Raw genomic sequence first — 57671 nt, forward strand, 5'->3', positions numbered from 1 at the left:
CAACAATATTAACAGAAAGTGCTGCATCGCATCCCATTTCATAACAATTCTCCCAACTTATTCCTTTGGTGTTCCCGCAGGGTTTTTAAACGTCTTAAGAAAAATACTCTTTTTATGGGTCTTATGTCTTCGACTCCGAAAGTACTTATCAAGCATGAAACCGACAAATGAAGCTACTAAGGTCGCCGCTACTAATCCCAGCGTTGATTTAGTTAACACTAGGAAGAAGATCGCAAGGCCAGCAGCAAGAAATGCGATGAACACTTTTAGCAAATCCTTTAGTTGCATCACAATCATGTATAAGAAAAGTGCGGTTAATGCAAAATGCACCACGGTTAAATCGATGGTTAAAGCTGAACCAATCAAACTCCCTACCAGATTACTAATGGTCCAGAAAAACAGCGTAAAATGTTCAACTTGAAGAGCGTCCTTGGGCGTCCACTTCTTATCCGTTGAAAACTTCAGATAGTTCACGGCATAGTTCTCATCATTTAGCGAACAGGCAAAGAAGAACGTAAAAAGCGTATTCTGTCCATGAAGATACTTTGAAAGACTCGAGCCTAGCAAAGCATATCGTAGTTCAAGGAAAAATAGCATCAAAACGATCGTTAAAAGTGGCGAATTAATGGTTAACATGGATGCGATCAAAAATTGAGCTCCACCAGAAAATACCAGTAGTGAAACCAAGATCGTGTTAAAAGTGTTAAACCCAGCCGCATGCAATAGAATCCCACAAGCTAATCCAATGGGAATATAGCTCAAATCTAAAGGGAATGAAACCTTTAAATTCTCTTTCCAAGCAGATTCGTTAGGATTCGGTACTAATTTTGTCAATTGAAATCCTCCACTTGATTTCTCGAATAAAATATTTAAAAAAATTAATCAACTTTTTGCGTACAATGTTTATTATAAGAAAAAATGGTGAAATAACAAACCATAATTTGATTCTAACGGTAATTATTAGAAAAAGCTAACTACATCACGATACAATCTCACAAAGAAATTAACCTTATCAACGCTTTGCCCGGTAACAATTGGCGCCTTACCACCACTCTGATTTAAGAACTCAACTTTCTGATTTTTAAATCCAACTTGATTTGTTCCGATTTTTTGATTTTTCAGCACCGGAGCCGTAATTTCATTATTTTTTGAAACCTTGGGATCAAGCTTAATTTTATTGGTAAATTGATCCGGTTGAGCAATTTTACCCCAAAGTGTGATGGACTTAGCCATTTTAACTTTAACTTCTTTTTGTTTTCCGTTCCTTACCCTTAATTTAAACTGGTCATTATCGTACTTCATGGGACGGTAATTCCTTATGACATGATCCATTAACTCTTTAGTAACCACAAACCGTTGGTTGGGTTTTGCGCCCATGATGACGGTGATGATCCGATGACCATGATGATTATCTAGGGTTCCTGCAAAGTTCTCACCCGCTTTTTTGGACGTTCCCGTCTTGAGACCATCCACATTTAAAGCTGGATTATAGTACCGCTGGCCCCTCAACATTTCGTCAGAAGTCTTAACCACTTCTTTTTGTTTCCCAGAGGCATCACTGAACGTGTAATTTTCCTGCTTTGTGGTTTTCAAAACAGCAGGATCCTGATTAATTATCTTTTGAGAAATAATGGCAGTGTCTCGTGCCGACATTTCGTTTTCGTCGTCTCCTTGAACTTTGGGTAAATTCATGGGAGCCACTTGTTCATTCGTCAGACCACACGCATTATAAAATTGCGCGTCTCTAATTCCCAGTTTCTTAGCGGTAGAACGCATCGTTTTCGCAAAATTCTGACTGTTGCCAGCAACTTTATCACCAAGGGCCATGGCACTGGCATTAGCCGATCCAATTAAAGCGGATGAATAGAGGGACTTCACCGTATACTTCTTATGAGCATCTAGTTTAACGTTGGTAAATCCCTTCTTGGTACTTAACTTAGCTACTTCTGGTGAGATTGTGACTTGATCATTCCACTTCAATTGATGATCATGAACTCGTTTCTGGACTATGTACGCGGTGAGTAACTTACTCATCGATGCCGCTGGCAAATTCTTGGTGGCATTTTTTTGATAAATAATTTGTCCTGATTTAGCATCAACCGCAATTGCTGACTTACTGTCAATCTCACCCGAATTAGCTTTAGCCAAAGTTTCTGGCACCATCGCCATAAAAGCGATCACCATAATCAAAAATGAAACAATCAAATGATATGCATTTGAATTACTTTTCTTTTTTTCCATTTTCCTCTCCTATCACCATCCGTTTGTTTTTCTGTAACGGATGATTAACATCTAACGGAAGATAAATCTTAAATGCGGTGAGTTTTTTAGTTGAAGAAACGTTAATGTATCCGCCCTGGTTCGTCACGATTTCACGGACAATGGCGAGGCCTAACCCCGTTCCACCAGTCTTGGTGTTTCGCGATTCTTCAACCCGATAGAAGCGGTCAAAAATGTGTTCTAGGGACCGTTTAGGAATCTGTTCCCCATCATTTGCGACCACAATCTCAACGCCATTTTTACCCTCAGGTTTAGCGGATAAATAAATGTGCTTACCACCCTTTCCATACTTAAACGCATTAGAAATCAGGTTATTAAAGACACGACCCAGGGATTCCGCGTTGGCTTTAATCCAAACGTTCTTTTTTAAGGGTTTCATCTCAATTGACATCCCATGTTTAGAAGCATCCAGTTTAAACGATGCCTGCAATTGTTCTAACAGAGCGTTTACGTCGATATTATCAATTTCTTGTGATGGTTTCGATTTATCCCCTGCTTTAGCATACTCAAACAAGCGATCAACCAACTGTTTCATTTGTTGCGCCTTCAAATATGCAATGTGAGAGTATTTTAAGATTTCATCCTGGTTTTTACACTGACCATCTTCGATCAGGCCAAGGTATCCCAAAATCGATGTTAAAGGAGTTCGAAGATCATGGCTGACACTGGTCACTAACTTGTCTTTTGAAACCTCCACCTTTCGTTCGTCATTCATGGATTCAATTACACTATCAACCAATGCATTAATGCTTTGAATAACCCGTTCGGTATCACCCTTCAACTCAAACGGAATTCTATGATCAAAGTGTCCGTTAGCGATGTAGTGCAACTCCGAAATGATATGACGTAGTTGCATCTGATGATAACGACGGATTAGCCGCCAGTAAATAATGATGACATCAATGACGCCCATCGCAACAATGAAAAGATTTTCCCAACTTAACAAATGAAAGTGCATCGGACCAAACGTAACCGACTGTTTGATGATAAAAATTCCATCTCGAAGTCCCGGGTTACTTTCAATGGATTGGGTAATGATGACAGTAATAGCTAGGTTTAAAAGGAGTAATAAGATTAAAGTAACTACTCCTTCACCAAATAATTCAGTTTTTTCCTTTGTTGTTAATTTCAAACCAAACGTTCCTCTTTATGCTTCAACTTTATAGCCAACGCCCCACACGGTCTGGATGACTTTTTCACCACCAGTCGCCTCTTCAATCTTATCGCGCAAGTGGCTTACGTGCACCATGACGGTTTTAGCGGAAATAATACTTTCCTGTTTCCAAACCCGCTCAAAAATTTCATCAGCCGAAAAGACCCGATTAGGATGACTAGCAAGAAGATACAGGATTCCAAATTCTAAGGCAGTTAGTTGAATTTCCTTGCCATCATCTGTCTTCACCTCATGAGAATCCTTGTTAATGGTCAGTGGTCCCACATTTAAAATATCAGGCTTCTCCTTGGTAACGTCATTTTGACTTCTTCTAAGAAGTGAACGAACTCGTGCCATGATCTCAAGGGGATTAAACGGTTTAGTAACGTAATCATCCGCTCCCGATACCAGTCCTTGAATTTTATCCATGTCAGCCGTTTTGGCAGATAAAACGATAATTGGAATCTGAGAATCTTTCCGAATCTCCTTAATCACATCAATTCCACTCATTCCGGGCATCATAATATCCAGAATGACAAGTCCAATGTCAGGTTCGGTTCGTAGCAGCGAAAGGGCATCATTCCCGTTATAAGCTGAAACTGGTTCATAACCTTCATTTTTAATATAAATTTCTAATAATTGTGCGATTTCTTTGTCGTCATCAACAACTAAAATTTTCATTTTAATTACCTCTAATTCACTATTTTTCTTTAGTTTATCAGATTGAAAATAGAGATTAACCCAAATTGTTTTAACATTATAAACATTTAAACTTTTACATCAAAAAAATCGTAGATCGGTTGATCCACGATTAATTAATTAGTTTCGGTTTCCAGTAAAGAGTCCGTTGGTAATTGGGAAACGATGACGCATGTACAGAATTCCCGCAATTCCAATGACACCGATCACTGCATCAACAATGGGACCAGTAATTGGATTAATTATTCTTGGAATGTAAGTCCCACCAAAGAATACTAGCATCCAAATGGCAAACAATAGGACCATCATTAAAGCCCGAATAATCCCGTTGTACTTGTGTTTAACTCCTGGTGCAAATAAGTTGGTCATCAGTGGCATCCCTGCTCCAGCAACAATTGATGAAACAAAGATCCCGGTAATTCCCATGACACCACCCTTTGATGCCTGTGAGGAGTTGATGAAGAACATCGCAGCATATAAGAAGCAGAACAAAACCAAGAACCATAAGAAATTGTACGTCGCATCAATGACATAGGTCATGGGTGTCAACTTTTGCGGTTTCTTGGGTGGATGAATCGTAAGCTCGACTTTTTGCGTTACCGTGCCGTACAAATTCTTAGCGGTTACCCCGCGCTTCTGGGCCTTCTTTAATTCATCAACCATTTCACTAATCTTGGTAGCCTGTTTTTCTGGTTCTAGCTTGGTCTCAGACAGTTCCTGCTTGAATTTGTACATATACTCAGCGTTTCGCTTGGTTAGACCAACGTGATCAAATTGCTCCCGTTCAGCAATCTTAGTGTTTGAGTGATGTTGATGTTGCTTAGCTTTCGCATTTCGTTTTCGATTGTCTTCCTCGCTCATAGTTTCCTCCTAAACGTTGAATCTAAATTCGGCAATGTCACCGTCTTGCATGACGTAGTCCTTACCTTCAATCTGTAGCTTGCCAGCATCCTTAACGGCATTTTCACTACCATATTTATCAAGGTCATCAAATGACATGATTTCTGCTCGAATAAATCCACGCTCGAAGTCAGAATGGATAATACCAGCGGCTTGAGGAGCTTTGGTTCCCTTCTTAAAGGTCCAAGCCTTCGTTTCTTTGCCACCTGCAGTAAAGAACGTTTCAAGACCAAGTAATTTGTAAGAAGCCCGAATCAATTTGTTTAATCCTGGCTCAGTTACGCCTTCCGCTTCAAGAAAATCAGCCTTATCATCGTCGCCTAGTTCCGCAATTTCTTGTTCAGTTTCAGCCGCAATGCCAATGGCCTGGGCTCCATGTTTTTTAGCGTAGTCATTAACCAGCCTAAAGTACTTATCGCTGGCAGGATCAGCCATTGAAGCTTCACTAATGTTAGCAACATACAAGACCGGTTTCGATGTTAACAGGAACAATCCCTTCACGATTTTCTGCTCATCTTCATCAAAATCAATGTCACGAACTGCGCCGCCATCTTCTAGAACCGGTTTGATTTTATTTAAAACATCCAGTTCTTCCTTGGCTTCATCAGATCCCTTAGCAGCCCTTTGAACCTTACCAATTCGTTTATCAACGGCATCCAAGTCAGCAATTCCCAATTCGACGTTGATAGTTTCAATGTCACCAACTGGATCCACTTTTCCAGTTACTGAAGTAATATTGTCATCGTCAAAAGCACGTACCACGTGCACGATGGCGTCAACCTGACGAATATTTTCCAGGAACTTGTTTCCAAGTCCCTCACCTTTACTTGCACCCTTTACGATTCCCGCAATGTCGGTAAATTCAAAGGTGGTTGGTACCACTTTCTTGGCTGGGATTAGTTCTTGAATCCGATCCAGCCGTTTGTCTGGAACTTCCACCATTCCAACATTTGGATCAATCGTTGCAAAAGGATAGTTAGCCATTTCGGCTCCAGCCTTTGTAATGGCATTAAAAAGTGTTGACTTACCAACGTTCGGCAACCCAACGATTCCCGCTGTTAAAGACATCCTGTTTACCTCTTTTTAATTAATTTTCTGCGTGCTTCTCTAATACTTTTTTTAAACGTTTCTCAAATTGTCGTCGACTAATCATAACGATATGGCCACATCCAGTGCACTGCACCTTAATGTCAGCACCCATTCGAATGATTTCCCATCGATTGGTTCCACATGGATGAGGCTTCTTCATTTCAACGATATCATGCATTCCATACATAAAAATATCCTCCCTAGTCGAGATGAATATCCAATAAATCTAAAATCCGGTTTAAATCATCAGTTGACATATAATCAATTTGGATCTGACCCTTGCCAGCCTTAGTATTCGTTTCGTTGATCAATACTTTAGTGCCAAACTTATCCTGAAGCTGATCCTCACTCTCTTTAATGTAGGGTGATTTGGTTCGCTTGGTCGGGCGCTTGTTTTTCGTTGAATTGGACTTATTAGCCTTGGCAATTAGTTTTTCTAACTGTCTAACCGTCAGTGTTTCATCCTTAGCCTTTGCAGCTAGACTCAACAGTTGAGACTTCTCTTTTACCGAAAGCAAAGCTCGCGCCTGTCCCATTGACAACTGCTTTCGTTGGAGCATTTCTTTCACTGGTTGAGGAAGTCCCAATAACCGTAAGTAGTTGGCGATGTACGGTCGACTCTTGCCTAATCGTTCTGACACCTGAGCCTGCGTTAGATTCAGTTTGGTCATTAAAGTATCATAGGCCTGTGCTTCTTCTAACGGATTGAGATCTTCTCGTTGTAAGTTTTCCATGACAGCAATTTCCATCATTTGCTCTTCAGTAGCATCACGAACAATGGCTGGAATCTTGGTCTTAGCGGCAGCTTTTGAAGCCCGGAAACGGCGCTCACCAGCAATAATCTGGTAACGATTTTTATCAGTGTCATGTCTGACAATGATTGGCTGAAATACCCCTGATTCTTCAATCGATTTCGTTAAATCATCCAGGGCTTTTTGGTCAAACTTCTTTCGTGGTTGGTAGGGATTAGGTGAAATCTTAGTTAGGTCAAGATCAACGACCGCTTCGTCATCATTATTAACGTCATTGTCCTTAAACAATGCCTCAATTCCACGTCCTAAGCCCTTGCTATTTTTGTTGGTCATGGGCAGCTAACACTTCCTTTGTCAATTCCATGTATACTTTGGCACCTTTTGATTTAGCATCGTAGTCAATGATTGGTAATCCGTGACTTGGTGCTTCCGATAAACGAACGTTTCTTGGAATAACGGTCGTATATACCTTATCCTTAAAAAACTTACGAACTTCATTATTAACTTGTGCTCCAAGATTAGTACGGGAATCAAACATCGTCAATAACACTCCCTCAATTTTAAGATTGGGGTTAAAGTGTTTTTGGACTAGTCCAATGGTATTGAGCAATTGACTCAATCCTTCCAGAGCATAGTATTCCGATTGAACCGGAATAAGGATTGAATTACTTGCGGTAAAGGCATTAATTGTAATTAGTCCCAGAGATGGTGGACAGTCAATCAGAATATAATCATATTGATCAGAAATACTATCAAGTGCCGACTTCAGTCGGGTTTCTCGTGCCATCATGGGTGTTAATTCAATTTCAGCCCCAGATAGTTGGATGGTGGCAGGAACGATATCAAGATTTTGGTGTGAGGAGTGTAAAATGACGTTTTCAATTGGCTCTTCGTTAACTAAAACGTCATAAACATCCTTATTAATTTTTTGCTTGCTCAGACCAACTCCGCTGGTAGCGTTTCCCTGTGCATCAGCGTCAACCAGTAGAACTTTTTTACCTTGAGTAGCAAGATCAGCACCCAAGTTAACAGCCGTGGTAGTCTTTCCGACCCCACCCTTTTGGTTTGCAAGCGATATAACGGTTCCCATGTTGTTCCCTCCTTGTTACGTGATTACTTAAGTGGATCCTTATTAGGGGTTCCAGCTTTTCTTGGATATTTCTTTGGTGTTTCCTTCACTTTATCAATCACAATGATGTTACGAACTTCGTTGTTTTCCGGTAACTTGAATTCGAAATCGTCTTCAACTTTTCCACCTAAGGTTGTAATGGCGTGCTGAGCCGCCTTTAATTCTTCGGGAGCTCGAGCCGCTTTTAACGCAATCAATTTGCCACCGATTTTAACCATTGGCAAACACAATTCTGAAAGAACGCTTAGACGAGCAAGAGCTCGGGCCGTTGCAAAATCAAACTTCTCACGATCCTTCGATCGTTTCCCACCGAACTCTTCGGCGCGGGCGTGAACCAACCGCACGTCCTTTAACCCCAGTTGGTCGATTAATTGTTGTAAAAAGATAATTCGTTTGTTGAGTGAATCCACGATGGTAACCTTTAAATCAGGATTAATAATCTTAAGTGGAATGGAGGGAAAGCCAGCTCCCGCCCCAACATCCACGATTGATTTATTCTGAAGTAATTCAGGAATGTAGAAGGCTGGAGTAAGTGAATCATAAAAATGTTTGAGATACACATCATCTTGTTCCACAATGGTCGTTAAGTTTACCTTTTGGTTGTAAGCAACCAGTAGCTTGTAATAAGTGGCAAACTGTTGCTCCTGTTGACCTGACAATGGCAGATTATGTTTCTCCGATGCGGCTTTAAATTGTTCTGGATTCATTAGACTCTCCCACGATGAAACCAAACGCTTCCACGTTCTGTTTCATCTAATTCAACAAATTAGATTCTTATTTCATTATAACGAAATTTTAAAGTTTTCGTTACCAAAAAAATAAAAAAGTCGAGAGATTATCAAGTGTCTAACTTTTATAGAGCACTTCAATCCTTCTCGACTCTTTACTATTTTTTCATATTTTGAACTTCTGTTTTAAACCAGCGGTTAAAAGCGGCAGCATCAATATCAACGGCCACGTCAGCGTTGGTTTCACCATTATGATAAGCGCCCCGAATGTCACCAACCGTCGCCCCATTAGCGGGTCCCATAGTCTGAATATCAATCCACATTGGCTCAGTGATGAGATCTTCGGGATGCAACAGGTAGAAGATGGTATTAACGTCATGCATGGCGACGCCATTCTCGCTTTGATCACCATCGCTGGTAATAATATCATGCAACATCTTTCCCGCTCGATTCATATTCTGAATCTCTTCTAGGGTTTCATTGGTTAAGAGAGCCCTTTTCGTAACATCCAGGCCAATCATCACAATGGGCACGCCACTTTGATACATGATTTTAGCCGCATCGGGGTCGGTAAAGACGTTAAATTCTGCTGCACTGGTCATATTACCACGTCCCAGAGCGCCTCCCATTGCCACAATTCGACTTAATTTAGATTTAACTTCGGGATATTCTGAAAGAAGTAGGGCTACGTTAGTGTAAGAACCAGTTGCAACCAGCGTCACCTGCTCCTCACAATTCATGATGTGTTCGTGTAAAGCTGCGACCGCCGTTTTCTTTAACGGTGATGGTAAATCATCAGAAAACTCATAGCCACGCATTCCTGACTCTCCGTGAATGCGAGCCGCGTCTTCAAATGGTTTCACCAGCGGGTCTTGTACTCCAGCAGCTACTGGAACAGCATCACCATCATGAAAAAAGTTAATGATCTTGAGCGCATTGATCGTGGTTTTATCAACCGTCACGTTTCCAGAAACGGTCGTTACCAGGTCAACGTCTAGTTCTGGATCATTTAATGCGACCGATAGAGCAGCTGCATCATCGATGCCTGGATCCATATCCATAATGATTTTTTGCATAATATCCCTCCGTTACGATTATGTGATTATCATTTAATTTTACCACACGCTTAACCTTATTCTTACTTTTGAAGCCGACAAAAAAGAGCCCACTAAACCGGCTCTTTCCTTAGATATGGAATTAAACTCTTAGAGGGACGTTTAACCTTAGTTAAAATCCCTAGTCCGTCTAATACCGTTCCACCAATCACACTGACACGATCAATATCCTCAATGTGTTTTCCATTCGATTGATTATCGTATAGCATTACTGGTAAAATCTTGTAAGTTGATAGTCCATCCTGGGTCTGTGAATCGCCTACCCGACTGGATGTCACAATTAATAAATCATCATCTTCAAGGGAATCCATCAGTTCACCCAACATGACGTCGACCTTTTTTAATTCAGAAGAAAATTGGTCAAGGTCGCCCTCCATGGCAGCTGCCTGCAATTCTGGAACTTGAGCGTAAATGAAACCACTTCGCATCTTTTCAAGTTGCTGGTTCAGTTCCACAAACGTTGCCGTATTATTTGGGACCTGGATTCTCTTAGAGAAGTCCTGTACCTGAAGGTATTCTACAAACCGTGAAATGATGACCGAACTCTTTTGGGCTTTGTAAACTTCTTCAAACACGCTCGAAACGCGCGAATTAACGGCACAATCAAACATTTCACGCAAACCAGACGCTGGCTTATTTACTACCGAATTAGTCCGAACCAAACCATATGCTCCAACCGGATTAACTTCATCTGAAGAATGGTCCCCATTGAAAAAAATGTTGAAAAGTCCTAAACGTCGCAGGGTCGGTAAATCTGACTTTGAGGACTGATTCAAAACGTGTGAAAGGATGTTGTCGCTTGAGGCGTTGAGTTGTTCTGCCTCGTTGTCCGAGCGTAAACCAAGTGATGCCAAATCCACAACAATTACTCTTTTATAACTCACGTTTTCATCTCCCGTACTCAATAAAATTTAATTGTATACTATCATGCAATAATAAGCCGCCCATGTCAATTGACTTAAGGGGTAGAATAAAAGTATCAAAATTTAAAATCGAGGATTAAAAAATGAAACCAATTAATGAAGACAACATCATCCTACTAGGAGATTCCTTAACCCGTGGTTTCGATGGAGAAAAGGATCTCGTTTATAACTGGCCGTACTACTTAGGCCAATTTTTACCGTTTAAATCAATCACTAACGCCGGTCAGAACGCTGGTACGATCACCGGTAACTGCGAGCTAGACTTAACTTATCAGATTGATCACCACAACTTCAAGAACTACGAGCTAGCCACGATTTTTTACGGTACCAATGACTTTGCCCATCGTTATGAAACTCTGGAAGTGGTGGGAAGGATGCTCGATCAAAACATCAAACAAATCAAAGCCGAAAATCCCTCCATTATGATTTTGGGGATCCTGCCATTAAATCGCTTCGATGGTGGGTCCGATAATTATAATATGGAGGGACTTGCTCACTACACATTTGGTCAATTACTAAATTGTCTCATCAAAGTCTATCACCAAAATGACATTAATGTCTTAAACTGGCGGAAAGTTGCCCCTACTTTGGTTGATAACAGTAACTATCAAACTCGCCTAAATGATCATCGTCTCCATCCCAATTCATCAACTTACAAAATGATGGCCAGGATCATTGCAGAATTTATTCAAAAAAACGTTAATCAAAAAGAGCCCTAGTCGGCTCTTTTTTAATTATTTTACTTCATCCAAATTTTGCAGTTGAAGCTGACCATCAACAGATTGTTTAACGTCAGCCCGATAATTGGTGGTTTTAGTGGTCTGTTGACCCTTATCATCGGTCGTTTGGGTCTGGACCTCAAACTCAACGTTTGCTTTACCCTCACCGGTACTTTGCACCTTTTTAACGTCTGCCGTAATTTTACGATCCTTAATCTTATCAGTGTGATCCTGCTTGGCAATCGCAATCATTTTGCCATAAGCAGGATTCTTTTTACCATCAATAAAGTTTTGGTCATACTGAGCCTTATCAGCCGAAGCATCGTCAGAAACATCCCCGTTAATGGGATCCCAGATGGCGTTGATCAGATTGGTAGCCGCTTTCTTATCCACTAACTTGTCAAACTTAATGGTAATCTGGGAGTTGTCATTTTTCATCGTAAGGTACTGTACCTCACTTTGCATGGGCTTGCCATTCACACTTAAGGTGGCCCAAATTGATGAATTGGCATTAATCGGCAGGTTCTTAATCTTGGTTTTTCCACTTTTATCAAGGTTAACAACGGGATGATTGTCAACGTACACTACGGCACTTGGTACACTTTGAACCCGAAATGAAACCACCTTAAAGTTCAAGTGTGCCGTGTCATCCGATTCCAGTAAGTTAAACTGTCCGTTCGTTTCAAGCTTTTTCCCGTTTGCTTCCGCCGTAGCAGCCATCTGATGGACTCCTGGAATTAATTTTTTAACGGTTAATTCACCATAATCGTCAGTCTGACCAGCCTTTTTCCCGTCGACCGTTACCTGAGCGTGTGGTAAATTAGTTTTAACGCTTGGCGCAACTGGTTTAACCACTAATTGGTAACGGGGAAAGACGAAGAAGTTCTTTCCCGTTTGTTGGTAAGAAAAAGCCTGACTGATCCCATCCCCACCACTCATTTGCGTCTTAAGATTACTAATGGCACTGGGATGTTGATCAAAGTAAGTCATCACAGGTTGAACGGTTCCCTCATCAGGAGTTCTCTTTTGACCGGCAATTTTAATGTTTGCCATGACGCTTTTTTGCTGATGACCCTGTAATGCATTAATTAAACGCTCTCCACTGGCTTTCTTGGAGTAATAGTTGGTTCCAACGATCCCAATCGTAACGACAATTATAATTTCAAGAACTATTAGGAACGCCAGAAACTTATGTGATTTATGCTTTGTATCCACGTGTGCTTCCACCTTTTATATCAATATAGGGAAATCATAACATACGCCAAATAAAAAGAAACGGAGCTAATGCTCCGTTTCTTTTAGGTTTGATTAACTATTATCGGTACTGTCTGACACTTTTTTAGTTGATTGATTACTCTTGATAACAAACGGCAAATCATCTGAATTATCACTTCCCGGCTTCTTGACCAGAATCGCATTGTATTCAAAGGTTTGGTGATGAACCGAAACCCCATTGTCATCATTATAGAAGGTGTAATCAACGTGATAAGTAACCTGAGTCTCACCACTATCATAGGGAGCCACAGAATCAGTTGTCTCTTCCGTATCAAAGGTATCAATCTTATCGTTATCGTTATAACTCTTTACCATCTTCAACATATCCTGACAGGCCGGATTATCGTTTCCACCATCAAAATATTGGGAAAGATCGACTCCATTATCAGCACCACTAGCGTCAGTCCACAGGCCATGTAAGACCTGATCCGCCAGGTTCTTCGTGGCAATCCCATCAAATTTTGGTTCGATTGTATTGTTATCGTCGGTCTCCTTTAGATTATATGGGTTACTAGTAATGAACTTCCCAGACTTCCCCTTCATCTGAACCTGGATATTCATGTTAGTACTGAAAGGATAATTAGAAAGTTTCAGGTTGCCATTATCACCGATGGTACCTACCTTTTTATTTTGAATTAATACGTCTGATCCCGGTTGTCCTTTCACGGTGAAGGTGATGATACGAAGTGGTAGAGATACCGAACCAGCCCCATCAATCCAGTCAAGCTGACCGTTATTGTGCAGCTCACGTCCGTTCACTTTACCAGACGTCGTAATGTTATAAAGGCCGGGAGCAAGTGGCCCAATTTTCTTCGACTTTTGGGCTCCCATGTTGCTAGTAACTTGTTTACCGTTCACACTTAATGAAACACCGTTAAGATTAGTCGAAATGTTAGAATAAACGGGTTTTACCATCAGTTTATAACGAGGGAAAATTAACCATGCGTTCCCTTCCTGCTTGAACTGTAAGTTATTAGTTACTGGGCTATCATTATCCCGCATAAATTGACTTCTTAACTTCGACAATTGGTCCTTGTTACTAGCGTAGTAGTTAATGGTAGGTTTCATTGCCGCACCACTAATTTTGAAGTTGGGATCATTTGTTTCAGCCATGCCTGCTAAACGCTTTTCCTGATCATTTTTCATCGCTGAAATGACCCGATCAACTTGGTTAGTCTTGGAATAGTAACTTCTACCAAAGAAGTAACCACCGATCAGTGCCACTACTAGCACCACTACGACAATCCACACCACTTTCGTTAATGGTTTCATTTTCTTATTTCCACGGGGATGGTTTCCATTACTGGTACGACGCGGTGGAACGTTGTCAGCGGAAGCTTGATGCTGACCTACGCGATAAGCCTGTGATCCACTGGGAGTTAATTTATATCCACAGTTCGGGCAGAACTCATCATTGGCATTAATCCGATGTCCACAATTGGGACAAAAAGAAGCTTCTTCACTCATTTTCTTTCCTCCTAGTAGTCTTGATTCAACGAGCCCATAAATCTACCAATTAATTCTTGGCCTAGATTAGACAGTTGAGAAGATAGACTACCCCACAAAAGACTGACACAAACAACCGCAACGATAGCCACGACAACGGTAATCACTAATAAAACGTAAAAACGATCGATCGAACCGAAATCCTTTGAGACCAGCACCTCATAGGTTAACGCCCATCCTGAAATGGTAATGGCCAAGCTCACTAGGTAGAGTCCGATCAACATTAAAATTCCAGCTGGCATCACAGCGGCAAAGATAATCCCTACCAGTAATAAAATAATGCCAATGTTCAAAAAGCGACCATACTCATTCGTGTATTCACTCAAACTCATGGCGTTGTTCATGACAAAATGAATGCCAACGTAACCCAAGATCCAAGATAATAATCCAAGAAGTGCAATGATTAATCCAAGTCCCATCAAGCTGGTATTAAATACCCCGTTCATTTTATGGAGAACCGAATACGGGATGGATTCATTCGCCAAACCACCATTGATTCTCATGGCTAAAACGAACGAAACTAGCCAAGTTAAAACGGTGAAAACGCCCAGTGAGATATAGCCAAGATACTTTTCACCTGGAGCTTCGTACTTAACGGGATGTTTGACCGATGCTACAAAGTAGGTAAAAACGTTGTTCAAGCCATTAGTAGCGTCCGACTGAGGGCTGCGTGGTTGTTGCTTTTTCTTTGATTCATTATGTACGTTACTGCTGTTGCCAGTGAGCTTAGTTCCACACTTAACGCAGAACTTAGCTCCCGGCTGATTATGAAAGTGACAATTGGGACATTCATTCATATTCATTCCTCCATTAAATAAATTATTAAGATTTTCTTACGTTTACATTATCACATACTAATCAATTCAAGAAAAGGTTGGTCAGTTACATAAATAAAAAAATCAATTAATTAACCATAGTTAGCCATGGCATAATAGGATTTTATCGTCATCAAGGTAGAGTATCTTCCACTACAATTAACTTTTACATCATTTAATTGTTGATTATTCACATTATTTATTTATAATTATTATTATAAGATAATTAAGGAGGAATCATCATGATTTACAGTACTGGAAATGATGTTTTCATCGATAATCAAAGGCTTTATAATACCGTTCAAATGGAAATGCAAAACTCAAATAACTTTTACGAATTCGCCGTTCACATTTCTTATGCCTTAAAGGGAAAACTGTCCATCAAGGAGATCGCCCAAATCATTGAAGCCGCTAGTAATAATAATCTAAAAGTATCGGAAAATATTAATGTTTGTCCAAAAGCCCTGCAAGAAGCAATCGATAAATCTCAATATTTATAGAATCACCCTTACTTTTTAAAGGCTAAGGATGGTTCATTTTCTCCAAACGTTGCCGAAACGTTTTTCTCATACTATGATTAAAGTAACAATTAAAATTTTACTTATTTAAATGGAGAAAAAATGAAAAACCAACGTAAAATAATCCGAAATGTTAATGACATCGTTTGTGGTCTGGCCTTAGTGATCGCCATCATGTTTGCCCATTTCAACATTCTACTGATCACCGTCCTAGTCGTCTTCATTGATGAAATATGCTGGGGCATGTTTGGTAGAACCACCAAAACCAAATGGTATTTAGCAGCTGCCGTAATGGGGCTGATTGGTGCCGTTGGTTACAACTTCATCTAAAAATTAGCAAAAAAATACTAGGACACATGTGTCCTAGTATTTTTACATTCAATTAAATTATTCTTTTTCCATTTCAGTTTGGCTGACCCATTGATGGTTCACGTATTCTTTACCACCATTAGTTGGAGTGAAGGTAACAGCATAAGCAGGACCGTCACAAACTTTCACAATCTTACCTTTGGCACCTTTCATTCCCTTCATGTGATCGGCTTCAACGGTGACTTTTTCACCCTTTTTCAAACCAGCTCCTGGTTTGTCAGCCTTGAGTTGATTCTTGGTAACGAATTCATGGTTCTTAACTTCTGCCTTACCATCAGTTGGCTTGTAGTCAATTACATAAAGTGGTGAATCATAGGCGCCAGTAACTTTTGCTTTGGCACCCTTCATTCCCTTCATGTGATCGGCAGTTAACTTAACCTCGGAACCAACTTTGTACTTCGGATTTTTAGCAGCTGTAAGATCAGTTGGTAGTGCCATCTTGTGCTTCATTTGCATGTTCATGTCCATGGACTTATCACCTTTGGTTTCTTTCATGTCTTTTTTGCTCATAGTCTTTTCACTACTGCTACTCGACATCTTAGACGATGAAGACGATTTTGAACTACTCTTGCTTTCACCACAACCCGTAAGTACTAGTCCAACACTAGCTACGGCAGCTAGTGTAAATAATGTTTTCTTCATTTTCATTTTGAAGAGCTCACTTGATATTTATGATGTTTCAACTCTTAAGATAGCACCGTTCCCGTCAAATAGGTACTAAAACGTTTCAATATAAGATTATTTTAAGAATCTTGGTGATTTCTTCAAAATTAAGTCAGATGTTTGCACATTATCGCGTAAAAGTTCATGCTAAATGTATATATTTTTATGTTTGTGAGGTGAAATTATGAGTACAGAAAGTTTAATTATTTCCATTGTTGCATTAGTGATTGTTCTAATCATTCTAATTGCATTAGCTTGGTTATTCTATAAGTTCCTTGGTGGCAGAGACAAAGCAGCATGGAAATCATCAATGCAAATGGCATTTACGATTGCCTTTGGAATTATCATCGCCTTCATCGTTATGGGATTATTCAAGATGATCGTTGCAGCCATTGCGGCCATGATTGGTATGCAAGGGCAGTATGATGTAGACTAACAAAAATAATGCCATTTGGCATTATTTTTTTATATTCTGATTTAAGGAGGTTGGAATTATGAAAGTTAATATTTTACAACACACCCCTGATGAGGGTCCTGGTGCAATTGCTGATTGGATTCATCAGCATCAACATCAAATGTCCATTTACTACCCAGCTCAGTTTGGCGTACTTCCCGATGTCAATGACTCTGACATGCTCATCATCTTAGGGGGACCGATGAGCGCCAATGACGACGCAAACTGGATTAAAGCGGAGCGCCATCTCATCTCACAAATGATTAATCAAAATAAACCAATCTTTGGGGCGTGTTTTGGAGCTCAACAAATGGCCAAAGTCTTAGGTGCCACCGTTTCTGATTCACACGTAAAAGAAGTTGGTTGGGCCCCTGTTTATTTAAAAACGAATCAAATTGAGGGTCTTGCTAGTGAACTAGTGGTCCTTCATTGGCACGAAGAAACGTTCGAGATACCGAAGGGAGCTACTTTGTTGTACTCCAGTGAGCACCTTCTTAACCAGGGATTCATTAAGAATAATCTGATCGGGCTTCAATTTCATTTAGAACCAAAAGCTAGCAACGTCCATGAGATGATCATTAACGATTATCCGTACCTCGCAAACTCTGTTTTCCATCAATCGCAAGCCGATATTTTACATCATCAAATTTCCGAACAAAATCATACTAATTTATTTAAACTCTTAGACTACATTACAAAGAAATAGCATCCCACTTTTCGTGAGATGCTATTTTTCTTTTATTTAAAGGCAAAATACTTTGAAACAAAGTAGTTGATCACAATGGCCATGACCTGAGTTCCAACCACACAGATGAAACTGTTCAAAAGAATGGGACTGCCAATCAAGCCGTGCACGATGGGTAGCTGAAAGAGCCACGCGGAATAATTGAAATGATCAAGGAACAGAATTTTAACAAAAAACTGGGGAAACTTATCGATCATAACGTACGTCATCAAGAAGTCTAGGACTAAAACGAACAACCGGCCAGCCACAAAGTTCACAATCTGAGCCTGAATGGTTTTGGACTGGGTGCCACTGTTAAAAACAAAGTATTTGTTTACCACAAAGGCAAACGCGATTGACAAAACCTGCGCAATCAAGACAGGAATGAAGTCGCTGGTAAAGATCTTCATCGAAACAAATCGACTCACAAAGTAGACCAGCGTGGTCATTGCTCCCCAAAATAGGTATTCAATTTTTTCATCAAAGACTAATCTTTTTACGATATCTAAGTAATTAGTGGTATTAGCGTCATTTGTATCATTCATTATATACATCAAACTCCTTCTTAGTTATTTTATCACAATAGATTGAATTAAAAATTTGCGATTTCCTTAAAACTTAATCTTTTCCGTCGTGTTAAAATAAAATCATTATTTAATGAAGGGATTTGACATCATGAGTTTAAAGACATTTATTGGGCTAGTCATAATGATGGTAGTGGTCTTTATCTTAGTTACGATCATTACGGTTATGATCAGTCTTCACCAGGCCAAAAAACGTCAGGAAAAAGAAAACCATCATCAAAACGTGAAGTAGGAAATCAAAGGCTAAAAGTACGACTGACATCAATAAAATTGTATAATGAGTAAGTAGAATAGTACGTGATTTTGAACCAGGATGGATGCCATGAATCACATTATTTTAGTGACCGAGAAACTATCTTTAGCACTTAGTTTTAATCAAACCTTTAATGACAATGGATACTTCGTCGATGACCTTTACGACGTTTCTAACTTGTTATCCTCAATTCGTAAATATCACGAACAGGCGATCATCTGGGATCTAGCAACGGTTTCAATTGATGAGTTAATGAAGCTGGTTCCAAAAATCCGAACCACCGCTTCTCTTCCCATTTTTGTTTTAGATGAAAAAAAGGATCCCCGAGTAGTCACCCAACTATTTAAGGCTGGCATCGACGACTACATCATCCAACCGTACGATGCTAATGAGGTGCTCCTTAGAATGAAATGTCGGACCCGGTTCTACCAGGATCAGACGTTAAATCAGTCCTCAGATCTTCAGGACTCCCAACGCCCACCCTATTACTTTGGCAACATTGAAGTTGACCTAGATCATAAGACGGTCAAAAAGAATGGGACACCCCTTCGACTGACACCCAAAGAATTCAAACTACTTGAGTACTTTTTAAACCATCCCCAACACATTCTAAGCCGGGAACAAATTCTGAATGGCGTCTGGAACGACCTCTATATCGATCAATCTTCGCGAATGCTCGAAATGCACATTAGTCACTTAAGGGACAAAATCGAACCCAATCCTAAGGATCCGACGTTCATCAAAACGGTCCGTGGCTTTGGTTATAACTTTGAAGTGGATCTTAAAAATTAAATATCAATCGCAGTGCCTCAATCAAAATGATTGGGACACTTTTTATTTTTACCAAACATTTACACAAAAAATCCTAAAATTTACTTAACATTTACATTCACTTTATATACTTAGTTCGTAATGAAAATATGACCACTCAAAAGGAGATTTTGGACATGTCATTTGGCAAAAAGGGAATTACCGCACTCATCTTAAGCTGCGGGTTCCTAGCACTTGCACTAACCGCTTGCGGCTCATCTTCTGCCACAAAGGCACAAAACGGTAATAAGATTACCGCAGTGGGATCCACGGCTTTACAACCCTTAGTGGAACAAGCGAGTCGTGAATATCAGGTCGATCACCCCCACGTCAACGTTAACGTCCAGGGTGGCGGATCCGGAACTGGTCTGAGTCAAATTCAGCAGGGAGCCGTCAACATTGGAAATTCTGACGTCTTTGCCTCCGAGCAACCAGGCGTGAACGCCAAGGAACTAGTTGATCATAAGATTGCGGTGGTCGGAATTGCCCCGGTCGCTAACAAACGGGTGGGAGTTAAAGACTTGTCGATGAAGCAACTAGAACAAATTTTTACTGGGAAAGTTACCAACTGGAAACAGGTTGGTGGAAACAATGTCAAGATTGTGGTCATCAACCGTGTCGAAGGAAGCGGAACGCGAACGACCTTCGAACAGTCTGTCCTAAAGGGACAAAAGGCCGTTAACGCTCAACAGCAGGATTCAAACGGGACGGTACAACAGATTGTTTCATCCACTCCCGGAGCGATTAGTTACCTGTCGTTCCCCTATCTCAATCAGAAAACCCAGGAAATCTCAATTGACCACGTCACTCCTACCGATCAACACGTGGAAAATAATGACTGGAAGATTTGGTCATACGAACACATGTATACCAAGGGCAAACCAGTTGGTGCCACCAAAGATTTTATCAATTACATGCTTTCGGATAAGGTACAGAAGCGGCTCGTCAAACAAATTGGATACATTCAGGTGCAAAACATGAAGTTTGAAAAGAACGCCGACGGTCACGTCCAAAAGATTAAATAATTATGAAAGTGGTTTTTATATGAATGAAATTAAAGAAAAATTACTGAAACCATCCAAGGAAACCCATCAGGATCAAATTGGACATTTAATTAGTTTAGTATGTATTGGCTTTATTGGCATCTTAGTGGTTGCCATCCTCTTCTTTATCACCACTAAGGGACTGGCCACTTTTACTACCAACCACGTCAGCGTGATCGACTTCTTCGCCAAGAGCGACTGGAGCCCAAGTCAAAAGGGACCAAATGGGAAACCAGAAGTTGGCGCACTAGCGATGATCGTCACTTCATTTGCGGTTACCCTTCTGTCAGCCATCTTGGCCACTCCCTTTGCGATTGCGATGGCCCTCTTTATGACGGAAATTGCTCCTAAAAGGGGCCAAAAAATCCTGCAACCGGTCATCGAATTACTTGTGGGAATCCCATCCGTTGTCTACGGTTTTATTGGCCTCATGGTCTTGATTCCAATGGTTCGAACCGTGTTTGGTGGGACTGGCTCGGGAATCCTACCGGCTACGATCGTTTTGTTCGTCATGGTTCTTCCCACCATTACGTCAATGTCAGTTGATGCACTCAAGGCCGTCCCACGTGACTATCGAAGCGCGGCTCTTTCACTAGGGGCCACGAGGTGGCAAATGATGTATAAAGTCGTTTTAAGGGCTGCCACTCCAGGAATTTTAACCGCCATGATTTTCGGAATGGCACGGGCTTTCGGTGAAGCCCTAGCCGTTCAGATGGTCATCGGAAATGCGGTCCTGATGCCAACTAGTCTAACTAGTCCAACGGCCACTTTAACCAGTCAGTTAACCACCCAAATGGGAAACACCATCATGGGGACTCTCCCTAACAATGCCCTTTGGACGCTGGCACTGGTTTTACTGGTAATGTCACTGGTTTTCAACGTTATCGTGAAATTAATTGGAAAGAGGAGTGCATTTAAAAAATGAAAATAAATGCCAAAAAAATCAATAAATTGGCCATCGGGACCATCTGGGCACTCGTTAGCGTCGTGGTGTTAATCTTAATCTTCTTGCTGGGCTACATTTTGGTCACTGGACTTTCTGATATTTCGTGGAAATTTCTAACCTCAACCTCGAGTTCAATCAGCGCGGGAGGTGGAATTCGTGATCAACTCTTTAATTCCGTCTACCTCCTGGTCCTAACGATTATCATCTCTCTCCCCATTAGTCTGGGAGCTGGCATCTATCTTGCCGAGTACGCCAAGGATAATTGGATAACCACCTTAATTAAAACAGCCATCGAGGTGTTAAGCTCCCTTCCATCGATTGTCGTTGGTCTCTTCGGATACCTGATCCTAGTAATCAAGTTTCAATTGGACTACTCCATCCTGTCGGGTGCCATTGCACTTACAATCTTTAATCTCCCATTACTCACAAGGAGTGTGGAAGACTCCATCGAAGAAGTCCCTAAGCTGCAACGTGAAGCTGGCCTGTCCCTGGGACTCTCAAAGTCCAAAACCATCGTCGGCGTGGTTTTGCCACTTGCCATCCCCGGAATTATTACCGGTGTCATCCTTAGTTCTGGGCGAATCTTCGGTGAGGCCGCCGCTTTAATCTACACTGCAGGGCAAAGTGCCCCAATCGTAAGTTACACTGATTGGAACCCGTTCAGCCCCAGCAGCTTTCTAAATCCCATGCGCCCTGCCGAAACACTAGCGGTTCACATCTGGAAACTGAACACGGAGGGGATTGTTCCTGATGCTCACATCGTTTCAAGTGGGGCATCGGCGGTCCTTATCATCGTCATCCTGATCTTTAACCTGTCATCTCGATTCTTCGGTAACTGGGCGTACCGCAAGATGACCGGAACGACTAGAAAGAAACGAGGCTAACTCATGACACAACCAGACTACAACTTAGATCAACATCAAATTATCGTGCCGCCAGGTGAAATTGCCCTTGAAACCAAAGACGTCAACGTTTTCTATGGTAAAAAGCAAGCCACCTTTGACACCTCACTAGCTTTTCCGCGTTTTAAGATTTCCGCCTTGATCGGGGCCTCTGGATCGGGTAAATCCACCTTTCTCCGGTGCCTCAATCGGATGAATGACGGTGTGGCTACCGTGACTGGTGCCATTATGTATCGTGACGTCAACATCAATCAGAAAAAATTAAACGTCTACGTGTTAAGAAAAAACATCGGGATGGTGTTCCAGCACCCTAATCCATTTGCCAAGACCATCCGGGAAAACATTCAATTCGCATTAAAAAAACACGGAGTAAAGGACCAAACGGTTCTGGATCAACGTGTCGAGCAAAGCCTAAGAGCAGCGGCTCTATGGGATGAGGTCAAGGATAAGTTGGATACGAGTGCCCTCGAATTATCAGGGGGACAGGCGCAACGACTGTGCATTGCACGTTCAATTGCCATGCAACCAGACATCCTTCTCCTGGACGAGCCGGCCAGTGCTCTGGATCCCATCTCAACCGCCAAAATTGAGGAAACGCTCTTAGAACTTAAACAAAAGTACACGATCATTATCGTGACCCACAACATGCAACAAGCGGCTCGTGTGAGCGACTACACCGCCTTCTTTCATCTGGGGCACGTGATGGAATACAAAAAGACCGCTGACATCTTTACCAGACCGCAGGTAAAAGCTACCGAGGACTACATTTCCGGCAACTTCGGTTAAGGAGAAACAAATGACAACTAAAACAGAAGCAAAAGAGATCATTAAAACTGAAAACGTTAACCTGTACTATGGGGAACGAAAAGCACTTCACGGAATCAACCTCAACTTCAGGGAAAATGAGATTACTGCCTTGATCGGACCATCTGGCTGTGGAAAATCAACGTACCTCCGGTGCCTTAATCGGATGAACGACCTCATCCCTAACATCACCATCACCGGTAGTTTCACCCTTAATGGACACAACATTTATGGTCCAAAGGAAGATACGGTCCAACTTAGAAAAGAAGTCGGCATGGTTTTTCAACAACCCAATCCTTTCCCGTTCTCCGTGTACGACAACGTCACCTTTGGCTTAAAATTAGCTGGAATCAAGGATAAGAAGACCCTAGATGAACGGGTCGAGGAATCACTTAAACAGGCCGCAATCTGGAACGAAGTGAAGGATAAACTGCACAAAAGTGCCCTATCGTTTTCAGGTGGCCAACAACAACGAATCTGTATTGCTAGACTGCTAGCAATTCAACCAGACGTCATTTTATTGGATGAGCCAACGAGTGCGCTCGATCCTATCTCTAGTCAAATGATCGAAGATACCCTCCTTAACATTAAGGATAAGTACACCATTATCATCGTGACTCATAACATGTCACAGGCCTCCCGGATCTCTGATAAAACGGCCTTTATGCTAAATGGCCATTTGATGGAAGTTGGAGACACCAAGAAAATGTTTCTAACCCCCGACAAGCAGGAAACCAGTGACTACCTCAACGGAAAATTTGGATAAGGAGAACGATCATGGGAGCATTATTTGATGACGAACTAAAGAAACTCAAAGGACACTTTATGGAGATGGGATTTGACAGCAGTGAGCAAATCTATCAGGCCACCAAATCTTTCATTGACCATGACAAGGATTTAGCACGCAAGATTGTGGCTGAAGACCCTAAAATTAACAACGAAGAAATGGACTTAGAAAAGCAATCCCTGCAACTCATCGCGTTACAGCAACCCGTTGCAAGTGATTTCCGCCAGATCATCAGTATCTTAAAAGCCAGTACTGACATTGAACGCATCGGTGACCATGCCAACACGATTGCCAGAGAAACCATCAACGCCAAGGGCCACGAACGCATCCCGGCGGTCGAAAAAGTCATCAGTGAGATGACCGAACAGGTCCGTACAATGCTAGAACAGGTTCTTGAAGCTTTCTTTGAGGGCAATGCTGCCGAGGCTAAAAAGATTGCGGACCAGGACGAATCGATTGATAAGTACTACCATTCCACCAGGAAACTGGTAACAGAGTCACTAAAAAAGAACAGCCAGACTGCTCAAGCGGCCTTGAGTTACCTCATGGTGATTCGACTCTTAGAACGAATTGGCGATCACGTCGTCAACCTTGCCGAATGGTTGGTCTACAACCAGACTGGTAAGATGGTCGAACTTAGTCATAGTACCAATCATGAAGAAGAATATTTCGAAAATGGCCAATAAAAAAGAGTTCCTCTTGATTTTCTTCAGGAGGAACTCTTTTTACTTAAGTATCTTAAATACTAATCCTTCGCCCGGTCAAAGAAATCGAGAAACAGCTGTTCCTGCCTCCGATCTTTTTGCCACAATAACTCCGGGTGCCACTGCACTCCCATGATAGTAGCGGCATCATTTTCCACTGCTTCAACCACTCCGTCTGATGAACGAGCCGTCACGTGAACATCAGAAGCGACCTTTTTTAGCGCCTGATGATGAATGGAATTCACGACAAGATGACTCCCAACCGAATGTGCCAATGCACTATCACTTCTGACCCGAATCTCATGAAAATTATCCTTAGGATGCTCGTGATAAACGTGTTGAATTTCGGACTCTGGAAAATCAGTCGCAATGTCCTGGTAGAGCGTGCCACCTAGGGTCACGTTGATCAACTGCAATCCTCGGCAAATTCCCAACAACGGCTTTTGCCTTCGTAGCATTTCTCTCACTAGCCCCATTTCCCATTGATCGTGGGGAAGATAGTGGGCTTCCGCTTTTTGGTTAGTCTCTTCATGAAATAATTTAGGATGAACATCCTGACCACCGGGAATGATCAGCCCATCGATTAATCCCACATAATCAGGAATCATATCAAAACTAGCCATCGGGATAATAATGGGAAGAATTCCATGTTTTTGTAACAAATCGATGAAAACCCGCGCCGTATAATTGGCGTAATCCAGGTTATAGTTGGGCGTGGGCATCCGATTAACATTTGCAGCAATTCCAATTTTCACAATTCACCCTCCTAACCATTGCATTAGACCTAATTAATAAGAGCTATTCTGACCATAGTCTAGAATAGCTCTTAGTTAATTTAAATTTTAGTTTGCCTCAAACTCGTTCCAATTTCAACCGTTCGCTCTTATTCGGAACTCAAGCTAACAATTGGATCCAACTTAGCGGCCTTAGCAGCTGGTGCCAGAGCAGCCAAGAGACAAATGAGAATGAAGACTACGGCGCCCGCAATGGCATTCATCGGTGAGATCTGAACAATTGCGTACTTAATGGCTCCATTAGAAATCGCGTCAGCTCCCCATTCAGCCAGATAGGCAATAATGACCGCAAAGATAGAAGAAAAGACTCCCAAGATAAAGGCTTCGGAGAAGAATAGATTTCTGATGTTCCCCTTGGTAAATCCTAAGGCACGCAATATTCCGATCTCCTTAGTCCGTTCAGCAACACTGATGTAAAGAACCACAATGATCATGATTGCAGATACAAGAAGTGAGATGGCGGCAATCCCAGCCAGAACCCAAACGGCCACGTTAATGTAAGTATTCAGTGTCGAAACGATCGCCCCAGCACCCGTAATCTGGTACTTCGCTTGCTTATTGGGACCCTTCAGCGACTTAATCTTATCTTGAACCGGTTGCACGTTTGGAACTCCACCGGCGATGTTAACGGCCGCAAAGTTTGGCTCATACTTCATCGAAGCACTACTAAACATGGATTTCATCGTATTAGAGCTGACCAGCGCCATCGGATTAACGTCACTGGTAACCCCGCTCACGGTAACTTTCTTTGATAAGACGTGGGGTTGTCCGTTATCATCAGGAGCGTTCGCAAACAACTGAATCTTTTTACCGGTCACGTCGTATGGTTTGTTCTTATTAAAACTTTGAGCCGTTTTCTTATTAATTAAAACCTGATTATCTCTAGTAGGAATCGTTCCGGTTTTAATGTTTTTCTTTAAAACAGCTCCCTGATAATAGGTTTGAACGTACTGGACAGAGGCCGTCTTGTCAGCCGCCTTAAACTGTCCCCCAGATAAAAACTTCCCCAAAGTTGAACTTTTTACGTTCTTTAAGTCATTTAACTGTCGGTTGTCCTGATTTGTCATCAGGGAATTCTTCGGACTTGGATTCTCACCCTGCTTCTGTTTCCGACTGACTTGAATGGTGGTGGGGTTAACCTCCGAATAAATCTCATGGTTAATGTACCCTCTCACACCATTTCCAAGTCCCAGCATGAAGATTACCGAGAAAATCCCAATGGCAGCTCCAAAGATAATTAAAAGGTTCCGCTTGAGATTGTACTTAAAGTGTTCAAACGCCATTTGAAAAATCGAGCCTAATTTAGCTGGACGTGATTTAAAGGCTGGTTTACTTTTCTCAACCGGATAGGCTGGCTTTAAGATCTTATCCTCGTCAATCTTGCCGTCCGCCAGGTGAACGATCCGGGTTCCGTAGTTAGCCACGGTCTGAGAATGGGTAACGGCAATGACCAGTTTCCCGTCCTCAGCAATTTCGTTCATTAATTCAAGAATGTCATCAGTGTTCTTAGCATCCAGCGCTCCCGTTGGTTCATCAGCAATGATGATGTCTGGATCGGATGCCAGTGCCCGAGCAATTGAAACTCGCTGCATCTGTCCACCAGATAGTTGGTTGGGATACTTGTTCCGGTGATCGTACAATCCCACTTTCTTTAAAAGCTCGATCGCCCGCTCTTCCTGTTGCTTATGGGTCAAAGTCGTCATTTCAAGTGATACCATGACGTTTTCTTGAATGGTAAGATGATTTACTAAATTGAAATTTTGAAAAATGAATCCAATCGTACTCCGCCGATACTCGTCAAGTTGTTTACTGGTATCCTTCTTTAACGATTGGCCGTTAATTAAAACATCGCCCGAATAGTCACTGTCTAATCCCGCAATGATGTTCATCAAAGTGGTTTTCCCACCACCAGATTCACCCAGAATTGAAACAAACTCTCCGCGATCGAAGTTGAGACTGATTCCGTTTAAAACATGAAAATCTTGGTTATCAATATGATAAGACTTTCGGATGTTTTTGAGTTCTAGGTATGCCATATGTCACTCTCTCCTTCTTTTTTGGTATTATCCATTGTAAACTTTTTTATCAAAAAGTACATTTTAATTAGAAACAGGTGACTTCCTTAAGATAAAATTAAAAAAATAATTTTGTGAAATATTTTCCTTGTCATCTTTTTCATCATTATAAAATTAATTGCTTAATTCCCGTTATCATGCCGTTATTTATTTCACTTATCAAATTATGACCTTGTTCAATTTTTAATTGTGCAAAAATGCAGGGGCATATGACCTTGCAAACAGCATTGAAACGGTTTACATTAATAATTGTAGACATATCTCCTCATAGACAGTAGAATTTATAAAATTTTGCTTTTCTACCAATTATGTTCAGATTGTAACGATATTAATCCATCAACTTTTTTGAAAGGAAGTTATCTTATGTCAAAAATGAAAGCTTTAGTTATGACAGCTAAGCAACACATGGAGATTGAAGACAGAGATGTCCCAACTCCTAAAGACGACGAAGTCTTAGTTGAAACTGCCTATGCTGGTATTTGTGGTACTGACCACGCTTTATACAATGGTCTTCCCGGTTCAGCTGATGCAACTCCTCCAATTGTTTTAGGTCACGAAAATTCTGGAGTTGTTTCTGCCGTCGGAAAGAACGTTAAAGACTTCAAGAAGGGTGACCGGGTTGTTGTTGACCCTAACATCTACTGTGACAAATGTTTCTACTGTCACACTGGCCGTTACGAATTATGTGAAAACTTATCAGCCGTTGGTGTAACTAGAGATGGTGGCCTTGAAGACTACTTCACTGCTCCAGAAAAGGTTGTTTACCACATTCCTGATGAATTATCACTTCAAACAGCATGCTCAATGGAACCACTTTCATGTGCCGTTCACACTATGAAGATCACCGAAAACATTACCCCTTACCAACACGCTTTAATCATTGGTGATGGTTACATGGCTAAGTTATTCGCTCAACTTCTTAGAATTTACGGTATCCAAAACATTGACATGACTGGTCGTCATGATGACAACCTTGCTTGGGAAAAGAAAGAATTAAACCTAAACAAAGTTATCAACACTACTAAGGAAAAGATTACTGACAAGTACGACATGGTAATCGAATGTGTTGGTAAGCCTGAAACCCAAGAACAAGCTGTTGAAGCTACCAACCCTGGCGCTCAAGTTATGATGTTCGGTGTTGGTGCACCTGGCCAAACCTTCAACATGAACACTTACGAAATCTTCAAGAAGCAATTAACTATCAAGGGTTCCATGATTAACCCACACAGTTTCGAAGATTCAATCGCCCTCCTTTCAGATGGTTCTGTTAAGGTTAAGCCTTTCCAAAACAACATCCTTACTTTAGAACAAGTCCCTGGCGTATTAGCCGGTACCGACAAAGTTCAAGGCAAGTCAATTGTTAAAGTTAATGGTGATCTTAAATAATTGAACCAAAATCTGATCGTGGAGGAAAACTATGGCGAAAAAAACCGCTAATAGAAAAGCAAAACGTACCATTTCCATGACAGCTTCAATTATGTTCTTTATCCTTTCATTAATAATTAACTCTGCTGGAAATGTTTTAACTCTAGTAACAACTGCTAAAATTCATCCATCTTTTCTAGGTTCAGCATATTGGACGGCAGCTGAAACTAACCTTGGAAATGCCTTTCATTGGAACTTATTCTGGGCCTTTCTAATCTTAGGAGTTGCCATTACCATTTTGAATGCTTTCTTAGTTGGCCACTGGGACTGGGGACGTGCCATTGGAAACGTAATCTTCATGGTTCCGTTCTCAGCACTGATCCAAGTCTTCGACGATTTCTTCATGGATGGTTCTCTTCCAGTTATTGGAAAAGTATCATTCTTTGCCGGATTCCCAGAAGCAAAGGGTTGGATGATGGTTGTCTTCTATGTCCTCTTGAACTTCTTTGGAGTGGCATTGATCGCAACTGCCATCTCAATTTACCAACGGGTTAACTTGGTATTGCATCCAGCTGATGACTTAATGCAGATCTTAAGGTTTAAGTACTTTAATGGTGCTGCCGGAAAAGCTATGTGGGCTTCATACATTCCGCCTACAGTAATGGCCGTGGTTGCTTTTGCAATGACACGTCAGTTTACTAACTTGGGACTTGGAACGATCTTCGCGTTTCTCTTCCAAGGTGGAATCACGGGACTCGCAGATAAATACGTCTTCCCACACCTAAAGCATCAAGCTCTAGATGTCGGTGATGATGAATCAACAGTTGCCGAAGATATTGACGAAACTGATGTTAAAAAATAAGCAAAATAAATAACCGACCTCAATGAGGTCGGTTATTTTTATTACATATTCTACTTCAAACTTTTCATAATTTCACTGAGAGCCGGTTGACCATACACGTTATAACGTTTCTTATAATCATCAATCGTCTTCTGGTCAAACTGTTCTGGATCAAGTGGAACAAAACTCGTATCAATCGGATCAAAAGCCTTAATCTTGGCATCAATCACGATTGGTTTCGTGTTCCCTTCCGCCTGCATTCTGTCGACTTCTTCCATTGCAGCGTCCAGTTCATCTTGGCCCGATACTTTAAAGCCATGACCCCCTAGACCATCAGCTACTTGAGCAAAATCAGCTTCATACAGTTTCGTTCCATAGTCACTAATATCTGATTGAGCGTCTTCGTGTTCAATGTAACCAAAGCGATCATTAGACAGAACTACATTGATAACTGGTAGATTGTACTTGGCCTGGGTCAAGAGATCTTGCATAACCATGGCGAAACCACCATCACCCGAAATCGACCAAACCTGACGATCTGGATATGACAACTTGGCGGAGATAGACGCTGGCAGTCCAAAGCCCATCGTTCCAAACCATGGTGACATGGCAAACTTTTGCTCCTGATTAAGTGGTAATTGACGAATAGAATGCATCGTGTTGTTTCCAACGTCAAGTCCGTAAACCGCATCTGACTTGGAATGATCAGCCACGGCCTTCAAAACGGTCTCAGCACGCAAGCCCTCATCGTAATCGGTCGCAATGCTATCGAGCCATTTCAACCAGTTTTCGCGATCCAATCGGGCAGCCTTCAAGAAATCACTCTTAGAAAGCTTTACTCCTGAATCAATTAGCATCTCCAAAAATTCTTTGGCGTCACCATGAATGGTCAGGTTAGCCTGATATTGGCGCCCTAAATCCGCCAGGTTATTATTAACCTGAATGATCTGCTTGTCTTGAGGCATGAAACGAGCGAACGGAAAGTCGTTTCCCAGCATGATAATCAGGTCGGCAGCCTGTGAAACTTCAAATCCTGGTTTTGATCCAAGCCGTCCACGAGCTCCCATGTAACTAAGATTGTCGTTAGGCATGATCCCAGTTGCTGGAGCGGTGGATAAGACTGGCATGCTAAACTGATCAGAAACTTTCACGATTTCATCTCGAGCTCCCTTAGCCCCTCTTCCGTACCAAAGGACCGGATGCTTGGCTTCCTTAATCATCTTGACGGCTTCATCAACGTCAGCCTGCTTAGGATGAACCGTTTTAATGCTGCTTGAAACGTTTGCCGTTTTGATTGGTTCATAGTCAATTTCAGTTCCAAGGAGATCATTGGGTAAGATCACTACCGCTGGACCCTTCTTTTGATAAGCCGTTCTGATGGCTTCATCAATGATCTTGGGAATCTGTTTGGCAGTAGACGCCTGCCGATTGTAAACGGAAACGTCTGCAAACATTGGTAACTCGTCCATTTCTTGGAAGAAACGCGTGTTCATCATGGGTTGTGGCACCTGTCCAACGAGTGCCAACATTGGAGTATTATCTTCCTTAGCATCGTATAAACCGTTAAACATATGGGTGGCACCAGGTCCAGCTGAACCAAACGCTACCCCGATCTTTCCAGTGTATTTGTGGTCGGCTGATGCTGCCATGGCTCCAACTTCCTCGTGTCTTACCTGAACATATTTAATATTATCTTTTTCTTCATCTAGTGCATTCAATAAGTTATTCAAAGAACCAGCTGTGATGCCATACAAGTGATCGACATCCCAACTCTCAAGCACCTTTACCAGTGCTCGACTTGCTGTCATTTTACTCATAGAATCCCTCTTTTCATTTTTCAAACTTAACCTTTAACCCAACTGAATTATAAACCACTCACTTCATTTATCCTATTATTAACAATAAAAAAGACTCCACTCGGGAGTCTCATTTCTTGGTTAATTCATGTTTTTCAACTGATCGTTTTTGTTATAAAAGCTGTGATAACCCATGTAACAAGCAATGATGGAGCTAACCGCCGTGATTCCTAATAGCATAAAGGTTACCATGATCTGATACTTAATGGCCTTAACCGGATCAACTCCAGCAAAGATTAAACCAGCCATCATTCCTGGTAAACTAACTAATCCAACGGTCATCGCCGTATCAATGGTTGGTTGCATCCCAGTCTTGATACTGTCTCGAACAATGTCGGAGCAGGAAGTCTTAACGTCCGCCCCTAAGGCTAACTTCTCAATGATTTGTTGTCTGCGATCTTTGAACATGGAGTTCATGCTGCGATAGCAGAGTCCCAGGGCAACCATTGAATTACTGGCAACCATTCCCGTAATGGGAACGACCTGCGATGGAATGAATTTAATGGCACCAGCAAAAACCAGTACGGCAATTACCACCAGGGTACTGCTACCAAGGGCAATAATGGAAATGGGCAGCGCGTGCTCCATTCCGTTACTTCGTCCTTTAGCATTGTAAGCGGCATTGAACAAAATAATTAAAATCAAAGCGATGGTCAGAAAAAGGTTGTTAATGCGAAAGACAAATCGCAATACATATCCAACCACGAATAATTGAACCACACAACGGATGGTGGCAATGATAATGGACTTATCAATGCCCAGCTTTTCCTTCCATCCGACAAACAATGCAATTAAAACCAGCAGCCCGGTCAACGCAAGCGCTTGGTTTGAAACAATTAAATTAGGCATCTTTATCTCCCTTCACCAGTCGACCATCAACAATTGTGACTAACTCAGTTGCATGATCAATTTCATCCTGGTCATGAGTGATCATGATAATCGTTGTGTGATCTCTCTGATTAATGTAGTTAATCATTTTATGCACACTTGCCTTGGTCTTCTCGTCAAGTCCAGTCGTTACTTCGTCTAAAATGAGCACTTCTGGAACAAACATGATGTTTCTAATCAGTGCCACTCGTTGACGTTCCCCACCAGACAGGTTATCGACGGTTCGATCCAAATCACCATCACCTAAATCCACGGTTTGAAGAGCTTTTAGGGCATGATCCTTGTTAAATGGTTTATTCCGAATTTGATACGGAAACTCCAGATTATCCTTAACCGTGTTGCCAAATAAAGTTGGTTGTTGAACTGCGTACGATACTTTTCTGCGATATTCAATGGGATCTAGATCCGCGACGTTCTTTCCTTCAAAAATTACCTCACCGGAAGTTGGGGTGAGAAGATCCGCCAATAATCTAACAAAGGTCGTCTTTCCACTTCCTGAGGGTCCAGTGATTGTAACGATTTCTCCGGCATCAACGCTCCAGTTAATATCCTTGATGATTTCACGACCATCAGCACTGTAGCAAAGGTTCTTAGTTTCTAATATTGCCATTTTGACACCTCTCTTTTCCTCTTAATAAATTAACAGTATGATTATACAACACTTTTGTATCATATATGAGTCTGCTATAATGGCGTAGACGTTGTTATGAAGAAAAAAGGAGTTCTAATGAGTTATAAAAGAGTTAGAAACAGTTCAAAGAGATCGTCAAATGTTTTAGTAGAACTCCACCAACGAGTTACAGTCACCATCAAGCGTCTCGGAATTAATGGTGAAGGAATTGGTTATTTTCATCGTAAATTAATCTTTATTCCTGGTGCGTTAGTGGGTGAATTAGTTCAGGCTGATGTAACTGAAATCAAGCCAAAATATTTAAGGGGTACTCTGATTCAAATTGATAAAACCAGTCCATTTCGAGTTCAACCACGCGATTCATACGCTGGTGAGGTCGGTGGTTTTGAATTAGAAGATCTTGCCTACCCTAAACAATTAGAATTTAAACGCGATTTAGTTAAACAATCATTAAGAAGATATCATCCCCGTGCTTACGATCACTACGACGTAAGGGATACCATCGGCATGGATGATCCATACGAATATCGAAACAAAGCCCAGTTTCAGGTCAGAACTCAAGCAGATGGCAAAGTCATCGCCGGGTTATACAAAGAGGGAACCCATGAAGTAGTTGACATGGAAACCTGTTCCGTTCAGTACCCACTAACCATGAAGGTCATGCGCGCCCTAGTCGAAATGATCCAAGAATTAAACATTCCAACGTTTGTTGAATCGAACCACTCAGGCATCTTAAAAACACTGGTAGTTAGAGCGGCACTTAATACCAACGATGTGCAAGTGGTCTTTATCACTAATACACCTAAATTGGTTAAAAAGCATCAATTACTGGAGATGATCGCCGATCGACTTCCCGAGGTTACGTCGGTCATGCAAAACATTAATCCGGGTGATTCACCACTGATCTGGGGTGAAAAAACGGTTCATTTGGCTGGAAATGACAGTATCACCGAGAAAATCGATGGTCTCTCATTTGAATTGTCACCACGGGCTTTCCTCCAACTCAATAGTATTATGACACCTAAACTCTACCACTTAGCTGGGGAAGCACTTAACCTTGATTCAGACGATCGTTTAATTGATGCCTACTCGGGAGTGGGTACCATCGGTTTGACACTGGCCAACCAAGTAGCCGAAGTGAGAGGAATGGATACCGTTCAAGAAGCCATTACTGACGCTAACCACAATGCGAAAATCAACCACATTGATAACGCCCAGTACTACTTTGGAAGTGCAGAAGATCTCATGCCCCAATGGATGGCGGAGGGCTGGCGACCAACAGCTCTCGTGGTTGATCCTCCACGAGTTGGTCTTGATCAACACTTAATCGACGCCATTTTAACCTGTAAACCGGCTAAATTCGTCTACGTTTCATGTAATCCATCGACGTTAGCACAAAATCTGGTACAACTTACCAAGTCTTACAATGTCGATTACTTACAACCAATTGATATGATGCCCCAGACTCCCCATGTCGAGGTCGTCGTCAAATTCACTTTAAAGTCTTAGAAAGGTCTAATTGTCAATGAATCCATTTGATAACGACAATAATAATGGGAATAACGGGATGAACAACATGTTCCTTCCACCTAATTACGCTGTCGTTCAGAATAAAGAAACCCAGGAGGTCAAAGTCCAAAAAGTAGGCTTCTCATTTACCACGTTAGTTTTTGGAATCTGGCCTTCTGTTTTTCGTGGTGATTTCTATAACACCCTATGTATGATTGGCGTTGACTTCATCTTGGCAATGGTGTTAACCTTCTTAACCGGACTTAACATTGCTGCTTCTGCCTACGAAGTTTTTCTAATCATGCCCCTTGCATGGAGTTTCGTCTACAACATGATGTTCTTTAGACACCTCCAAAATAAGGGCTTTGTCCCGATCGATAAAAGATCGGCTGAACTTTTAAAACGAAGTCATTACTTTAAATAAACGAATAAAAAAACACTTCACATTATGTGAAGTGTTTTTATTTTGAGATTAATGATTTATAGCATAACGGTTACGGCAGCAGCTGCGATGATCAAAGCTAAACCGATCAAAGTAGCAACCATTTCCTTTGGAGTCTTCTTCTGGTGTAAGAAGTAAACACCGGTCAAGGTAGCAACAACTACTGATACCTGTGATAGAACGAATCCAGTGGAAAGACCTAACATAGTTGGTTGTGCAGCAATCAAATATGAGAATGCGGCAACTGCAAAGAAGAAACCAGCGATAATCTGTTTGTATGAAACAGCTTCAGCAAAAACATTTTCCTTCTTCATGTTCATCAAACCGTAGATAACGGCCATCAAAACCATTCCGACAGCTTGTGGCAAGAATGCTTGCATCCCGCTCATTGGAGCAGTTTGTGGTAAGAAGCCCTTGGCCCAAGTTAAGTTATCAACTTGTGGAGCGGCAGAGTACAACCAGTAACCAATTACACCAATTAACTGTAAGATAACGGCTTTCTTCAAAGCACCCTTATCAACGTTTTCTTTGTTTTGGCTCCAAGTTGTAAGCGTAGCACCGATGATGATCACGATCAAAGCAAGAATTCCAATGATCTTGTGACCAATCCCAGGCCAACTACTTAAAGCAAATGCACCCCACAAAGCAGTTACGATCAACTGGAATGCGGTGGTAATTGGCATAACTCTTGAGGATCCGATCAAAGAATAACCTTTAAAGGCCATGATTTGACCGAAGCCCCAACCCATACCAGACAAGATTCCGTAGACCAAGTTCCAGCCCATTGGGAATCCAGCTTTGGTGAATAATAAGACAACAATCGCAAAGATCAATGTACCAACTGTGGCACCAAAGATTTGGTTAGTTGGTTTACCACCAATTTTTGATGAAATGGTTGGAAATAGACCCCAACCGATCACTGGAATTAATCCAATTAATATTGCTTCAAAACTCATATCCCATACCTTCTTTTCAAAATTCTTTTTGTAACCTTTATTTACGAAATTAATTATAACACGGTAAAATCAAAAAGAAAACGTTTTCATTAAGAAAAACTTAAAAACTTGCCGAAGCAAGTCTTAGTTAATTGGTTTAAAAGCTTGGGTAGCACGGACCGCCCTTTGCCATCCTTGGTACAATTTAGCCCGTTCAGCTTCCTTCATATCAGGGATAAAACTCTTCCCTTCTTCATAAATGGATTGAACTTCATCTAAGTCTTTCCAAAATCCGGTTGCTAATCCACTTAAGATGGCAGCTCCAAATCCAGTAGTTTCCTCATCACTAGCTCGTTGAACCGGAATGTTCAAAATGTCAGCCTGAAATTGCATGAGATAACTATTCCGACTGGCACCCCCGTCAGCTCGAATCTGCGGAATTGTAAGCTTCGTGTCCGATTCCATCGTGTTGATGATGTCCTTAGTCCCGTACGCAATCGATTGAAGGGTGGCCTTAACGAAGTCATCACTGTTGGTTCCTCGGGTAATGCCAAAGACAGCTCCCCTCACATTTTGGTCCCAGTATGGAGCACCAAGCCCGTTAAAGGCCGGTACGACGTAAACCTCGTTGTGATCAGTTGAACGCTTAGCCGCCTGTCGTGATTCGGGGACACTGGTAATGATTTTCATCTGATCCCGTAACCACGTTAAAGCACTTCCAGCCACAAAGATTGATCCTTCAAGTGCATACGTGATTTCTCCGTTGATACCATATGCGATGGTGGTCAGCAGGTTTTCGTCAGAATACTGGGGATGATGACCAGTGTTCATCATAATAAAAGCTCCGTCACCATAAGTGTTTTCAACCATGCCCTTTGAAAAGCCCATCTGACCAATTAAAGCGGCTTGTTGATCACCAGCAATTCCCGCAATCGGAACACTAACACCGTAAAACTGATAGTTCTCCGTAGTACCGTAGACCTCATCAGAAGCGTGGACCGTCGGGAGCATTTTCTTTGGGATGTTTAAAATACTCAGAATTTCGTCATCCCATTTTAGATCATTGATGTTAAACATCATGGTCCGACTCGCATTGGTGTAATCAGTGATATGGTACTTGCCTCCCGAAAGCTTCCAAACCAGCCAGGTATCAATGGTACCAAATAACAACTCACCGTTTTCGGCACGTTTTTGTGACCCTGCCACGTGATCCAAGATCCACCTTAACTTGGTGGCCGAAAAGTACGAATCAATCACTAGTCCGGTTTTCTGATGGACTAAGTCCTCATAACCGTCATTTTTAAGCCCTTGGGCAATGCCATTGGTCTGTTTTGATAACCATCCAATGGCGTTATAAATGGGCTTGCCTGTAACCTTATTCCACACTACCGTGGTCTCACGCTGGTTAGTAATACCAACTGATGCAATGTTTTCTGGATGAATGGAAGCATCAATTAAGGCACTGGCAATCGCAGATAGAACGGAATTCCAGATCTCATTGGGATCTTGTTCTACCCATCCATCACTATTAACAATTTGAGGGACCTCTTTATAGCTTTCGATCACCTTTCGCCCGCTGTGATCATAAATGATCGCCCGGGTACTGGTTGAGCCTTGATCAATCGCTAATACATAATTTTTATTAGTGGACACCATTTTCATCCTCATTTCATCATATTTTGATATTTATACTAGCACGATTCAATCATTCCAACCACTTCTAAATTATAAAAAAAGAAAGCAGGAAAACCTGCTTTCTTGATCTCGTTATTCAAATTAACGCTTTACTTCAACTCTGATATCAGCATCAATGTCTTTGGGTTCAACCTGTTCGTCATAAGAGAAATCAGCATCCTTAAAGTATTCCTTGATTTCAGCGTTGATTTCGTTTAAGTCCCGAACGTCATTATCCTGCCGTTTGATAAGTAAAGTGTACTGTTTGTTGTCTTCATCAACGTTTTCAAAATCGTATCCAACGTCAACCGTGTTCAAAATTTCTTGAATCATTTGTCTTTCAGTCATTGCCATAATTCATTCTCTCCTTAATAAACTTCATATGCTAAGCTTATGCCATTTTCTAATATTTGTAAAATCATACCGCAAAAATCATACGAAATAAAGTCTTCATGATATAATTATTATATTACACTGCAATTGAAAGGTGGATTCCATGAAAAATCAAAGAGTTTTAACAATTCCAACGGGTGAAAATTTCCGTGAACTAGGTGGATACCCAGCAGCCAACGGTCAAAGTGTCAAATGGCACAAGTTACTTCGGGCGGGCCATCTCGGTTTGCTTAGCAAAAGTGATTTAAAAACCCTGGAGAATTACGGAGTTCGTTATGATGTTGACTTACGAAGTAAACCTGAAGTTGATATGTTAGCTGATCAAGTTGAAACTCAAAGCATTGAATATATCTTCGACCCCGTCTTTAAAGAAGATGCCACTGATAACTCTAAAACCCCAGCCGAAATGAAAGACCTCCTTGAATCCCATCCGACTTATGGACGCGACCACATGGAAAACGTCTACCGAAGTATGATCAACACTGAGCACTGTCGTCAAGCTTTTTATAAGTTATTTCAAATTCTACTTAAAAATCACGAAAATGACCAGGCCGTCCTCTTCCATTGTACGGCTGGAAAAGATCGTACCGGAATGTCAGCCACTTTCATTCTTTCAGCCTTAGGGGTTGATCAAAAAACGATCGAAGAGGATTACCTGTTAACCAATCAGGTATCCAAACCAGTGATTGATGCCCGGTTAGAAAAAGCCAAGAAAGAGGGCTACACTGAACCAGCCTTAAAGAGTTTGCGCTTTCTTTACAGTGTTTCCCCAGACTTTTTTAACGCCGCTATGGATGAAATTAACAAGTTATATGGCGGGATGAAACAATTCCTTCATCAGGGAATCGGTTTGACTGATAATGACATCAAAAAATTGCGTAAAATTTATCTTGAATAATTCAACATTGTTAATTAAGTAAACTAATGATACGATAAATTTATTCAATTAGTTTTATATCTGGGTGTAAAGAAAATTGGCGGTTGCTGCAAGCCATGCAGGATATAAAATGAACTACCTAAAACATAACAACAAATAAGTGCAGGTACACTCGTATCTGAACGTGGGTGGTACCGCGCACAAGCGTCCCAGTAGTGAAATCACTATCGGACGCTTTTTATTTGTCCAATTACAAGGAGGAAATTATGAACATTATTGAAGACTTAAAGTGGCGGGGTGCCATTAACCAAACCACTGACGAAGCCGGACTCGAAAAATTAACTAACAAGAAGAAAATTGCCTTGTACTGTGGAGTGGATCCAACCGGTGACAGTATGCACATTGGCCATCTGATTCCCTTTATGATCATGGAACGCTTCTCACGAGCTGGTTTTCACCCTTACATCTTGATCGGTGGTGCAACTGGTTCCATCGGGGATCCCAGTGGTCGAAACACCGAACGTCCCCTTCAGACCAAAAAAATGGTGAAACACAACGTTGAAGCACTGACGAACCAAATGAAACATCTTTTTGGAAGCGACAGTAACATTCACATCGTCAACAACTACGATTGGACGTCTAACATGTCACTCTTAGATTTCTTGCGGGACTACGGGAAACTCTTTAACGTTAACACCATGCTCTCTAAGGAAGTCGTTGCTAGTCGACTCGAAAAAGGCATTTCATTTACTGAATTTACCTACCAGATCTTGCAGGCCTTAGATTTTCTAACCCTCTACCGTGACCACGACGTTCAACTTCAAATCGGTGGTGGTGACCAATGGGGAAACATTACGGCTGGAATTGACCTGATCCATCGGATTGAGGGACAGGACGCCGAGGTCTATGGTTTAACCATCCCGTTGATGCTCAAATCTGATGGCACTAAGTTTGGAAAAACCGCTGGTGGTGCTGTTTGGCTTGATCCTAAGAAAACCTCACCATACGAATTCTACCAGTTCTGGCTCAACCAAAATGATGCTGACGTGATTAAGTACCTGAAGTACTTCACCTTTTTACCCCAAGCTCAAATCGATGAATTGGCCCAGAAAGTTAAGGATGAACCATGGAAGCGTGAGGCCCAAAAGACCCTCGCCCGGGAAGTTACGAAGTTTGTTCACGGCGAAGACGCCGTTAAACAGGCTGAAAACATTTCTCGTATTTTATTTCAGGGCAACGTTCAGGATTTATCCACTGAGGAAGTTAGTCAAGCCTTCAACAGTGTGCCAACCACCGAAATTAGTTCTGATCCCATTAACGTCATTGATTTGATCATTGCCGTTGGGGCCGATAAGTCCAAACGCCAAGCACGAGAGGACGTTAATAATGGTGCAATTACCATCAACGGCAGTAAGGTTATCGACGTTGACACCACCATTCAACCCCAAGACAACTTTGATGGTCAGTTTGTAATTATTCGTCGTGGAAAGAAACATTATTTCCTCGCCAAAGTTAAGTAAATTAATCCCAGTGTCGTGTTAAACACGACACTGGGATTTTTGTATCAAAAAAGGACGAAGAAAAATTCTTCGTCCTTTTGCATCTTGTTTTTCGTTTGAGTAATTGTTACCTAAAAGCTAAATCTTACCAGTAATTGTGTGATGCTCTAAATTGAGCAGCTGCAGCAACTGAACCGTAACGGGAAACAGCGTATTGACGAGCTACCCGTTCTTGGTTAGCTGGAGAGTAGTCACCATTTAAGTATGATGAAGATAATTGGTATTTACCAATGTACTGACCATTTCTGGCACTGTATGAGTTACCAGATTCCACTTGTGCGATTGATGCTAAACCAGAATCATCGCCAGTGTTACTTGCACTATTGTTGCTTGCAGCTGGTGTAGCAGCAGGCTGTGCAGTAGTGGTTGTAGTAATTACTTGTTGTTGTGTTTGAGCAGGTTGTGCTGCTTGTGTGGTTTGCTTTGGTGCAGCAGTGTATGAAGCATTACTACTTACCTGAGCTGTTGGTTGTTGTGTTTGAGTATTGTTGCTTTGGTAAGTCATGTTGTTTGCGTTAGTAGGTAATGTTAACTTCTCTCCGACATGAATCATGTTAACGTTGTTAAGGTGGTTAACTTTAACAATGCTGTTGACGCTAGTGTTGTGTTGCTTTGCGATTTTTGAGACTGTGTCGCCGCTCTTAACGGTAACTTGTTTAGTGTTAGTGGCAGCGTTAGCGTTGAAGCTAGCGGTCATTAATACTCCGGCTACTGTGAAAATAGATGCGAAAAGCATCTTTGCGTTTCTAGATTTTAATAAAATGATAAATCACTCCTATAAATTTTTGTTACTTCCGTTTTCTTAAAACTGAAATATACTCAAACAACAATTTCATATTCTAAATATTGATATTTACACACCAAAAACAGGAATGTTAAAAAAAAGAATATTTTGTCACGTTGTAATCTTTATGTAACAAAAATCAAAAGAATGCCCGCTTTTCAGGATTGATATCTCATTCACAAACTCATTTTTAGCAAAAGAAAAAGCCTTTTGCCATAAAAAAAGTTATTCAAAGCATAAGACTTTCCTTAAATTCATCAAAATTAATGGTTAATTAATAGCCCATTTCAATCATTTTTCGGCTAATTTACGGTCCAAATAGTGCTCCAATTTGCTCTTCGGATACACTCCGGTAACCTTTTCAACACCCTTGCCGTTGCGAAACAAAACTAGCGTTGGAATACTCATTACCCGATATTTTTTTGCGATGTCTTGATTATCATCAACATTTAACTTCATAAACTTGATTTTACCATCATACTCTTTTTCAAGTTCCTTCATGATGGGTGCCACAATCTTGCATGGTCCACACCATGGGGCCCAGAAGTCAACTACAGTCACTGGACCGGCCGTTTCCGAGGTAAAATTATTCTGATTTAGATCCACTGTCATCGTATTTTCCCCTCCTTACGTTAATCAAATGAATTATTAAGGTCACCCCGATTGTAACAATCACCAAAATTCCAAACCACCCTGCTGGGATCTCAATATCAATCATTGGAATTGATAAAAAGAGCTTTAAAGCGATGATAATGATTAGGAAATAGGCCATGGGCTGCAATTCTGAGATCTTTTTCATCAGCATCATAATAACTTCGGCCACTCCTCGCATTGCCAAAATTCCAATCATCCCACCAATCAGTACGATAACGGGATTGGGTGAAATGGCCAAGGATGCCAAGACCGAGTCAATTGAGAAAATAATGTCCATAAATTCAATTTGAGCCACTACCCACCAAAAGTATCTCCGGGTGTGGTTCTTTTTGTTGGGTTTTACCTGATGCGTATGACTCTTCTTATGTCGATTTTGATGCATATTATAGAAGAAACTAAAAGCAAGATAAAATAGATAAGCGGCACCTAGGACTTTAATAATCCAAAATTTAATCAAGTACACCCCGACCCCAATGATCAAGAATCGAAAGATGTAGGCTCCCCACATTCCGTAAAATAAAGATTCTTCCTGCCATTTTTTGGTAGGAAGAACCTGAGTTTGGGCCGCTAAGACGACCGCATTATCAACGGATAAAAGACATTCAATGACTACTAATGAGAAAATAATCAGCCAGTCGTTGCCAGACGAGATGACCGTCTCCCAGTTGTGTAGATCAAAAAAAGGACCATATAATTTAGCGATTAGGTCAAACAATCAAAGATTCCTCCATTTAATAATTATTAATTGCCTTAACATCATATTTCATTAATTTGTGATTAACAATGACCCCAATTAGCTTATTGGCGTAATCTGGGTCAGTAGCATAACCATTTTTCTGCAGTAAGTTAGCCTCTTGTCTGAAACTTGTAATTCCGGTTTTCTTTAAAAACTTGGTGTTCAAAGTTTCGTTGTGATCTTCAATTGCATCGGCAACTGATGGATATTTTCGAAATTGTCCAACTTCGGTGGTCTTCTTGTTGTTGACGTACTCCGTCGTATCATAAGAAATCGACTGTCCATTATAAGTTCCCTTTATGCCGAAGGGATTATTAGCTTTCTTATAAAGCTCCGATTGTCCCCAGTTGGATTCCAAAATAGCCTGTCCAATTACAATACTTGGCAATACTTGCTGTTTTTTCTCGTAAATTTTAGCGGCTGGATCACCAATCTTTTGGATGAACTCCTTATGTTGGGTCTCAATCTCTTTTTCCCGTTTCTTGGTATCATTATTCATCTGTTCCTGACGAACCTGATAAGAATGATTAATTAGCATGTGCCGAACCTTAAAGGCAGCAAACACTAACAGCAGAACTACAACAATCCCAATGACGATTGCAATCCAAATATTTTTCTTTTTATTGTGTTTCACGGACAACATCTCCCTATGTGGTTATTATACCTTAGCAAATTATTTTTTGGGTAAGTATTTATAATTACTTAAAAAGTTTCTAATCTATTTATAATTACGCACTATAATAGAAGAAACTGTTTCGAAAATCGACTAATTTAGCCATTTAGTGTAGTATGAAGTTATCTGAAAACATAATACTGGGAGTGGTTTGCCATTGATCAAAATTGAAAAAATCAACGACAATATTAACTGGATTAAAACCATTGATTGTCGTCCAGCTGATAAAGAAATCTTAAAAACAGAATATCATTTAAACAACGAAATGCTTTATTACGCCCTTGACCGTCACGAAAGACCGCGAGTGGAATATTACGACGATGAAGGAGTCCTTCTCTTCATTTTTGATGTCGCCGAACCAACTCGTTTTAACGGTGACGTTTCCGCCGAACCGATTGGAATCATCACTCATGGCAACATGTTGTTCACGTTTACCGCGGATAAAACTAATTTTGTAAATGAACTGATCTCATCAATCGTAAAGAAAGCCAGCAAAGAAGAGTTTGAAGCTATGCAGCCCATTGACGTGATCAACAAAACACTGTATCAACTATCAGTCCAATACTTCGATTACATCAATCAAATCAATAGTGTCAGGACCAACATTCAACGTAACCTGCGTGGCAAAGCCAACAAAAGTGCCATCAACCATCTTTTAAATCTTCAAACTGACCTGGTCTACTTTCTGACGTCCCTCGGATCCAACAACGACATGATTAATGACTTTAAGCGTCGTTTCACCATGTATCTAACCGAAGATCAAAAGGCCGCCGTTGAAGACATCAGCATTGAGCTTCAACAGGGACTCTCGATGGCTGAGATGGCCAACGCGGCCACTCAACAGGTTACGAGTGCCTATTCCAACCTACTTGATAGTGATCTAAATAACACCATTAAGTTTTTAACCGTTTTTTCGTTAATTTTAAGTGTTCCGAACATCGTCTTCGGTTTTTATGGTGAAAACGTGAAGTTGCCCTTTATGGATAAACCGTCAGCGTGGATCATCACAATTATCATTACGATTATATTTATTATCATCGTATTGCTCTTTTTACGCGCAAACCATTTCTTTAAGAACTAATTTAATATAAGATAAAGTTAGGGAGTAGTGAAATAAGGCGAAAGGAACATGTTGAATGAAACATTTTATAAAGACGTTACACGAAAATAGGATTTTCTCTCTAATTATCTGGCTGGTGATCATTTTTGCGGCGATTGTCAGTCTCCCCAACCTAAATCAGGTTGTAATGGAGGCTGGTAATCCCCAGATGAGTTCCAAGACACAGATGTCCAAAGCACAAAGACTGGAAAATCAGTGGGGCGGAGGACTCGACGGTACGAAAAGTATGAACGTCGTCTACCATGCCGATAAGGGTCGGATTACCAATTCTCAGCAGAAACAAATCTACGCAAAGGTTGGTAAGATTCAGAAAAGTAACGGTAATAATGGGATTAGCCGAATTACAACGGCTCATACCAGTCCCAATGGCGCCTCTAAGTTCATTTCTGATGACCAATCCACTGAGATCGTCAACATTCAAGTCCCAGAAAGCAACGCCAAAAGCTCGAATTTTGCGAACTCCATTCGCAGTCAGTTTAACGTTAATGATGGCCTTAAGACTTACGTCACTGGTCCGCAACTAATCAATCAGAACAACAACGAAAACATCCTCAACGTAACCAACGTTGTTACGATTGCTGCTTTCGCACTTGCATTACTCTTTATTGCCATTGCATTTCGATCCATTTTGGCTCCCATTCTGTCGTTTATCACGATGATGATTGCCTACCTGGTATCGCTGAGCGCAACGGCATTGATGGCAACCAGACTAGCATTGCCATATTCACCATACATTCCACTACTAACCACTTTAGTAGTCATTCTCTTTGGAACCGTTGCTAGTTTCTTCTTGTACCGCCGATTTGAATTGGTCCTTAGAAACTCAAATGATGAGGATATCGACCCAAGTAAGGTTGCCACAAGGAGTCTTGTTTATCCCTTTACCGCAGTAGCGGTCATTACCGCCCTAGCGTTTGGGTCACTCTACCTTCTTGGCTTTAGTTCCGTGAGAGCCATGGGCAGTATGGCGGTGGTTGTCATAATCACCTTACTGGCCGTTATGACCATCACACCCATGTTCATGCAGTTACTGGGACCAACCTTCTTCTGGCCCAAGAAAAAGACCCTAAAATTAGTTAATGAGGGCTTCTGGAGTAACTTAACCCACATCTCACTATGGCAATCAATCGTTGGTCTAGTAATTGCGTCGGCGATAACGGTTCCATTAGTGGCGTTTTACCGTTCTAACGTAACTTATCTTCCAAACAATAACTTAACCGCCAAGAGTCAAGCGGAAACTGGAAGTCGGGTTCTTCAGGCCCACTTCAATCAGGGTAAGCCAACTCCAGTCACGATCTATATTAAAAATAATCAACCCTTTAATAATGACAATACCATCAGTCCAATTGATGAAGTAACCACGAAGCTTCAGTCCCAAAAGAACGTTTCCCGAGTTTACTCTGTTACCCAACCTGGTGGAACCGAAATTAACAAGTACTACCTAAGGGATCAACTAAGTAAGACCGCTTCAACTTTGAAGGGCATTAGTAACTCCTTATCAGGATCACAGCGAACCCTGAAGGGTGCTAATCGAACTCTGAAACAGAAAAACATTAAGAATCAAACCAAGTCGGTTAATGCTCTCATTAGACAACTTGACCGTATTAATAACACTAGTCAACAGGCAGAAACCAATAATTTCCATACTTTCTCTCCCCTTGAGACAGCTCAATCGTCCAAGCAGGCTGAAAAGTCTAGGGCTCTTCGAAAGAACCTTACTCAACTTTCTGATCAATTGAGTAATACCAGTCAGAGTCTAAACAAGTTAAGTAATCAAATTTCAGATGCCCAAAACTCAGGAATTGATGCCCAAGAATCGGTTCGCCAGTATAGTAACCAGGCGGCCCGAGTTCGAAGTGAAATTGCTTCGGTCAACCGAACTTTAAAAGAAAGTAAGCGTAAATTAACCCCCATAACTGGTTACATAACCGGAGTGAAAAAGTCGAGTGCTGGTAACACCTTCTACATTTCACCACAACAGATTAATGACACTGACTTTTATCAAACCAAGTATAACTTTGCCAGTGAGAATCAAAAGATTACGAAACTAGAAGTTGAGTTCAATGATGAACCAACTGGTAACACTAATCTAAACAACATTCATAACATGCAAAATACGGTTAAGACCCAGTTGCAGAATACCAACTTAAGAAACGCAACGGTGGCCTACACCGGACAACCAATTGAAAACGCCAACGTGCAAACTAACTTCGACCGTGACTTTATGGTGGGAACCCTCATGATCTTAGCCATCGTCTTTGTTGGTTTAATCATCGTTAGTCGTTCGATCCTTCATCCATTGTGGTGGCTCATTACCTATGTAATGAGTGCACTGGCTGGTTTACAAGCCACTCAACTCATCATGCACTACACTACCAACGATGGTCGATTAAACTGGGAGGCCTTCATTGCCATGATTGTTCCCCTCGGAATCATTGGAACGTTTGAACTCACCCTCTTAGCCGTTTCATATCGAAAACAAAATCCTGATATGTTGGGATGGCTGCATAATGGCATTCATTCGTTTGGAAAAACCGTTAGTTACGTGATGTTTGCCACTATCATTATTATGGCGTCGCTCTTCTTCAGTCTCTTACATTCACTTGACTTCATCGGATTAGCGATCATCATCACCATTATTATTTTCAACGTGATCTTGCCGCTTGTCATGGGTGGACTTGGTAAATTATCCGTTACCTTGCCACTTGCTCAGTTGCATCACTTACCCGAACATAAAGCTAAAAAATGAGAATAAAGTAAAAATCCATCAGTTTCAACTGATGGATTTTTTATTATGCTTCAGGGCTATTTTCATGAATAGATTTAAAATAAAATCCCAACACAATCAACGATAAGACCATTGAAGTTAAACCGAATAATACAAAGGTCACTTGAATGTTAAGAATTTTTGAGAACGCACTAATGAATAACGATTCAAGTGCCATCAAAAGGGCTGTAATCAAATTACAGAATGACATTAGTGTGACTCTTAATTGTGGCACTACGATATCCTGTAACTCCGCATTTAGAGACGTATCCCAAATTTCAAAAACGGAACTAAAGATCACAAACGCAACTAACGCAATGATAAAATTCGAAACTCCTAAAAATAATGACATTAATAAGCCAATGATCATACTTGAGAAAATCACTTTAAGTCGATCAAATTTTGCTACCACTTTAAACACGTTGACCGAAAAAACTGCTCCAATTATTTCAATGATTGTTAGAACCAGCGCAATTCCACTAGTTTTAAAACTTGTAATCCAAGAAAGGTACAAGGAACCATACTGATACATGATTGATGCCGTAGCTTGCGAAATAGCTACTACTAAAATTAATTTCTGATAATTTCTATTACTAAATAAGAATGATTTTAATCGTTTTAAGACACCAGGCGCATTTGGATCAGCTGTAACCTGCTTTGGCTTGATTACTACCACCGTCATGATTGAAAGAAGATGCGCTATGATTGAAGCCATGAAAACCAGTGGCCACGAAATATCAGCTAAATATCCACCAACTAAATTACTAAAAGCAATGGTACAAATCATGATGGCGTTGTAGCGTCCCCAGAATTTCTGGTAATTTTGCTCATCATCTGCTTCATAAATAATCGCCTCATCGGTCCCAGAAATCAATGAGAGACCTAACCCAAACAGCGTGAAGCCGCCAAACACTAAAAAGTGATTATGAGCTACAAAGAAAGTCGCACCATACAACACGCACATGACCTGACCTAATATTAAGGTCGTCTTATAACCCAACCAATCAGCAATGATACCCGATGGTAATTCACAGACAACCTGTACGATATTAATTACTAGTTGGAGCATTGCAATCTGACCAACGGACCATCCCATGTGTTTCAAATAAAGCATCCAAATCACTAATTCAAAAGTCAAATTAGAAAAGAATGCATACGTATACATTTTCCTGATATTTTTCATAATTTCCCTCATTTCAACTTAACCATTCCGAATGAAGTTGAGGGAATTCAATCACTAATTCAGGAGAAATGATTCACCCAAATAATCAAATGAAATAAGAACTCAACTTCACTTTGCGACTATTTGGGCAAATGTGTTCCTCTGAATAAATACCGTTTGGTGCATCTGTAAAAATTTAATGTCAATTTCTAATAACTTCTTATTCATTTTATGACATCTCCTATGAAATAATAATTGTCCTGAAGTATATCTCTTTTAAATTTCAAAAACAATCACCAAAAAAGAGCCCGCACATCTGCGAGCTCTCTTCTTTAAGTTGTTAAATTTTAAAATATAAACAAAACGGAGACAAGTATCAAAATCGATACCAACCCCAGCATTGTCAAAATGACTTTTTCAAGCAACGCCATTATTGAATGACCCTTCCTAGCACTCTACTTTTTTACTGACAATCAATATGCTACCGTACATGAGCGATTCCGTCAAAAAATCACTGAGAATCATGATTCCTCCCAGTGATTTTTAACTAGTTTTCAATTGTTTTAACGCGATATTTAACGTCTCCATCGTCGCCAATATAACCATATAAACGTTTAGTATGAGCGTCATCGAAATATCCCATGTCAGCCATTCGTTTTCCGTCAACTTCATGACATCCATGGTCAACCCGTTTAAAGAATGAATACAAAAAAGCAATCCGTGACTTAAATTGGGTTGCCTTTTGGTAAGCCGTAGTTAAGGTGTAACCGTCATCTAGATAGTATTTCATTAATTTAATCAGAACAAAATTTGAAAAATCAAACACTCGCGATGCGAGTTTTTCCACCCGTGTGCTCTTAACGTATCCCTTTTTCTCCCAATATCGAAGTTGCCGTGGTGATACGCCAGTCATCTTACTAACTTCACCAATTCGAAAGATAAAGTCTTGCATGTTAAACGAACTTATTAGTTTGTCGTCGGTATCGTGCATTTGTCGCCTCGCCTCCACTACTTGTTGTAATCAGTGACCTTGATTTGATCGCCATCAACGCTCATCTTAGTAATACTTCCATTTGCAGGACGCTTGGTCATGTCATATTGACCGTCAGAAAAACGTTCTACCAAACTAAGAAGGGTATTGCCGTGACTTATCAGCAAAGCATTGTCACCATCTTTGATCTTTTTATCATGAGTAATCATTGAAAGACCTTGGTCGAGACGTTTCCAATAGTCTTCCGCATTTTCAGCCATATGAAATGGATCGGCCTCTTTCATATAGTCCTTGGCGGTATTGATATTATACTTGGTAACAATGTCCTTAAAAGTGGGAACCCCGTGAGGTGCACCAGCTTCGTACCAAGCCTCATCCATATTTAGTCCTTCAAAGTAACCATAAAATTGTTCACGAAAATCAGGAGATACAACCGGCTCATTGATATCCGATGCTGAATTACCATTTAAGATAATTTTAGCGGTGTCTTCTGCCCGAGTGGTGTCACTGCAGTAGGCTTGCACAAATTTAATGTTAGATAAACGCTTAGCGGTATCTTTTGCGCCAGAAATTCCCTTAGTGGTCAATGGTGAGTTACTCCATCCCTGTAACTTATTGAAAATATTAAAATATGTTTGTCCATGTCGGACAACATATAAAGTAAATTTTGCCATAGTGTCTCCTCCTTCATTCACCCTTTAAGTATATCACTTGTGAGCTTTAACTTTTCTCTAAGATTCCTATCGATCCTACCCAAATTTAAGAAATCTGATAAGATAGAGGTTGGACTTAAAAAGGGGACTTTATACCTTGAAAACGATTAAGAAAATTCTGTCCAAATGCAATACTAGAATTGGTTTTTTTGTCTTACTAGTAGTGCTTTTTTGGGCTAAAACTATATACGCATACTTTACTGATTTTAATTTGGGAGTAGATAGCAGTTTTCAACTGTTTCTTCTTCTAATTAATCCCATTGCAACTACCGTGCTCATGTTAGGGTTGGCCCTTTACTTAAAGCCAGCCAAGCTTTTTTATCCAGCCATTTTATTCCTGGATTTCTTAAATACGGTGCTCTTGTACCTAAACGTCATTTATTTTCGGGAATTCACCGATTTCATGACGGTTCCCACCATGACTGGTTACTCCAAGGTCAACCAAGGATTAAGCGGAAGCTCATTAGCACTGACCTCTCCCCATGATGTCTTTTACTGGGTTGACATCATAGCTGTCATCTTACTTTTATTATTCCGAGTAATCAAAATCGATAAGCGACCACTGAAAGCCAGCGTTGGTTTTGCGGTTTTCTCCTTAGGATCATTGATGCTGGTCGGAAACATCACCCTAGCCGACATGGATCGGCCCCAGTTGCTTACCAGAACGTTTGACCGAACTTACATTGTTAAGTACTTAGGCCTAGATTCATTTACCGTCTATGACGGTATCAAGTCCCAACAGACTAACAACATGCGAGCCAACGCCAACAAGTCTGACCTGACGGGAATTCTCAAGTTTAATAAAGAACATTATGCGGCTCCCAATAAGAAAATGTATGGGATGGCTAAGGGTAAAAACGTCATCATCATTCACCTAGAAAGTTTTCAACAGTTCACGATTGATAAAAAAATCAACGGGCAGGAAGTAACCCCGTTTCTTAACAAGCTGTATCACAGTAAGTCAACCTATTCATTTGATAACTTCTTCCATCAAGTAGGACAAGGAAAGACTTCCGACGCCGAAAACATGCTCGAAACCAGTACCTATGGATTGCCGCAGGGATCACTCTTTGCACAATTGGGTAGTGACAACACCTTTCAGGGGGCTCCTGCCATTCTGGGTCAAAAAGGATACACGTCCGCCGTCTTCCACGGAAACGTTGCTAGTTTTTGGAACCGGAATAACACGTATAAAAATTTAGGTTACGACTACTTCTTTGATGCGAGCTACTATGACACCTCTGGTGATAAATCAACCGGATATGGATTAAAGGATAAGTTACTCTTTAAAGATTCAACGAAGTACCTCCAACACTTACAACAACCCTTCTACGCTAAGTACATCACGGTTACTAATCACTTCCCTTATCAGCTTGATGCTGAAGATCAAAAGGATTCTGACTTTAAGGCCCCAGATACCAATGATCAGGCCGTGAACAACTACTTCGTAACGGCTCACTATCTGGATCAATCGGTTCAAGAATTGTATGCCTACCTTAATAAGGCCGGCCTACTTAAGAATTCCGTCATCGTTCTGTATGGTGATCACTACGGGTTATCAAATTCTGAAAACACGAGTTTAGCCCCGTTACTTGGCAAAGATCCAAATAACTGGAACGATTTTGACAACGCTCAGCTCCAACGAGTGCCATTTATGATTAACATGCAGGGAATTAAGAACGGTCACGTTGACCATACTTACGGAGGCGAAATTGACGTTCTCCCTACTCTCATGCATTTACTTGGGATTAGTTCTAAGAAATACATTCAGTTTGGAACCGATCTCTTCTCCAAACATCATGATCAGGTAGTAGCCTTCAGAAACCGTGACTGGGTCTCTCCTGAATATACTTCCGTTAACGGGACCGTCTATGACAACAAGACTCAGAAAGTGATCCATCCTGATAAAAAACTAAAAGCCAAGTTAGAAAAGATTCAAAGTAAGGTTAATGAAGAATTGTCATTATCAGATACTTTAAACGAACAAAATCTCCTTCGTTTCTATCATCCGAAGGGCTTCAAACCGGTTAATCCTCAGAAATACAACTACGCTAATGGTTTAGATCATGAGGAAAACATCGAGAAGAAGTTGGGCAAGGCTTCAACTAGTCTTTACTCTAAGAATCATGATAAGAACACCACCAAGCTGTATCATACTGATGCACCGGAAATTTATCATGGCTCAACTGATTCTAATCGAATTCAGATCACCAATCCTGATTCAAATAAAGAATAATCCAAAACCACATCACCTGATGTGGTTTTTTTGATGATAATCAACGCTTTAAACATGTGCTATAATGCGGTCAGCACTGGAAATGGAGGCTTTACAATGACCGAATACACAGTTACCCAAAGAGCTAACCAATACAAACAACCACGGGGAGGATTTATTCCCGTCGCAAGCTTGAACACTAAGCAATTTAGTGACAATGAATTTCTACCGATTGCTTCCGAAAACATTACCCCAAGCTTCATGGGCCTAGTCGTCGATTACCTGACCCGGTTTGAAGTTACTGGAGACGTCGTGGGTTCCTTCAGCATTCCTGAGATTGGTGCACATAACGTTGATCTCCTGGCAGCCCAAAAGACCGGTCATCCTTACAACGGTAATATGAAACGTTTTAAGGAACTAACAAGTCAAATTAAGGGCTTGGATGATCAGAGCATTCAGTGTGCCATTCAGCTGGTTAACTACGACATTGCCTATCGTATGGATCCTGCCTACTACGTTCCCCGCCCCAAGTACCAAGCAAACCAAGTGACATTGGAACACATCCAAAAAATGGTTAAACGTGGTACGCAGTTTTTACACACCGCTGCCAAAGGTGGCCCCATAATGGTAGATTTCGATTTTTCGGGTGCTTATACCGAGACGGTAGTTAATGGTGACGGTGACTACCTCACTAAAAATGGCCTCTGGGACTTCAAAGTTTCCAAGGCTAAACCCACCAACAAGTTTACCCTCCAGATCTTGATGTACTACATCATGGGGATGCACTCCGAAAATCAATCATATTTTGAAACGGTTCAACAGCTGGGATTATTTTATCCACGCCAAAATCTGCTGTACTGGATTAACGTTTCTGACATTTCCAAATCAACCATGGCAACGGTAACCAAAGATGTCATCGGATATTAAAAAGCTTCTATCTAAATGGATAGAAGCTTTTTTGTTAATTCTGATTCGCAATGGCCTGAACAATTACCACGTGACCCTTCAATTCATAATCTTTAACTTGTACGGGTAAAATATAAGTATCACCCTTCTTAACTGGATATGCTGTCCCATTAACAACTAGGGTTCCATCGCCATCAACCACCACATTAACGGAATAGGTAGTTACGTCCTTAATTTTAGTGTCATTTTCCACAGCAATCTGATAGACGTTAAAGTACTTTGACTTTAGTAACCGTAGTCGATCGGGATTGTCAGGATCTGGAACCCGTTTGGTTTGATCCTTTGCGGGTAAAATATTGGGAGTATTGGTAACTTTAATCGCATCGTCAATCTGGAGGGGCCGTTTTTTGCCAGTTTTCTGATTAACCCGATCAAAATCGTAGAAGCGCAACGTATTGTCAGAATTCTGTTCGACTTCAAGTGCCACAATCCCCGCTCCAAGCGAATGAAGGGTACCAGCCGGAACGTAAATCATCTCACCGGGTTGGACGGTCTGCGTTTCTAAAATCCGATCAAGTTCATGATGTTTAATCGCATCCCGAATCTCATCCTTGCTTGTTGCCGAATGACCATAATAAACCTGCGAATCCAGTTTGGCATCCAAAATGTACCAACACTCGGTCTTTCCGTTTCTTTCATTAAAGTACTTCTGAGCGTTCTCATCACTCGGATGAACTTGGATGGACAAGTTTTCCTTGGCATCCAGAATTTTGACAAGGAGCGGAAAAGCGACGTGATCCGGATGACCACCAAATAGTTCAGGATGTTTCTTCCAAATTTCTTTCAGGGTCTGTCCGGCGTACGGTTCATTTTCGACCACCGACAGATCATTACCGTAGGTGGACGCAATCCAAGCTTCCCCAACATGATCACTATTTAGCTGATAATGATAGCGCCTCAGTTCGGTGCCACCCCACATTTTATCCTGTAAGACAGGTTTTAAAAATAACGGAATTACCTTGGTTGTCATGATTTCACTCCTTCAGTTAAGAAATTACAATCAACACCATCATAGCATCATGTTAACGTTTTCACAACATTGCCAAGGTTAATTTCAACAAGTTCCTTAGTTTATTTTCGATGTAATGAAGTACTGTGAACAGGACCCCTTCGATCAGGATAAATTTCCTTCATCAAAACGTTAATAGCCGTTGGCGCCTCACCAAAACCCGTTGCGATCAAGTCTTGCTTACCAGGATAAGTAATCTGATCCCCGATGGCAAATACTCCCGGCACACTCGTCTCAAACGTCTGGTTAACCTCGATTAAACGATGATCCAACGCTGGCTGAATCTGCCACTCCTTGAGTTGCCGATTATTAGAAATGAAGCCATAGTTCACTACCAGGTCATCAACCATCATGGACATCTCGTCGTCTTCCGTCTTGACTTTCTTGCTGGTGACTTTCAGTCGATTGTCAACTTCATCCAATCGTTTAATTAAATATGGCGTAACGACCTTAACTGACGACTCTTTTAAGCGATCCACCATGTATTCGAGACCACGAAACTCATTACGACGATGAAGTAGGTACACCTTATTAGCAACCTTCTCCAACATAAGTGCCATGTCAACAGCCGAATCGCCGCCCCCAGCAACCATGACGTCCTGATCCTTAAACTGATTTAAATCATTGATACTATAAAAGAGGCGTTTCCCGGTCAACTCCTTGGCGTTATCAGCCCGCAACTCACGTGGTTTAAAGGCCCCATTCCCGGTCGCAATTATCATGGCCTTACTTTTGGTGACCCCATGATTCGTCTCAATCTCAAAATAATCATCTTTTTTGACCACGTCAGTAACCTTGGTATCAACTTTCTGATCAACATCCATCGTATCTAGTTGTTTCTGAAGTCGGGTAATGAGTTCATCACCCGTGACCCCAACAAACCCCGCAACATCTAAAATGGTCTTTTCGGGGTACAGGGCTTTCACCTGTCCTCCAAGTTCAGGAAGACTTTCAATAATCTGGGTTTGGGCGTCCCGTAACCCAGCGTAAAAGCCTGCAAACATGCCGACGGGACCCCCGCCGATAATCGTAATGTCGTACATCTTTTCCATTTTTATCACTCTTTATCTAAATTTAACTTCAATCAAAGTTTACCATGCCAATTAGAAATAATGAAAATCAATCCATTTTCTGTCGCATTTTACTCAAGTTTAAAGTATTATAAAGTTGTACTGGAACTGAAGTTAGACAGGAGGACTTTAAATGAGTACCAGAAAAATGATTCTAGACCTCGACACTGGAATTGATGACTCAATGGCTTTAACCTATGCGGTTGGCGATCCAGCGATCGATTTAATTGGGGTTGTTGCTTCATACGGTAATATCGAAGCGGAACGAGCTGCGGTTAATACTTTAAAGATTTTAGACTTACTTGGTGCTTCAAGCGTTCCGGTCTTCATTGGAGAAACTCATCCCCTAAGTGAAGATTACGTGCGCATGCAGGTCAGTGCTGATATTCACGGTGAAAATGGGATTGGGAACGTTCCTCTTCCCGATCCAAGTGGCTCCGTTCAAGACCAAAACGGGGTCGACTTCATGATCGAATCCGCCCAAAAATATGGCAACGATTTAACCATTGTCCCCACTGGTCCTCTTACTAACCTAGCCAAAGCGATCAAACAAGCTCCTAAAGCAATGGCAAAAGTTGGCAACGTTACCCTAATGGGTGGAGCTTTAACCGTTCCTGGGAACGTCACTCCAGTTGCCGAAGCTAACATCAATCAAGATGCCATTTCGGCTAACGAGGTCTTTACTAGTAACTTAAACATCAACATGGTGGGTCTGGATGTGACCCTTAGGACCCTTTTGACTAAGAAAGAAACCCAACAGTGGCGTGATTCGAAAACGACAGCTGGTAAAAAAATGGCTGATATCGTTGATTTCTACATCAATATCTACGCTGATATGTATCCAGAACTTGGCGGGTGCTCCTTACACGATCCACTAGCAGTTGGTGTGGCGGTCGATCCTAGTTTCGTCAAGTTCATTGATATGAACATGGTGGTCACCACTAAACCTGACGCATACTACGCCCGCACAATCGGTGACAAGAATCGTTTAGACGACCCTAATACCAACGTTAAAGTGGCCGTGGCGGTTGACTCCAAACGGTACTTAAAAGAATTTATGAAGAATATGAATAACGCGTTTGCGACAATGTAAATAGACTAAAAATGAGCTAAACAATCGTTTAGCTCATTTTTATTGCATATGATGCTTATTTCACTTTAAAATACTTCTGCAAGAAAGCGGCTACCCCATCGTCATCATTCGACGTGGTTACGTCCGTCGCGATCTTCTTGATTGGTTCCTGGGCGTTGGCCATGGCAACTCCGACTTGCGCCTTCTTGATCATGCCAGCATCGTTTTCGGCATCTCCAAACGCCATCAAGTTAGAAAAGTCATCACCATAATGACTCAGAAGGGCTCCCAGTCCATAAGCCTTATCAACGTTAGGAGCCAAAAACTCTAAGATTTTGGGCTGTGAACGCACGATATGATAATGGTCCCGAACGGTCGCTGGCATATCCTTGACGGCTCGATCCAACACATCTGGTTCGGCCGCAATAACCGCCTTCGAATAACTTTCATCGGGCATTTCAGAAAACTTCGTTGGCACAAATTGCATATCAGCATTCAACATTTGTTGGTAAATGGATGGTTTAAGATCAGAAATGGGATAAACCTGAGTGAAATCCAAAATGTCTAACGGAAAGTCATTCTTATTAGCATATTCGTACAACGGTTTGAACGCATCCCGGTTCATCCCACGTTTAAACAACTCATGCTTATCGGTATTACGAACCACTAAACCACCATTGAAGGTAATGGTGTAGTCATCAGGATCATCAAGGCCCAGTTGTTTAATGTACTTCCAGATGGCATTGATCGGTCGTCCGGTACAAAGAACCACTTTAATCCCCTGTTGATGTAACTTTTTTAGTTCGGCTTCATTTACTTTACTGATCTTCTTATCACTGGTAAGCAGCGTGTTGTCGAGATCGAGTGCGATCATTTTAATCATTTTTATTCCTCGTTATTTATATTATTCATAAAAAAACGCCCAACTGGGCGTTTTCTTTGTTTAAGAAGTCAACTTTGACTCTAATTGTCTCAACTCTGCCTCACGAACATCGCGTGGTAAGAATCGTCTAATTTCTTCTTCGTTGTAACCAACCTCAAGTCGTTTGTCATCAAAGATGATCGGACGCTTGATTAGGTCGGGGTACTTAACTAATAGATCAACTAATTCTGTCAAAGATAAATCATCTAAGTTAAGATGAAGTTTCTTAAAAACGTTTGATCTTGTTGAAATAATATCTTCACTACCATTTTCCGTTAAACGAAGAATTTGTTTTACCTCGTCAGCGTTAAGTGGATTAGAATTAATGTTTCGT

General features: G+C 41.2%; 61 protein-coding genes (2 of these 61 cut by a window edge). 24 read left to right on the forward strand and 37 right to left on the reverse strand.

The window, feature by feature from the left end:
• The 13 genes from FC73_RS04835 to FC73_RS04895 form a co-directional block, all read right to left on the reverse strand.
• Positions 1-42 carry the beginning of an AzlD domain-containing protein gene (locus FC73_RS04835; RefSeq protein ID WP_010022884.1) on the reverse strand. 291 nt of this gene lie to the left of the window's left edge, so 42 of the gene's 333 nt are visible here — the first part of the coding sequence; it begins with the start codon at positions 40-42; its stop codon lies beyond the left edge, outside the window.
• Between the two features lie 15 nt (positions 43-57).
• Positions 58-834, reverse strand: a complete 777-nt coding sequence (locus FC73_RS04840) for an AzlC family ABC transporter permease (RefSeq protein WP_010022885.1) — start codon at positions 832-834, stop codon at positions 58-60.
• 126 nt (positions 835-960) lie between these two features.
• Entirely contained in the window at positions 961-2241 is a 1281-nt protein-coding gene (locus FC73_RS04845) for a D-alanyl-D-alanine carboxypeptidase family protein (RefSeq protein WP_010022886.1), read from the reverse strand.
• Positions 2222-3412, reverse strand: a complete 1191-nt coding sequence (locus tag FC73_RS04850) for a sensor histidine kinase (protein WP_010022887.1) — start codon at positions 3410-3412, stop codon at positions 2222-2224. The genes FC73_RS04845 and FC73_RS04850 overlap by 20 nt, the downstream gene beginning before the upstream one ends.
• A gap of 15 nt (positions 3413-3427) precedes the next feature.
• On the reverse strand, positions 3428-4114 hold the full coding sequence (croR, locus tag FC73_RS04855; protein WP_010022888.1) for a response regulator transcription factor CroR: 687 nt from the start codon (positions 4112-4114) through the stop codon (positions 3428-3430).
• A gap of 138 nt (positions 4115-4252) precedes the next feature.
• Positions 4253-4993: a DUF1129 family protein gene (locus FC73_RS04860; RefSeq protein ID WP_010022889.1), complete on the reverse strand. Its 741-nt coding sequence runs from the start codon at positions 4991-4993 to the stop codon at positions 4253-4255.
• A 9-nt stretch (positions 4994-5002) separates the two neighbouring features.
• Positions 5003-6100, reverse strand: a complete 1098-nt coding sequence (gene ychF / locus FC73_RS04865) for a redox-regulated ATPase YchF (RefSeq protein WP_010022890.1) — start codon at positions 6098-6100, stop codon at positions 5003-5005.
• 19 nt (positions 6101-6119) lie between these two features.
• Positions 6120-6308 (reverse strand): DUF951 domain-containing protein, encoded by a 189-nt coding sequence (locus FC73_RS04870; RefSeq protein ID WP_010022893.1) that lies wholly within the window; start codon positions 6306-6308, stop codon positions 6120-6122.
• A gap of 13 nt (positions 6309-6321) precedes the next feature.
• On the reverse strand, positions 6322-7206 hold the full coding sequence (locus FC73_RS04875) for a ParB/RepB/Spo0J family partition protein (RefSeq protein WP_010022894.1): 885 nt from the start codon (positions 7204-7206) through the stop codon (positions 6322-6324).
• Positions 7190-7963, reverse strand: coding sequence for a ParA family protein (locus tag FC73_RS04880; RefSeq protein WP_010022895.1), 774 nt, complete (start codon positions 7961-7963; stop codon positions 7190-7192). Before FC73_RS04880 ends, FC73_RS04875 begins: the two co-directional genes overlap by 17 nt.
• Before the next feature lie 23 nt (positions 7964-7986).
• A complete protein-coding gene (gene rsmG, locus FC73_RS04885) occupies positions 7987-8709 on the reverse strand; it encodes a 16S rRNA (guanine(527)-N(7))-methyltransferase RsmG (protein ID WP_010022896.1) in 723 nt (240 codons plus the stop codon).
• 179 nt (positions 8710-8888) lie between these two features.
• On the reverse strand, positions 8889-9809 hold the full coding sequence (rihC, locus tag FC73_RS04890) for a ribonucleoside hydrolase RihC (protein ID WP_115791474.1): 921 nt from the start codon (positions 9807-9809) through the stop codon (positions 8889-8891).
• Between the two features lie 89 nt (positions 9810-9898).
• On the reverse strand, positions 9899-10729 hold the full coding sequence (locus tag FC73_RS04895) for an alkaline phosphatase family protein (protein WP_010022900.1): 831 nt from the start codon (positions 10727-10729) through the stop codon (positions 9899-9901).
• A 122-nt stretch (positions 10730-10851) separates the two neighbouring features.
• Here FC73_RS04895 and FC73_RS04900 point away from each other — a divergent pair, with 122 nt between their 5' ends.
• Positions 10852-11487 (forward strand): SGNH/GDSL hydrolase family protein, encoded by a 636-nt coding sequence (locus FC73_RS04900; RefSeq protein WP_010022901.1) that lies wholly within the window; start codon positions 10852-10854, stop codon positions 11485-11487.
• A 15-nt stretch (positions 11488-11502) separates the two neighbouring features.
• Here FC73_RS04900 and FC73_RS04905 read toward each other — a convergent pair whose 3' ends face one another.
• From FC73_RS04905 to FC73_RS04915, 3 genes are all read right to left on the reverse strand, one after another.
• The gene (locus FC73_RS04905) at positions 11503-12702 is read right to left on the reverse strand and encodes a zinc ribbon domain-containing protein (RefSeq protein WP_010022902.1); all 1200 of its coding nucleotides are present in this window, start codon (positions 12700-12702) and stop codon (positions 11503-11505) included.
• A gap of 93 nt (positions 12703-12795) precedes the next feature.
• Complete coding sequence (locus tag FC73_RS04910) at positions 12796-14229, reverse strand: zinc ribbon domain-containing protein (protein ID WP_010022903.1); 1434 nt, start codon at positions 14227-14229, stop codon at positions 12796-12798.
• A gap of 11 nt (positions 14230-14240) precedes the next feature.
• Complete coding sequence (locus FC73_RS04915) at positions 14241-15065, reverse strand: zinc ribbon domain-containing protein (protein WP_010022904.1); 825 nt, start codon at positions 15063-15065, stop codon at positions 14241-14243.
• A 260-nt stretch (positions 15066-15325) separates the two neighbouring features.
• On the opposite strand from FC73_RS04915, the gene FC73_RS04920 reads away from it, so the two are divergent.
• Positions 15326-15583, forward strand: a complete 258-nt coding sequence (locus tag FC73_RS04920; protein WP_010022905.1) for a hypothetical protein — start codon at positions 15326-15328, stop codon at positions 15581-15583.
• 120 nt (positions 15584-15703) lie between these two features.
• Complete coding sequence (locus tag FC73_RS04925) at positions 15704-15931, forward strand: hypothetical protein (RefSeq protein WP_010022906.1); 228 nt, start codon at positions 15704-15706, stop codon at positions 15929-15931.
• A gap of 57 nt (positions 15932-15988) precedes the next feature.
• On the opposite strand, the gene FC73_RS04930 is transcribed toward FC73_RS04925, so the two are convergent.
• A complete protein-coding gene (locus tag FC73_RS04930; RefSeq protein ID WP_010022908.1) occupies positions 15989-16618 on the reverse strand; it encodes a YdhK family protein in 630 nt (209 codons plus the stop codon).
• A gap of 199 nt (positions 16619-16817) precedes the next feature.
• Between FC73_RS04930 and FC73_RS04935 the strand changes: the two genes are divergently transcribed.
• Complete coding sequence (locus FC73_RS04935; protein WP_010022910.1) at positions 16818-17069, forward strand: FtsX-like permease family protein; 252 nt, start codon at positions 16818-16820, stop codon at positions 17067-17069.
• 58 nt (positions 17070-17127) lie between these two features.
• The gene (locus FC73_RS04940; RefSeq protein ID WP_010022912.1) at positions 17128-17793 is read left to right on the forward strand and encodes a type 1 glutamine amidotransferase; all 666 of its coding nucleotides are present in this window, start codon (positions 17128-17130) and stop codon (positions 17791-17793) included.
• Positions 17794-17825: 32 nt separating this feature from the next.
• On the opposite strand, the gene FC73_RS04945 is transcribed toward FC73_RS04940, so the two are convergent.
• The gene (locus FC73_RS04945; RefSeq protein WP_010022913.1) at positions 17826-18356 is read right to left on the reverse strand and encodes a GtrA family protein; all 531 of its coding nucleotides are present in this window, start codon (positions 18354-18356) and stop codon (positions 17826-17828) included.
• 130 nt (positions 18357-18486) lie between these two features.
• On the opposite strand from FC73_RS04945, the gene FC73_RS06990 reads away from it, so the two are divergent.
• From FC73_RS06990 to phoU, 8 genes are all read left to right on the forward strand, one after another.
• Positions 18487-18627 carry a hypothetical protein gene (locus FC73_RS06990; protein ID WP_010022914.1) on the forward strand — a complete coding sequence of 47 codons (141 nt, stop codon included), beginning with the start codon at positions 18487-18489 and terminating at the stop codon, positions 18625-18627.
• Between the two features lie 90 nt (positions 18628-18717).
• Entirely contained in the window at positions 18718-19440 is a 723-nt protein-coding gene (locus FC73_RS04950; RefSeq protein WP_010022916.1) for a winged helix-turn-helix domain-containing protein, read from the forward strand.
• A gap of 155 nt (positions 19441-19595) precedes the next feature.
• Positions 19596-20483 (forward strand): phosphate ABC transporter substrate-binding protein PstS family protein, encoded by an 888-nt coding sequence (locus FC73_RS04955; protein ID WP_010022918.1) that lies wholly within the window; start codon positions 19596-19598, stop codon positions 20481-20483.
• Between the two features lie 19 nt (positions 20484-20502).
• Positions 20503-21426 carry a phosphate ABC transporter permease subunit PstC gene (gene pstC / locus FC73_RS04960; protein WP_010022919.1) on the forward strand — a complete coding sequence of 308 codons (924 nt, stop codon included), beginning with the start codon at positions 20503-20505 and terminating at the stop codon, positions 21424-21426.
• A gap of 2 nt (positions 21427-21428) precedes the next feature.
• Positions 21429-22331, forward strand: coding sequence for a phosphate ABC transporter permease PstA (gene pstA, locus FC73_RS04965; RefSeq protein ID WP_029327204.1), 903 nt, complete (start codon positions 21429-21431; stop codon positions 22329-22331).
• 3 nt (positions 22332-22334) lie between these two features.
• Positions 22335-23135, forward strand: a complete 801-nt coding sequence (gene pstB / locus FC73_RS04970; RefSeq protein WP_010022921.1) for a phosphate ABC transporter ATP-binding protein PstB — start codon at positions 22335-22337, stop codon at positions 23133-23135.
• 10 nt (positions 23136-23145) lie between these two features.
• A complete protein-coding gene (pstB, locus tag FC73_RS04975; RefSeq protein WP_010022922.1) occupies positions 23146-23919 on the forward strand; it encodes a phosphate ABC transporter ATP-binding protein PstB in 774 nt (257 codons plus the stop codon).
• An 11-nt stretch (positions 23920-23930) separates the two neighbouring features.
• Complete coding sequence (gene phoU / locus FC73_RS04980) at positions 23931-24626, forward strand: phosphate signaling complex protein PhoU (protein WP_010022924.1); 696 nt, start codon at positions 23931-23933, stop codon at positions 24624-24626.
• Between the two features lie 59 nt (positions 24627-24685).
• Here the strand turns inward: phoU and FC73_RS04985 are convergent, their stop codons facing one another.
• Positions 24686-25399 (reverse strand): gamma-glutamyl-gamma-aminobutyrate hydrolase family protein, encoded by a 714-nt coding sequence (locus tag FC73_RS04985; protein ID WP_010022926.1) that lies wholly within the window; start codon positions 25397-25399, stop codon positions 24686-24688.
• Between the two features lie 128 nt (positions 25400-25527).
• Positions 25528-27474 (reverse strand): ABC transporter ATP-binding protein/permease, encoded by a 1947-nt coding sequence (locus FC73_RS04990; protein WP_010022929.1) that lies wholly within the window; start codon positions 27472-27474, stop codon positions 25528-25530.
• 411 nt (positions 27475-27885) lie between these two features.
• Here FC73_RS04990 and FC73_RS04995 point away from each other — a divergent pair, with 411 nt between their 5' ends.
• The gene (locus FC73_RS04995; protein ID WP_029327205.1) at positions 27886-28899 is read left to right on the forward strand and encodes a zinc-dependent alcohol dehydrogenase family protein; all 1014 of its coding nucleotides are present in this window, start codon (positions 27886-27888) and stop codon (positions 28897-28899) included.
• 31 nt (positions 28900-28930) lie between these two features.
• Positions 28931-29740, forward strand: coding sequence for a DUF6198 family protein (locus FC73_RS05000; protein ID WP_010022932.1), 810 nt, complete (start codon positions 28931-28933; stop codon positions 29738-29740).
• 50 nt (positions 29741-29790) lie between these two features.
• Here FC73_RS05000 and spxB read toward each other — a convergent pair whose 3' ends face one another.
• From spxB to FC73_RS05015, 3 genes are all read right to left on the reverse strand, one after another.
• Positions 29791-31536, reverse strand: a complete 1746-nt coding sequence (gene spxB / locus FC73_RS05005; protein WP_010022934.1) for a pyruvate oxidase — start codon at positions 31534-31536, stop codon at positions 29791-29793.
• A 120-nt stretch (positions 31537-31656) separates the two neighbouring features.
• Positions 31657-32424: an ABC transporter permease gene (locus FC73_RS05010; protein WP_010022936.1), complete on the reverse strand. Its 768-nt coding sequence runs from the start codon at positions 32422-32424 to the stop codon at positions 31657-31659.
• Complete coding sequence (locus FC73_RS05015; RefSeq protein ID WP_010022937.1) at positions 32417-33073, reverse strand: ABC transporter ATP-binding protein; 657 nt, start codon at positions 33071-33073, stop codon at positions 32417-32419. The genes FC73_RS05010 and FC73_RS05015 overlap by 8 nt, the downstream gene beginning before the upstream one ends.
• Positions 33074-33190: 117 nt before the next feature.
• On the opposite strand from FC73_RS05015, the gene rlmD reads away from it, so the two are divergent.
• Together rlmD and FC73_RS05025 are read left to right on the forward strand one after the other, a co-directional pair.
• Positions 33191-34603 carry a 23S rRNA (uracil(1939)-C(5))-methyltransferase RlmD gene (rlmD, locus tag FC73_RS05020; protein ID WP_010022938.1) on the forward strand — a complete coding sequence of 471 codons (1413 nt, stop codon included), beginning with the start codon at positions 33191-33193 and terminating at the stop codon, positions 34601-34603.
• A gap of 16 nt (positions 34604-34619) precedes the next feature.
• Positions 34620-35027, forward strand: a complete 408-nt coding sequence (locus FC73_RS05025) for a hypothetical protein (RefSeq protein WP_010022939.1) — start codon at positions 34620-34622, stop codon at positions 35025-35027.
• 56 nt (positions 35028-35083) lie between these two features.
• Here FC73_RS05025 and rbsU read toward each other — a convergent pair whose 3' ends face one another.
• The 3 genes from rbsU to FC73_RS05040 all read right to left on the reverse strand — a co-directional run bounded on the left by rbsU (position 35084) and on the right by FC73_RS05040 (position 38008).
• Positions 35084-36001 carry a ribose/proton symporter RbsU gene (rbsU, locus tag FC73_RS05030; protein WP_010022941.1) on the reverse strand — a complete coding sequence of 306 codons (918 nt, stop codon included), beginning with the start codon at positions 35999-36001 and terminating at the stop codon, positions 35084-35086.
• Positions 36002-36124: 123 nt separating this feature from the next.
• Positions 36125-37636, reverse strand: coding sequence for a glycerol kinase GlpK (glpK, locus tag FC73_RS05035; protein ID WP_029327207.1), 1512 nt, complete (start codon positions 37634-37636; stop codon positions 36125-36127).
• Between the two features lie 120 nt (positions 37637-37756).
• The gene (locus FC73_RS05040) at positions 37757-38008 is read right to left on the reverse strand and encodes a hypothetical protein (RefSeq protein ID WP_010022943.1); all 252 of its coding nucleotides are present in this window, start codon (positions 38006-38008) and stop codon (positions 37757-37759) included.
• A 142-nt stretch (positions 38009-38150) separates the two neighbouring features.
• Here FC73_RS05040 and FC73_RS05045 point away from each other — a divergent pair, with 142 nt between their 5' ends.
• Both FC73_RS05045 and tyrS read left to right on the forward strand, forming a co-directional pair.
• A complete protein-coding gene (locus FC73_RS05045; protein ID WP_010022944.1) occupies positions 38151-38945 on the forward strand; it encodes a tyrosine-protein phosphatase in 795 nt (264 codons plus the stop codon).
• A 245-nt stretch (positions 38946-39190) separates the two neighbouring features.
• A complete protein-coding gene (gene tyrS, locus FC73_RS05050; protein WP_010022946.1) occupies positions 39191-40444 on the forward strand; it encodes a tyrosine--tRNA ligase in 1254 nt (417 codons plus the stop codon).
• A gap of 124 nt (positions 40445-40568) precedes the next feature.
• Here tyrS and apf read toward each other — a convergent pair whose 3' ends face one another.
• From apf to FC73_RS05070, 4 genes are all read right to left on the reverse strand, one after another.
• Positions 40569-41219 (reverse strand): aggregation-promoting factor, encoded by a 651-nt coding sequence (apf, locus tag FC73_RS05055; protein ID WP_029327208.1) that lies wholly within the window; start codon positions 41217-41219, stop codon positions 40569-40571.
• Positions 41220-41558: 339 nt separating this feature from the next.
• A complete protein-coding gene (gene trxA / locus FC73_RS05060; RefSeq protein WP_010022950.1) occupies positions 41559-41879 on the reverse strand; it encodes a thioredoxin in 321 nt (106 codons plus the stop codon).
• Positions 41854-42636, reverse strand: coding sequence for a TerC family protein (locus FC73_RS05065; protein WP_010022951.1), 783 nt, complete (start codon positions 42634-42636; stop codon positions 41854-41856). Before FC73_RS05065 ends, trxA begins: the two co-directional genes overlap by 26 nt.
• Positions 42637-42652: 16 nt before the next feature.
• Positions 42653-43300, reverse strand: coding sequence for a glycoside hydrolase family 73 protein (locus FC73_RS05070; RefSeq protein ID WP_040472404.1), 648 nt, complete (start codon positions 43298-43300; stop codon positions 42653-42655).
• 187 nt (positions 43301-43487) lie between these two features.
• On the opposite strand from FC73_RS05070, the gene FC73_RS05075 reads away from it, so the two are divergent.
• Both FC73_RS05075 and FC73_RS05080 read left to right on the forward strand, forming a co-directional pair.
• Positions 43488-44411: a magnesium transporter CorA family protein gene (locus FC73_RS05075; protein WP_056936298.1), complete on the forward strand. Its 924-nt coding sequence runs from the start codon at positions 43488-43490 to the stop codon at positions 44409-44411.
• A gap of 55 nt (positions 44412-44466) precedes the next feature.
• Positions 44467-47199, forward strand: coding sequence for an MMPL family transporter (locus tag FC73_RS05080; RefSeq protein ID WP_010022954.1), 2733 nt, complete (start codon positions 44467-44469; stop codon positions 47197-47199).
• A gap of 43 nt (positions 47200-47242) precedes the next feature.
• Here the strand turns inward: FC73_RS05080 and FC73_RS05085 are convergent, their stop codons facing one another.
• From FC73_RS05085 to FC73_RS05095, 3 genes are all read right to left on the reverse strand, one after another.
• Entirely contained in the window at positions 47243-48400 is a 1158-nt protein-coding gene (locus FC73_RS05085; protein ID WP_010022956.1) for an MFS transporter, read from the reverse strand.
• Positions 48401-48926: 526 nt separating this feature from the next.
• Complete coding sequence (locus FC73_RS05090; protein ID WP_010022959.1) at positions 48927-49370, reverse strand: MerR family transcriptional regulator; 444 nt, start codon at positions 49368-49370, stop codon at positions 48927-48929.
• Between the two features lie 17 nt (positions 49371-49387).
• Complete coding sequence (locus FC73_RS05095) at positions 49388-50044, reverse strand: histidine phosphatase family protein (protein ID WP_010022960.1); 657 nt, start codon at positions 50042-50044, stop codon at positions 49388-49390.
• A 136-nt stretch (positions 50045-50180) separates the two neighbouring features.
• Between FC73_RS05095 and FC73_RS05100 the strand changes: the two genes are divergently transcribed.
• Both FC73_RS05100 and FC73_RS05105 read left to right on the forward strand, forming a co-directional pair.
• Positions 50181-52319, forward strand: a complete 2139-nt coding sequence (locus tag FC73_RS05100; RefSeq protein WP_010022961.1) for an LTA synthase family protein — start codon at positions 50181-50183, stop codon at positions 52317-52319.
• Between the two features lie 96 nt (positions 52320-52415).
• Complete coding sequence (locus FC73_RS05105) at positions 52416-53225, forward strand: hypothetical protein (RefSeq protein WP_010022962.1); 810 nt, start codon at positions 52416-52418, stop codon at positions 53223-53225.
• Positions 53226-53259: 34 nt separating this feature from the next.
• On the opposite strand, the gene FC73_RS05110 is transcribed toward FC73_RS05105, so the two are convergent.
• Positions 53260-54234 carry a type I phosphomannose isomerase catalytic subunit gene (locus tag FC73_RS05110; RefSeq protein ID WP_010022963.1) on the reverse strand — a complete coding sequence of 325 codons (975 nt, stop codon included), beginning with the start codon at positions 54232-54234 and terminating at the stop codon, positions 53260-53262.
• Positions 54235-54335: 101 nt separating this feature from the next.
• Positions 54336-55325, reverse strand: coding sequence for an NAD(P)/FAD-dependent oxidoreductase (locus FC73_RS05115; RefSeq protein WP_010022965.1), 990 nt, complete (start codon positions 55323-55325; stop codon positions 54336-54338).
• Between the two features lie 151 nt (positions 55326-55476).
• Between FC73_RS05115 and FC73_RS05120 the strand changes: the two genes are divergently transcribed.
• Positions 55477-56436, forward strand: coding sequence for a nucleoside hydrolase (locus FC73_RS05120; protein WP_010022966.1), 960 nt, complete (start codon positions 55477-55479; stop codon positions 56434-56436).
• Between the two features lie 55 nt (positions 56437-56491).
• Here FC73_RS05120 and FC73_RS05125 read toward each other — a convergent pair whose 3' ends face one another.
• A complete protein-coding gene (locus FC73_RS05125) occupies positions 56492-57298 on the reverse strand; it encodes a Cof-type HAD-IIB family hydrolase (RefSeq protein ID WP_010022967.1) in 807 nt (268 codons plus the stop codon).
• A gap of 60 nt (positions 57299-57358) precedes the next feature.
• On the reverse strand, positions 57359-57671 hold the 3' portion of the coding sequence (gene spx, locus FC73_RS05130) for a transcriptional regulator Spx (RefSeq protein WP_010022968.1). Its footprint extends 86 nt past the window's final position; 313 of the gene's 399 nt are visible here — the last part of the coding sequence; its start codon lies beyond the right edge, outside the window; its stop codon occupies positions 57359-57361.

This window comes from Fructilactobacillus fructivorans (assembly GCF_001434095.1).
In the GTDB taxonomy this organism is placed as follows: domain Bacteria; phylum Bacillota; class Bacilli; order Lactobacillales; family Lactobacillaceae; genus Fructilactobacillus; species Fructilactobacillus fructivorans.

What these genes read in the sequence shown, in the direction of transcription:
- spxB (WP_010022934.1), bottom strand. Translation starts at nt 31,536, where the DNA reads ATGAGTAAAATGACAGCAAGTCGAGCACTGGTAAAGGTGCTTGAGAGT.
- pstB (WP_010022921.1), top strand. Translation starts at nt 22,335, where the DNA reads ATGACACAACCAGACTACAACTTAGATCAACATCAAATTATCGTGCCG.
- FC73_RS05115 (WP_010022965.1), bottom strand. Translation starts at nt 55,325, where the DNA reads ATGGAAAAGATGTACGACATTACGATTATCGGCGGGGGTCCCGTCGGC.
- FC73_RS04845 (WP_010022886.1), bottom strand. Translation starts at nt 2,241, where the DNA reads ATGGAAAAAAAGAAAAGTAATTCAAATGCATATCATTTGATTGTTTCA.
- FC73_RS04910 (WP_010022903.1), bottom strand. Translation starts at nt 14,229, where the DNA reads ATGAGTGAAGAAGCTTCTTTTTGTCCCAATTGTGGACATCGGATTAAT.
- FC73_RS05095 (WP_010022960.1), bottom strand. Translation starts at nt 50,044, where the DNA reads ATGGCAAAATTTACTTTATATGTTGTCCGACATGGACAAACATATTTT.
- FC73_RS04950 (WP_010022916.1), top strand. Translation starts at nt 18,718, where the DNA reads ATGAATCACATTATTTTAGTGACCGAGAAACTATCTTTAGCACTTAGT.
- glpK (WP_029327207.1), bottom strand. Translation starts at nt 37,636, where the DNA reads ATGGTGTCCACTAATAAAAATTATGTATTAGCGATTGATCAAGGCTCA.
- apf (WP_029327208.1), bottom strand. Translation starts at nt 41,219, where the DNA reads ATGCTTTTCGCATCTATTTTCACAGTAGCCGGAGTATTAATGACCGCT.
- FC73_RS06990 (WP_010022914.1), top strand. Translation starts at nt 18,487, where the DNA reads ATGAGTTTAAAGACATTTATTGGGCTAGTCATAATGATGGTAGTGGTC.
- phoU (WP_010022924.1), top strand. Translation starts at nt 23,931, where the DNA reads ATGGGAGCATTATTTGATGACGAACTAAAGAAACTCAAAGGACACTTT.
- FC73_RS05105 (WP_010022962.1), top strand. Translation starts at nt 52,416, where the DNA reads ATGACCGAATACACAGTTACCCAAAGAGCTAACCAATACAAACAACCA.
- rbsU (WP_010022941.1), bottom strand. Translation starts at nt 36,001, where the DNA reads ATGAGTTTTGAAGCAATATTAATTGGATTAATTCCAGTGATCGGTTGG.
- rlmD (WP_010022938.1), top strand. Translation starts at nt 33,191, where the DNA reads ATGAGTTATAAAAGAGTTAGAAACAGTTCAAAGAGATCGTCAAATGTT.
- tyrS (WP_010022946.1), top strand. Translation starts at nt 39,191, where the DNA reads ATGAACATTATTGAAGACTTAAAGTGGCGGGGTGCCATTAACCAAACC.
- FC73_RS04995 (WP_029327205.1), top strand. Translation starts at nt 27,886, where the DNA reads ATGAAAGCTTTAGTTATGACAGCTAAGCAACACATGGAGATTGAAGAC.
- FC73_RS04930 (WP_010022908.1), bottom strand. Translation starts at nt 16,618, where the DNA reads ATGAAAATGAAGAAAACATTATTTACACTAGCTGCCGTAGCTAGTGTT.
- FC73_RS04860 (WP_010022889.1), bottom strand. Translation starts at nt 4,993, where the DNA reads ATGAGCGAGGAAGACAATCGAAAACGAAATGCGAAAGCTAAGCAACAT.
- FC73_RS04990 (WP_010022929.1), bottom strand. Translation starts at nt 27,474, where the DNA reads ATGGCATACCTAGAACTCAAAAACATCCGAAAGTCTTATCATATTGAT.
- rsmG (WP_010022896.1), bottom strand. Translation starts at nt 8,709, where the DNA reads ATGAATCCAGAACAATTTAAAGCCGCATCGGAGAAACATAATCTGCCA.
- FC73_RS05085 (WP_010022956.1), bottom strand. Translation starts at nt 48,400, where the DNA reads ATGAAAAATATCAGGAAAATGTATACGTATGCATTCTTTTCTAATTTG.
- FC73_RS04880 (WP_010022895.1), bottom strand. Translation starts at nt 7,963, where the DNA reads ATGGGAACCGTTATATCGCTTGCAAACCAAAAGGGTGGGGTCGGAAAG.
- FC73_RS04915 (WP_010022904.1), bottom strand. Translation starts at nt 15,065, where the DNA reads ATGAATGAATGTCCCAATTGTCACTTTCATAATCAGCCGGGAGCTAAG.
- FC73_RS05045 (WP_010022944.1), top strand. Translation starts at nt 38,151, where the DNA reads ATGAAAAATCAAAGAGTTTTAACAATTCCAACGGGTGAAAATTTCCGT.
- croR (WP_010022888.1), bottom strand. Translation starts at nt 4,114, where the DNA reads ATGAAAATTTTAGTTGTTGATGACGACAAAGAAATCGCACAATTATTA.
- trxA (WP_010022950.1), bottom strand. Translation starts at nt 41,879, where the DNA reads ATGACAGTGGATCTAAATCAGAATAATTTTACCTCGGAAACGGCCGGT.
- FC73_RS05040 (WP_010022943.1), bottom strand. Translation starts at nt 38,008, where the DNA reads ATGGCAATGACTGAAAGACAAATGATTCAAGAAATTTTGAACACGGTT.
- FC73_RS05120 (WP_010022966.1), top strand. Translation starts at nt 55,477, where the DNA reads ATGAGTACCAGAAAAATGATTCTAGACCTCGACACTGGAATTGATGAC.
- FC73_RS05110 (WP_010022963.1), bottom strand. Translation starts at nt 54,234, where the DNA reads ATGACAACCAAGGTAATTCCGTTATTTTTAAAACCTGTCTTACAGGAT.
- FC73_RS04925 (WP_010022906.1), top strand. Translation starts at nt 15,704, where the DNA reads ATGAAAAACCAACGTAAAATAATCCGAAATGTTAATGACATCGTTTGT.
- FC73_RS05000 (WP_010022932.1), top strand. Translation starts at nt 28,931, where the DNA reads ATGGCGAAAAAAACCGCTAATAGAAAAGCAAAACGTACCATTTCCATG.
- FC73_RS05070 (WP_040472404.1), bottom strand. Translation starts at nt 43,300, where the DNA reads ATGTTGTCCGTGAAACACAATAAAAAGAAAAATATTTGGATTGCAATC.
- FC73_RS04870 (WP_010022893.1), bottom strand. Translation starts at nt 6,308, where the DNA reads ATGTATGGAATGCATGATATCGTTGAAATGAAGAAGCCTCATCCATGT.
- FC73_RS04900 (WP_010022901.1), top strand. Translation starts at nt 10,852, where the DNA reads ATGAAACCAATTAATGAAGACAACATCATCCTACTAGGAGATTCCTTA.
- FC73_RS05025 (WP_010022939.1), top strand. Translation starts at nt 34,620, where the DNA reads ATGAATCCATTTGATAACGACAATAATAATGGGAATAACGGGATGAAC.
- FC73_RS04935 (WP_010022910.1), top strand. Translation starts at nt 16,818, where the DNA reads ATGAGTACAGAAAGTTTAATTATTTCCATTGTTGCATTAGTGATTGTT.
- FC73_RS04940 (WP_010022912.1), top strand. Translation starts at nt 17,128, where the DNA reads ATGAAAGTTAATATTTTACAACACACCCCTGATGAGGGTCCTGGTGCA.
- FC73_RS04920 (WP_010022905.1), top strand. Translation starts at nt 15,326, where the DNA reads ATGATTTACAGTACTGGAAATGATGTTTTCATCGATAATCAAAGGCTT.
- FC73_RS05090 (WP_010022959.1), bottom strand. Translation starts at nt 49,370, where the DNA reads ATGCACGATACCGACGACAAACTAATAAGTTCGTTTAACATGCAAGAC.
- FC73_RS05125 (WP_010022967.1), bottom strand. Translation starts at nt 57,298, where the DNA reads ATGATTAAAATGATCGCACTCGATCTCGACAACACGCTGCTTACCAGT.
- pstC (WP_010022919.1), top strand. Translation starts at nt 20,503, where the DNA reads ATGAATGAAATTAAAGAAAAATTACTGAAACCATCCAAGGAAACCCAT.
- ychF (WP_010022890.1), bottom strand. Translation starts at nt 6,100, where the DNA reads ATGTCTTTAACAGCGGGAATCGTTGGGTTGCCGAACGTTGGTAAGTCA.
- FC73_RS05080 (WP_010022954.1), top strand. Translation starts at nt 44,467, where the DNA reads ATGAAACATTTTATAAAGACGTTACACGAAAATAGGATTTTCTCTCTA.
- FC73_RS04875 (WP_010022894.1), bottom strand. Translation starts at nt 7,206, where the DNA reads ATGACCAACAAAAATAGCAAGGGCTTAGGACGTGGAATTGAGGCATTG.
- pstB (WP_010022922.1), top strand. Translation starts at nt 23,146, where the DNA reads ATGACAACTAAAACAGAAGCAAAAGAGATCATTAAAACTGAAAACGTT.
- FC73_RS05015 (WP_010022937.1), bottom strand. Translation starts at nt 33,073, where the DNA reads ATGGCAATATTAGAAACTAAGAACCTTTGCTACAGTGCTGATGGTCGT.
- FC73_RS04955 (WP_010022918.1), top strand. Translation starts at nt 19,596, where the DNA reads ATGTCATTTGGCAAAAAGGGAATTACCGCACTCATCTTAAGCTGCGGG.
- FC73_RS04945 (WP_010022913.1), bottom strand. Translation starts at nt 18,356, where the DNA reads ATGAATGATACAAATGACGCTAATACCACTAATTACTTAGATATCGTA.
- FC73_RS05010 (WP_010022936.1), bottom strand. Translation starts at nt 32,424, where the DNA reads ATGCCTAATTTAATTGTTTCAAACCAAGCGCTTGCGTTGACCGGGCTG.